This window comes from Pseudomonas sp. T8 (assembly GCF_024610635.1).
GTDB classification, from domain to species: Bacteria; Pseudomonadota; Gammaproteobacteria; order Pseudomonadales; family Pseudomonadaceae; genus Aquipseudomonas; species Aquipseudomonas chlororaphis_I.
Genome location: NZ_CP102374.1, coordinates 1 through 57,671 on the forward strand (window position 1 = coordinate 1; position 57,671 = coordinate 57,671).

38 protein-coding genes and 3 pseudogenes (1 of these 41 running past the window's edge) are annotated in these 57,671 nt (G+C 63.3%); 25 read left to right on the forward strand and 16 right to left on the reverse strand.

Annotated elements, in window-relative coordinates:
* The 6 genes from NRG23_RS00005 to tagQ all read left to right on the forward strand — a co-directional run bounded on the left by NRG23_RS00005 (position 1) and on the right by tagQ (position 8,565).
* On the forward strand, positions 1-726 hold the full coding sequence (locus NRG23_RS00005) for a PP2C family serine/threonine-protein phosphatase (RefSeq protein WP_016703051.1): 726 nt from the start codon (positions 1-3) through the stop codon (positions 724-726).
* Between the two features lie 34 nt (positions 727-760).
* The gene (locus tag NRG23_RS00010; protein WP_306674809.1) at positions 761-3,841 is read left to right on the forward strand and encodes a serine/threonine-protein kinase; all 3,081 of its coding nucleotides are present in this window, start codon (positions 761-763) and stop codon (positions 3,839-3,841) included.
* On the forward strand, positions 3,841-4,557 hold the full coding sequence (locus NRG23_RS00015; protein WP_009049556.1) for an ABC transporter ATP-binding protein: 717 nt from the start codon (positions 3,841-3,843) through the stop codon (positions 4,555-4,557). The genes NRG23_RS00010 and NRG23_RS00015 overlap by 1 nt, the downstream gene beginning before the upstream one ends.
* Complete coding sequence (locus NRG23_RS00020) at positions 4,557-5,744, forward strand: ABC transporter permease (protein WP_257373440.1); 1,188 nt, start codon at positions 4,557-4,559, stop codon at positions 5,742-5,744. The genes NRG23_RS00015 and NRG23_RS00020 overlap by 1 nt, the downstream gene beginning before the upstream one ends.
* On the forward strand, positions 5,737-7,482 hold the full coding sequence (locus tag NRG23_RS00025; protein ID WP_373922240.1) for an SUMF1/EgtB/PvdO family nonheme iron enzyme: 1,746 nt from the start codon (positions 5,737-5,739) through the stop codon (positions 7,480-7,482). The genes NRG23_RS00020 and NRG23_RS00025 overlap by 8 nt, the downstream gene beginning before the upstream one ends.
* 144 nt (positions 7,483-7,626) lie before the next feature.
* Positions 7,627-8,565, forward strand: coding sequence for a type VI secretion system-associated lipoprotein TagQ (gene tagQ, locus NRG23_RS00030; RefSeq protein ID WP_009049553.1), 939 nt, complete (start codon positions 7,627-7,629; stop codon positions 8,563-8,565).
* 384 nt (positions 8,566-8,949) lie between these two features.
* On the opposite strand, the gene NRG23_RS00035 is transcribed toward tagQ, so the two are convergent.
* On the reverse strand, positions 8,950-9,849 hold the full coding sequence (locus tag NRG23_RS00035; RefSeq protein WP_009049552.1) for a GntR family transcriptional regulator: 900 nt from the start codon (positions 9,847-9,849) through the stop codon (positions 8,950-8,952).
* A gap of 151 nt (positions 9,850-10,000) precedes the next feature.
* Here NRG23_RS00035 and NRG23_RS00040 point away from each other — a divergent pair, with 151 nt between their 5' ends.
* The gene (locus NRG23_RS00040; RefSeq protein WP_009049551.1) at positions 10,001-10,735 is read left to right on the forward strand and encodes an arylsulfatase; all 735 of its coding nucleotides are present in this window, start codon (positions 10,001-10,003) and stop codon (positions 10,733-10,735) included.
* The gene (locus NRG23_RS00045; RefSeq protein WP_028682156.1) at positions 10,695-11,444 is read left to right on the forward strand and encodes a hydroxypyruvate isomerase family protein; all 750 of its coding nucleotides are present in this window, start codon (positions 10,695-10,697) and stop codon (positions 11,442-11,444) included. Before NRG23_RS00040 ends, NRG23_RS00045 begins: the two co-directional genes overlap by 41 nt.
* Before the next feature lie 112 nt (positions 11,445-11,556).
* On the opposite strand, the gene NRG23_RS00050 is transcribed toward NRG23_RS00045, so the two are convergent.
* Positions 11,557-12,027 carry a tautomerase gene (locus NRG23_RS00050; RefSeq protein WP_016703041.1) on the reverse strand — a complete coding sequence of 157 codons (471 nt, stop codon included), beginning with the start codon at positions 12,025-12,027 and terminating at the stop codon, positions 11,557-11,559.
* A gap of 94 nt (positions 12,028-12,121) precedes the next feature.
* Between NRG23_RS00050 and NRG23_RS00055 the strand changes: the two genes are divergently transcribed.
* Both NRG23_RS00055 and NRG23_RS00060 read left to right on the forward strand, forming a co-directional pair.
* A complete protein-coding gene (locus NRG23_RS00055) occupies positions 12,122-13,081 on the forward strand; it encodes a GlxA family transcriptional regulator (RefSeq protein ID WP_028682157.1) in 960 nt (319 codons plus the stop codon).
* Positions 13,082-13,232: 151 nt separating this feature from the next.
* Positions 13,233-13,412 (forward strand): annotated as a pseudogene (locus tag NRG23_RS00060) (EamA family transporter); the annotation flags it as partial.
* Positions 13,413-13,513: 101 nt separating this feature from the next.
* On the opposite strand, the gene NRG23_RS00065 reads toward NRG23_RS00060, so the two are convergent.
* From NRG23_RS00065 to NRG23_RS00095, 7 genes are all read right to left on the reverse strand, one after another.
* The gene (locus NRG23_RS00065) at positions 13,514-13,705 is read right to left on the reverse strand and encodes a tautomerase family protein (RefSeq protein WP_053269319.1); all 192 of its coding nucleotides are present in this window, start codon (positions 13,703-13,705) and stop codon (positions 13,514-13,516) included.
* Positions 13,706-13,779: 74 nt separating this feature from the next.
* Positions 13,780-14,589 (reverse strand): transporter substrate-binding domain-containing protein, encoded by an 810-nt coding sequence (locus NRG23_RS00070; RefSeq protein ID WP_257373442.1) that lies wholly within the window; start codon positions 14,587-14,589, stop codon positions 13,780-13,782.
* Between the two features lie 101 nt (positions 14,590-14,690).
* The gene (lhpH, locus tag NRG23_RS00075; RefSeq protein WP_257373443.1) at positions 14,691-15,698 is read right to left on the reverse strand and encodes a trans-3-hydroxy-L-proline dehydratase; all 1,008 of its coding nucleotides are present in this window, start codon (positions 15,696-15,698) and stop codon (positions 14,691-14,693) included.
* Positions 15,699-15,799: 101 nt separating this feature from the next.
* The gene (gene lhpI, locus NRG23_RS00080) at positions 15,800-16,753 is read right to left on the reverse strand and encodes a bifunctional Delta(1)-pyrroline-2-carboxylate/Delta(1)-piperideine-2-carboxylate reductase (protein ID WP_257373444.1); all 954 of its coding nucleotides are present in this window, start codon (positions 16,751-16,753) and stop codon (positions 15,800-15,802) included.
* A 27-nt stretch (positions 16,754-16,780) separates the two neighbouring features.
* A complete protein-coding gene (locus tag NRG23_RS00085) occupies positions 16,781-17,566 on the reverse strand; it encodes an amino acid ABC transporter ATP-binding protein (RefSeq protein ID WP_009049542.1) in 786 nt (261 codons plus the stop codon).
* The gene (locus NRG23_RS00090) at positions 17,563-18,297 is read right to left on the reverse strand and encodes an amino acid ABC transporter permease (protein ID WP_257373445.1); all 735 of its coding nucleotides are present in this window, start codon (positions 18,295-18,297) and stop codon (positions 17,563-17,565) included. The genes NRG23_RS00085 and NRG23_RS00090 overlap by 4 nt, the downstream gene beginning before the upstream one ends.
* 2 nt (positions 18,298-18,299) lie before the next feature.
* Positions 18,300-18,974: an amino acid ABC transporter permease gene (locus NRG23_RS00095; RefSeq protein ID WP_124313842.1), complete on the reverse strand. Its 675-nt coding sequence runs from the start codon at positions 18,972-18,974 to the stop codon at positions 18,300-18,302.
* A gap of 396 nt (positions 18,975-19,370) precedes the next feature.
* Between NRG23_RS00095 and NRG23_RS00100 the strand changes: the two genes are divergently transcribed.
* The 5 genes from NRG23_RS00100 (at position 19,371) to NRG23_RS00120 (ending at position 26,425) form a co-directional block, all read left to right on the forward strand.
* A complete protein-coding gene (locus NRG23_RS00100) occupies positions 19,371-20,108 on the forward strand; it encodes a FadR/GntR family transcriptional regulator (RefSeq protein ID WP_257373446.1) in 738 nt (245 codons plus the stop codon).
* Positions 20,109-20,655: 547 nt separating this feature from the next.
* Complete coding sequence (locus tag NRG23_RS00105; protein WP_009049538.1) at positions 20,656-22,431, forward strand: type I secretion system permease/ATPase; 1,776 nt, start codon at positions 20,656-20,658, stop codon at positions 22,429-22,431.
* The gene (locus tag NRG23_RS00110; RefSeq protein WP_028682164.1) at positions 22,424-23,737 is read left to right on the forward strand and encodes an HlyD family type I secretion periplasmic adaptor subunit; all 1,314 of its coding nucleotides are present in this window, start codon (positions 22,424-22,426) and stop codon (positions 23,735-23,737) included. Before NRG23_RS00105 ends, NRG23_RS00110 begins: the two co-directional genes overlap by 8 nt.
* Before the next feature lie 38 nt (positions 23,738-23,775).
* Positions 23,776-25,137 (forward strand): TolC family outer membrane protein, encoded by a 1,362-nt coding sequence (locus tag NRG23_RS00115; RefSeq protein ID WP_016703028.1) that lies wholly within the window; start codon positions 23,776-23,778, stop codon positions 25,135-25,137.
* Between the two features lie 571 nt (positions 25,138-25,708).
* Positions 25,709-26,425 (forward strand): response regulator transcription factor, encoded by a 717-nt coding sequence (locus NRG23_RS00120; RefSeq protein ID WP_029526533.1) that lies wholly within the window; start codon positions 25,709-25,711, stop codon positions 26,423-26,425.
* A 257-nt stretch (positions 26,426-26,682) separates the two neighbouring features.
* Here NRG23_RS00120 and NRG23_RS00125 read toward each other — a convergent pair whose 3' ends face one another.
* From NRG23_RS00125 to NRG23_RS00140, 4 genes are all read right to left on the reverse strand, one after another.
* A complete protein-coding gene (locus NRG23_RS00125) occupies positions 26,683-33,180 on the reverse strand; it encodes a DUF5801 repeats-in-toxin domain-containing protein (RefSeq protein WP_257373447.1) in 6,498 nt (2,165 codons plus the stop codon).
* 355 nt (positions 33,181-33,535) lie between these two features.
* Entirely contained in the window at positions 33,536-38,128 is a 4,593-nt protein-coding gene (locus NRG23_RS00130; protein WP_257373448.1) for a DUF5801 repeats-in-toxin domain-containing protein, read from the reverse strand.
* 262 nt (positions 38,129-38,390) lie between these two features.
* Complete coding sequence (locus NRG23_RS00135) at positions 38,391-43,055, reverse strand: DUF5801 repeats-in-toxin domain-containing protein (protein ID WP_257373449.1); 4,665 nt, start codon at positions 43,053-43,055, stop codon at positions 38,391-38,393.
* 166 nt (positions 43,056-43,221) lie between these two features.
* Entirely contained in the window at positions 43,222-43,686 is a 465-nt protein-coding gene (locus NRG23_RS00140; RefSeq protein WP_257373450.1) for a VOC family protein, read from the reverse strand.
* 160 nt (positions 43,687-43,846) lie between these two features.
* Here NRG23_RS00140 and NRG23_RS00145 point away from each other — a divergent pair, with 160 nt between their 5' ends.
* A complete protein-coding gene (locus tag NRG23_RS00145; protein WP_257373451.1) occupies positions 43,847-44,875 on the forward strand; it encodes a fimbrial protein in 1,029 nt (342 codons plus the stop codon).
* A gap of 279 nt (positions 44,876-45,154) precedes the next feature.
* Positions 45,155-46,183 carry a fimbrial protein gene (locus tag NRG23_RS00150; RefSeq protein ID WP_257373452.1) on the forward strand — a complete coding sequence of 343 codons (1,029 nt, stop codon included), beginning with the start codon at positions 45,155-45,157 and terminating at the stop codon, positions 46,181-46,183.
* Positions 46,184-46,269: 86 nt separating this feature from the next.
* On the opposite strand, the pseudogene NRG23_RS00155 reads toward NRG23_RS00150, so the two are convergent.
* A pseudogene (locus NRG23_RS00155) lies at positions 46,270-46,860 on the reverse strand (efflux transporter outer membrane subunit); the annotation flags it as partial.
* 1 nt (position 46,861) lies between these two features.
* Here NRG23_RS00155 and NRG23_RS00160 point away from each other — a divergent pair.
* The 8 genes and pseudogenes from NRG23_RS00160 to NRG23_RS00195 form a co-directional block, all read left to right on the forward strand.
* A pseudogene (locus NRG23_RS00160) lies at positions 46,862-47,590 on the forward strand (ABC transporter permease); the annotation flags it as partial.
* A 230-nt stretch (positions 47,591-47,820) separates the two neighbouring features.
* On the forward strand, positions 47,821-49,437 hold the full coding sequence (locus NRG23_RS00165; RefSeq protein ID WP_257373453.1) for a tryptophan halogenase family protein: 1,617 nt from the start codon (positions 47,821-47,823) through the stop codon (positions 49,435-49,437).
* Positions 49,437-50,522: a monodechloroaminopyrrolnitrin synthase PrnB family protein gene (locus tag NRG23_RS00170; RefSeq protein WP_103331505.1), complete on the forward strand. Its 1,086-nt coding sequence runs from the start codon at positions 49,437-49,439 to the stop codon at positions 50,520-50,522. The genes NRG23_RS00165 and NRG23_RS00170 overlap by 1 nt, the downstream gene beginning before the upstream one ends.
* Positions 50,523-50,565: 43 nt before the next feature.
* Positions 50,566-52,269 (forward strand): NAD(P)/FAD-dependent oxidoreductase, encoded by a 1,704-nt coding sequence (locus NRG23_RS00175; RefSeq protein ID WP_257373454.1) that lies wholly within the window; start codon positions 50,566-50,568, stop codon positions 52,267-52,269.
* Positions 52,270-52,293: 24 nt separating this feature from the next.
* Positions 52,294-53,385, forward strand: coding sequence for a Rieske 2Fe-2S domain-containing protein (locus NRG23_RS00180; protein WP_257373455.1), 1,092 nt, complete (start codon positions 52,294-52,296; stop codon positions 53,383-53,385).
* Positions 53,385-53,531 carry a flavin reductase gene (locus tag NRG23_RS00185; RefSeq protein WP_053269313.1) on the forward strand — a complete coding sequence of 49 codons (147 nt, stop codon included), beginning with the start codon at positions 53,385-53,387 and terminating at the stop codon, positions 53,529-53,531. Before NRG23_RS00180 ends, NRG23_RS00185 begins: the two co-directional genes overlap by 1 nt.
* Positions 53,528-54,763, forward strand: a complete 1,236-nt coding sequence (locus tag NRG23_RS00190; RefSeq protein ID WP_257373456.1) for a cation:proton antiporter — start codon at positions 53,528-53,530, stop codon at positions 54,761-54,763. Before NRG23_RS00185 ends, NRG23_RS00190 begins: the two co-directional genes overlap by 4 nt.
* 24 nt (positions 54,764-54,787) lie before the next feature.
* Positions 54,788-55,366: a flavin reductase family protein gene (locus NRG23_RS00195; RefSeq protein ID WP_009049520.1), complete on the forward strand. Its 579-nt coding sequence runs from the start codon at positions 54,788-54,790 to the stop codon at positions 55,364-55,366.
* Positions 55,367-55,526: 160 nt separating this feature from the next.
* Here NRG23_RS00195 and NRG23_RS00200 read toward each other — a convergent pair whose 3' ends face one another.
* Together NRG23_RS00200 and NRG23_RS00205 are read right to left on the reverse strand one after the other, a co-directional pair.
* Positions 55,527-56,261 (reverse strand): helix-turn-helix transcriptional regulator, encoded by a 735-nt coding sequence (locus NRG23_RS00200; RefSeq protein ID WP_101284160.1) that lies wholly within the window; start codon positions 56,259-56,261, stop codon positions 55,527-55,529.
* A gap of 385 nt (positions 56,262-56,646) precedes the next feature.
* Positions 56,647-57,671 carry the 3' portion of a dipeptidase gene (locus NRG23_RS00205; RefSeq protein ID WP_257373457.1) on the reverse strand. Its footprint extends 715 nt past the window's final position, so 1,025 of the gene's 1,740 nt are visible here — the last part of the coding sequence; its start codon lies off the right edge, out of view; it ends in the stop codon at positions 56,647-56,649.

Sequence of the window (57,671 nt, forward strand, 5' to 3'; positions counted from 1 at the left end):
ATGTCGTCAGCCGTAACGCGTTACGAATCCGCCAGCCACAGCCACGTCGGCATGGTGCGTCAGGTCAACGAGGATGCCTGTCTGGATGCCGTGCAAGCCGGCCTCTGGGCGGTGGCCGACGGCATGGGTGGGTATGCGGCGGGCGATTTCGTCAGCAGCCTGATCGTCGACACGCTGCGCGCCATTCCTCCCGAGCCCGCCTTGCCGGCCTATGTCCAGGCGTTGCGGGCGGGGCTGGAGCAGGCCAACGCGGCAGTTCGCCAGGAAACCGCGCAGCGCGGGGTCGGCATCATGGGCAGCACCCTGGTGCTGCTGGCCGCCCGAGGTGACAAGGCCACCTGCCTGTGGGCCGGCGACAGCCGCCTGTATCGCCTGCGCGAGGGCCAGCTGGAGGTCATCAGCCATGACCACAGTTATGTCCAGGAGTTGCTGGACAGCAGGCTGCTCAGCGAGGACGAGGCGCGCGAGCACCCCATGTCCAACATCGTCACCCGCGCCGTGGGCACCCAGGACCGGCTGGAGCTCTCGGCGGTGGACCTGGATGTGCGTCCCGGCGACAGCTTCCTGCTGTGCAGCGACGGGCTGACCAAGACCGTCGAGGACCATGAACTGCGCGACGTGCTGGGCAACGCGAGCCCCTATGAGGTGGTCCGCAGCCTGGTGCACCTGGGGCTGACCCGGGGCGCTCCCGACAACATCACGGCGGTAGTCGTCAATGCCCACTGAAAACGCATCAGCTGAAGAACGCTCGAGTCTGGACATGGACATTCCCGGCTATGCGATCGAGCGCGAGCTGGGCGAGGGCGCCATGGCCACGGTCTACCTGGCGACCCAGCGCTCGCTGGAGCGCAAGGTGGCGCTCAAGGTCATGGCCGCCGCGCTGGCCGCCGACCGCAGCTTCTGTGAACGCTTCCTGCGCGAGGGCAAGACCCTGGCGCGGCTCTCCCACCCGCACACAGTGACCATCTACGACATCGGCAATGTCGGCCACTTCTACTACATGGCCATGGAGTACCTGCCGAACGGGACGCTCAAGGAGCGGATTGCCGAGGGGCTCAGCCCGCAGCAGGGCCTGGTCTACCTGCGCCAGATCGCCCTGGCCCTGGGGTATGCCCATGCCCAGGGCCTGGTGCACCGGGACGTCAAGCCGGCCAATATCCTGTTTCGCGCCAACGGTTCGGCGGTGCTCTCGGACTTCGGCATCGCCAAGTCCCTGGAGGACCACACCCAGTTCACCCAGGCCGGTTTCGCCGTGGGCACACCCAGCTACATGAGCCCTGAACAGGCTCGCGGCCAGCAGATCGACGGGCGCACCGACCTCTACGCCCTGGGGGTGGTGCTCTACGAGATACTCACCGGCAAGCTGCCCTATATCGGCAGCGACTCGCTGTCCACGGCCCTGGCCCACTTGACCGAGCCGCTGCCCGAACTGCCCATCGCCCACGGCCGTTACCAGGGGATCCTGCGCAAGCTGCTGGCCAAGGACCCGGCCGAGCGCTTTGCCGATGCCGATGCCCTGATCGCCGCGCTGGACCATCTGCCGCCCGCCGGGCCGGCCGAGGCCGAGGCGACGCAGTTGCGCCCATTGCCGTTGCCGCCCACCGCGGCGGCCGCCGGCCAATCCGCGACGACCGACCTGGGCGGGCTGGCGCCGGTTTCCCTCGACATGCCGCCGCTCGCTGCGCCAAAGCCCGCGCCTGAACCCGCACCCGAGCCAGCCGCCACGGCCACAGCCACCCGGGCCGCAAGCCTCGGCGCAGAGCCGCCGGCCGGGTCGCGTAGACCGTTATGGGCACTGTTCGGTGTGGTCGTGGCCGGGGTACTGGCCTTGGCTGGCGGGGGCTACTGGTGGCTGCGTCCGGCGCCGCCGGTGGAACCGCAAAACGACCAGGTCGAGGCGCAAAAAACGCCGGCTGGCGATGCGCAGGACTTGCCCGCCAAGACGGCCAGCGCAGCGCAACCGCCGCTGGCGACGAACGCCGATGGCGGCGACCGTCCGCTGCTGATGCCGGGCAAGAAAACCCTGTTCCAGCGGGTGCTGAGCAAGCCCGGCGCACAGGTGTCCGGCCAGCCCGGGGCGGCGCCCGACGGTGCGGCGCTGCCGGCGTTCTCGGTGCTGTATGTCTATCAGCGCAAGGCGGTGGCGGGTGGCAACTGGCTGGAGGTCGGCGCCGCCAGCGATGGCCAGCGCGATGGCTGGTTGCCGGCCGAGCAGGTCAGTGACTGGAAACAGAGCCTGGTGCTGAAATTCACCGAGCGCTCCGGTCGTTCGCCGGTCATGTTCCTGCGCGAGGAGAGCAGCCTCGAACGGTTCCTGGCTGACACGGCGCAGGCCCGCGCGGCCCTGCACAAGGCGCAGAACGAAGGCAGCGTGGACCCGCAGATCGTCGCGCTGGAGCCTGTGGCCAGTGCCATCCCCCAGGACCAGTTCTACCTGCTGCCGATTTTCCAGGCCCGAGAGAGCTTCGATGCCAACGGCCAGCCGGTGCAACTGCTCAACGTGGCCTCCATCGACCCCGGCAATACGCCCCAGGGCAAGGCCGAGGGGGCGGCCAGGGCCGGCAGCGATGCCTTCCGCACGGCGATAGTGCTGGTGGTCGACACCTCGATGTCGATGCAGCCCTACATCGACCGGGTGCGTAAGGTCGTGCAGGCACTGCACCAGCAGATCGCCGACCGTGGCGACCTGGACAGCGTCAGCTTCGGCCTGGTGGGGTTTCGCAGCAATGTCGAGAAGACCCCGGGCCTGGAATATGTGGCGCAAACCCTGGTGAGCCTGGAGGAGGGTCGCGATCCACAGCGCTTCCTCGAGCTGGCTGGCCAGGTCAAGGCCGCCCAGGTGTCCAGCCACGCCTTCAATGAGGATGCCTTCGCCGGTGTGATGGCGGCGGTCGAGGGTACGGACTGGAGCCCCTATGCCGGGCGGCTGATCCTGCTGGTCACCGACGCAGGCGCCCTGCGCAAGAACGATCCGCTGGGGCGCACCCAGATGAACGAAGCCGAGGTGCGCGAAGCCGCCCTCAGCAAACAGGTCAAGATCTATGCGCTGCACTTGCGCACCGAGGCCGGCCGGAAAAACCACGGCTTCGCCGAGCAGCAGTACCGCAGCCTGACGGCCGACGCCAACCCGCAGATCGGCGACCTGTACATTCCGGTGGCGGGCGGCGATGTCGGTCGCTTCGGCGATACGGTCGCCGAGATCGGCTCGGTATTCGCCGAACAGGTGCATCAGGCGCGCAACAACCAGCTGCCGAGCCTGCCGCCGCTACAGGGGGCCGCGAGCGTCGCGAGCAAGGCCACGGCCATCGGCTACGCCATGCAAATGGACTTTCTCGGCCGCCAGTCGGCGGTCCGTGCGCCGCAGCTGATCACCGCCTGGACCTCCGACCACGACCTGACCAACCCCTCGCTGCCGGCCTTCCAGGTCTGCGTGCTGCTGACCAAGCTGCAGCTCAACGACCTGCAGCAGTCGCTGAAACTGATCGTCGATGCGGCCCGCCGTACCCAGACCTCGCCCAAGGATTTCTTCCAGGAAATCGCCAGCGCCAGCGCCCACATGAGCCGCGACCCGACGCGGTTGAAGCAGGGCGGCAACCTGGTCGAAGGCGGCATCCTCGGCGAGTACCTGGACGGCCTGCCGTATCGCAGCAAATCGCTGAGCATGACCCAGGACCTCTGGCTGTCCCTGAGCGTGGCCGAGCAGCAGGACTTCATCGACGAACTGGAGTCGAAGATCCGCCTGTACGAGACCTTCCACAACGACATTGCCAACTGGGTCCGCTTCGGCGAGGCCCAGCCGGGCGATGCGCTGTACCGCGTGCCCCTGGCGACGCTGCCCTGATGTTCAAGCTCAGGGATGTCCGCAAGACCCGCGGCGAGGGGCCACAGCGCTACAGCCTGGTGGTGCCCCAGCTCGACCTGCGCCCGGGCCAGCGCCTGGCCCTGGTAGGCCCCAGCGGCAGCGGCAAGAGCACCTTGCTGGACCTGCTGGCCCTGGTGCTGTCGCCGGACCCGGGCGGCGTCTTCGAATGCCGCGCCGACGACCGTACGCTGGATGTCGCCGGGCTCTGGCGCAGCGGCCGCCAGGATGTGCTGGCCGGGTTGCGCAGCCGGGTCATGGGCTATGTGCTGCAGACGGGCGGGTTGCTGGGGTTTCTCGACGTGCAGCGCAACATCGGGTTGTCGCGGGCGCTGCTCGGCCTGCCGGCCGATGCCACGATCTGGCGCCTGGCCGAGCAGCTGGAAATCGCCGACCAGCTGCACAAGCTGCCGGCGGCACTCTCCGTGGGCCAGCGCCAGCGGGTCAGCATCGCCCGGGCCCTGGCCCATGGACCGAGCATCGTGCTGGCGGACGAGCCCACCGCCTCGCTGGACCCGCTGAACGCCGAACGGGTCATGCAGCTGCTGGTGGCCCAGGCCGAGGAGCGCGGCGTGTGCATCCTGGTCGCCACCCATGACGAGGCGCTGGCCCGGCGCGCCGGGCTGCAGTTGCATCCCTTGCAGGTGCAGCGCGGCGCGGATGGCGGGGTCACCGCGACGCTGGCGGGAGGTGGTTGATGCGGCTTGCCCTGATGGCCCTGCTGGCCTGGCACGACTACCGCGCCGAGGTGCGCCTGTCGGCTTGCGCGGTCCTGGCCCTGGTCGCCGTGCTCGCGCCCTTGCTGGTGCTGTTCGGCCTCAAGTTCGGCCTGGTCACCACCCTGACCGAACGCCTGGAGCGCGACCCCGCCGTGCGCGAAGTGGTGCCCATGGGCGGCGGGCGCTTCAGCGCCCAGGCCATCGCCGAACTGGCCGCGCGTCCCGAAGTCGCCTTCGTCGTGCCGCGTACCCGACAGATCGCCGCGACTGCCGACCTCTACCCGGACTCGGCCGGCCAGGCCTTGACGGTCGAGATGATCCCCACCGCCGCGGGCGACCCGCTGGTGGCGCCCGCGCTGCTGCTCCAGGCGCCGGACCAGGTACTGCTCAGCCAGCGGGCGGCGGAGAAACTCGGGGTCCAGGGCGGCGACGTGCTGAGCGCCGCGTTCGGCCGTCAGGTAGCCGGGCGCCAGGAGTACCAGCGCACCCGCCTGCGAGTGCAGGGGGTCTTGCCACTCGCGGCCTTCCCGCGCGATGCGCTGTTCGCGCCCCTGGCCCTGCTGGAGGCCGCCGAAGACTACCGCGACGGCCTGGCCTGGCCTGGGTATGAGCCACAGCTGAACCCGGCGCGGGTGTATCCGGGGTTCCGTCTCTACGCCGTGGACCTGGACGGCGTGGAGCGCCTGCGCCGGTATTTCGCCGAGCGCGGGCTTGAGGTCGCGACCCAGGCCGGCATCATCGCCCAGGTGCGCTCCCTCAGCCACAACCTGACCCTGGTGTTCTGGATCATCGCCAGCCTGGCCCTGGCCGGGGCCTTCGCGGCGATGACCGCCAGCGCCCTGGCCGCCGTCGAGCGCAAGCGCAGGGCCTTGTCGGTGTTGCGCCTGCTGGGTTTTTCGACCGGCGCCCTGATCGCTTTCGTCGTACTGCAGGCGCTGTACACCGGGGTGTTCGGCCTGCTGCTGGCCTGGGGCTTGTACGGCATGGCCGAAACCGGGCTGAACCGGCTGTTCGCACCGGCGGCGGGGGAGTACGCCTGCCGGCTGCTGCCGGTCCACTACCTGCTGGCCCTGCTGCTGACGCTGCTCTGCTGCCTGCTGGCAGCGGCCTGCGGTGGCTGGCACGCGGCGCGGATCGAAGCATCGGAAGGATTGCGCGATGTGTAACTGGCCGAGGGTTCTGGTCTGGCTGAGGGGCCTGGTTTGGCTGAGGGCTCTGGTCTGGCTGAAGGCTCTGGTCATGCTGGCGCTGGCCGGCACAGTACAGGCGGAGAGCGCCCCGACGGATAATCCGAAACCGCTGCCCGATGACCTCAGCCTGCCGCTGCCCTGCGACGGTGAACTGGTGTTCCGCTACGTCTATGTCCTCGCCAAGGGCAGCCTGGACGACCGTGAGGTCAATCTCGGCTACCCCTTCAGCGATGACGATCCGGGCTACCGGCAATCCTTCATCTCCGGTTACCGGCGCGACTACATCAACGGTCAGTTCGTCCTCGACGACCTGCCGGTCGACTGGCAAGCCAGGATCGCCCCGGCCCTGCCCAAGAGCGGGGCCGACAGTCTGCTCAAGCCGATGTTCTATTTCGTCGGCAAATACGAGGTCACCGAGCGCCAATACGCCCTGGTCATGGCCCAGGAGGCGGCCTTGGCGGGGCAGGGCGAGGCACCGGCCTGCGCCCCCATGAACGACATGTCTGCGCGTTTGCCCAAGGTCAAGCTGTCGCGCCTCGAGGCCGAGCGCTTTGCCGCGGTGTACAGCGCCTGGTTGCTCAAATACCACCGTGACCGCTTGCCGGTCAGCGGCCGTGGCAAAGCAGCCGAGGACGGCGGCATGGGCTTCGTCCGCCTGCCGACCGAAGTGGAGTGGGAATTCGCCGCCCGCGGTGGCCAGGCGGTCAGTCGCCAGGCGTTGGAGGCGCGGTTGTTTCCGCGCAAGGTGCAAGGCAGCGACAGCGATGGCCCGCTAGGGGACTGGGCAGTGTTCAGCCAGGTCGCCGGGGGCACGGGGCAGGGCGCGCGGCTGTTGCCGGTCGGGCTGAAAAACCCCAATCCATTGGGACTGTTCGACGTGATCGGCAATGCCGCGGAGATGGTCCAGGAGTCCTTCCAACTGGTCCACGCCGGCCGCCGCCAGGGCAGTTACGGCGGCTTCGTGGTCAAGGGCGGCAACTACCTGGAAGGCGAGCTGACGCTGTTCACCGGCATGCGCCGGGAATACCCGCTGTTCGCCGCCGACGGCAGCGAACAGCGCAACGCCACCACCGGTTTCCGGGTGGCGCTGGGCGCGTTGTCGGCACCGCGCTCCCGCTACGAGGAACTGTTCGAGCAGTGGCAGCAGGAGGGCCGCCTGGCAGGCCTGACCGATGAAATCGAGGCAGCCGAAGACCCGACCCAATTACTGGACAGTCTCATCGCCAGCAGCACCGACCCGAACCTGCAGGCCCGCCTGGCGCGGGTGAACGAAGAACTCAAGCGCAACGTGTCGCTGATCGCCCGGCAGCGCGAGGAGGCCGCCGGCAACCTGATCCAGTCGGCGGCCCTGGTGGCCGAGACCGTCAACAACTACAACATTCGCCTGACCAACCTGAAGAAGGATCGCGATCAGGCGCGGGCCGCCCAGGACGAAGCCACCGCCAAGCTCTATGAAACGGCTATCGCCAATGGACGCAGTGCGCTCGAGGGTGCCCTGGCGATCTACATCGACAACCTGGCGAACGGAACGCGCTACACCGACGCGGTGATCCAGGCGCAGTTCGAGCGGACCCGGGAAGAGCTCAATCACAAGCCGGTGCTGGGAAAAAGCCTGGTCGCCCGGGCCACGCTTTTCGTCAGGCACGTGGGCCAGTTTCGCCAGCAGCGCCGAGCCGATCCGGAGACGATCCTGAAGGAGCTGCTTGGACCCTGAGCAGGGTGTCGGAACGGTCGCCGGTGGCGGCGAAGACCAGCTAGGCTGGATGTAGCGTCGGCAGGCTTCGCTCACGTCGGACAGCGCTCACGCTGCGCAGAAGCCGAAACGGAATTGATACGCACAAAAAGGAGAGACATGACCATGGATACTTCACTCAAGAACTGCGCTTCGATCCTTGCTCGTACCCTGCCGTTGCCTACCGCGGTCTGCTGCGCCCTGCTGCTGGGCGGATGCGCGGGCTTCGGGGCTCCAAGCTCGAAGGTCGCGGCCCAGACCAAGGTCGAGTACTACCCGCAATGCTATGAGCCGGTCAGCCAGCTGCGCAGTTCCGACAAGTCGATGACCAAGTCGGTGGCCACCGGCGCCATTGCCGGTGGCCTGCTCGGCGGCCTGACCGGGGCCCTGGTCGGCAATAGCGGCGATGCCGGCCGCAATGCCCTGATAGGCGCCGCCGCCGGGGCCCTGGTCGGCGGCGCGACCGGCTACTACAGCGAACGCCAGAAGCAGATCAGCGACGACCGTGCGCGCATTGCTTCCTACGCCAGCGACATCGACCACAGTACCGGCGAAATCGACCGCAGCATCAGCTACACCCGTACCGCGCAGAACTGCTACCAGCGTGAGTTCACCTCACTGCTCAATGCGCGCAAGACGAAGAAGATCAGCGACAGCGAAGGGCGCCTGCGTCTGGCCGAGATCGTCAGCGGCCTGAAGGAAACCAACGAGCTGATGGCCGCCGTGGACGGGCGTGCGGGCGAGAGCATCGATGTCTACACCCAAGCCTATGAGAAAGACCTGCAGACGGTCGGTGTGCAACGCCAGGACGTCGCCCAGGTGGCCGCCGTGAAGCCTCCGGCCGCCACCGATAAGAAGGCGACCAACAAGAAGGCCAGCGTCAAGCCGACGACGAAGAAGAATGTGCCCAAAGAAGCCGTCACCACCGAGCGCACCTTGCAGCAAGCCACGGCCAAGCGTGAGGAAGGCCAGAAAATCGCTGCCCGTGGCCAGACCATGGTCAACGACGTGTGCAGCAACCCCGACATGGGTGACTGGGCACCGCCTGCTTGCTCGAAAGCCTGATGCGAGAAAGGGGCAGCGGGATCCTGTCTATGGCCATCATCGACAGGTATCTGGCTCGTCACGTTGATCGCCTGGTCGAGGACTCTGGCAAGGAGGGGGTGGGCCTCTTTCCAGGGTTTGGGTGAGCCGATTGGAAGCTCAATCTGTTTGACGACGGCGTCCTTGAGGTCCGGCGCGGCCAGCCCACCAATGAATTTTTGGAGGTCGACGGATTTGGGGGTAGAGGTGCCGTTTTCTGGATTGGGCGGCGGGCACATCACGTCGTCGGGATGGCGGTGTTTTTGTATTTTGTGTTTATTAAAAACAATCGTGGTAAGCTGGCCGGCGGATGATTGGAGCGCTCCGACAAAGCCTCGATCAGTCAACGGGTGTCAGGGGCGCGCTCTATATCCCCTCATCTGGCATGACGTCCTGTTGAGTCTTGAGACGACCTACTTCGTCCAGATGCTTCCAGAGAAATTGCGCGGCTTCTTCGCGCCGATCAGATTCGATGAGGTCGAGCAAATGGATGTGCTCCTGGCATTGCGCCATAAGACGGGTGCGGTCGACGTTGGCCTTGTAGCCGATGAAGCGCCTGAGCTGATTCTGCTGGCGTATGGCATCGATGAAAAACACATTGCCGGAGCACTGCACGATCAGTTCGTGAAACTGGGCGCCCACCTGGAACAGCTGGGCACGGGACAAGGTCTGGATATCCCCGTCGAGCAGGGCCTGCTGTTGCTGCCTGGCCTGGGCGAACGCGGCGTGATTGACCTGATAACCCGGCTCGAGCAGGGCCGCCGGTTCGATGGCCATGCGGAAGCGGTAGCTCTGGATGTGTGCCTGGGCGTTATGCACGAAGTCCTTCAGACCCCATCCTTGCCCCGGCTTGCGTTCCACCATGGCTTCGCTGGCCAGCCTGTTCAAGACCTTGAGCAACTGCCCGCGCGGTACTTCGTAACGGCGCAGCAGTTGGGCTTCGAAAAAGTGCTCAGGTATCTCGCCCCCCAGAATGTCGTCGACCACCCGAAGGTAAAAGTCTTCGAAAGGATCGCTGGCGAGCGGGAAGGTCGTTTCTTGAATCTGCCCGGCGTCTTGTTTCAGAAAGTAGCCACGATTGGGTTCCTGGATGGCGAGGTCCCATTCCGCGAGCAAGGCAAACACTCGCCGGACCGGCGAGCGCGAAACACCCAGCGCCTGGGCAAACGTCTGCTCGCGCAACGGCTCGCCGGCTTTCATCGAGCGCGCGCGAATCATCTCGATAACGCGGGGGGCCAACTGCAAGGCGAGGTCTTTCTTGATCACAGGCTCTCTCTCGGATGAATGACGTCAGTCCGTTTCCGCTGGGGCGGGTGCCCCCACCAAACTGGAGTTGGAAAATACCATACGAAGGTGTGGGGATCTGCACAAAGAGCACTGGCGGATGGGGCGAACAATCTGGTCGAGGTACATGAGCATGAAGGCTCCACGTATTTTCCTGATCCACGCGACGGCACTGGCGATCGATCCGATCGCGACGGCCTTTGCCCGGCATTGGCCGCAGGCACAGGTGATCAATTTGCTCGAAGACTCGTTGTCCCGGGACCGCGTGGAGGAGGGCGAACTGACCGCGAGCATGAAGGCGCGCTTTCTGACGCTGTCCCATTACGCCGTGCAAAGCGCAGCGGACGCGATTCTGTTTACCTGCTCGGCTTTTGGCGATGCCATCGACCTGTGCAAGCCCGAGATTGCCATTCCACTACTCAAGCCGAACGAAGCCATGATCAACCTGGCTCTCACGCAAGCATCGCGTATTGCGGTGCTGGCGACGTTCGAGCCGACCATCGTCTCGATCATGGCCGAGTTCAGGCAAGCGGCTGAGCGCAGCGGTCGAGCGCTGGAGCTGGTGCCCTATTTTGTCCCTGGGGCGATGCAGGCGTTGAGTGAAGGGGACAAGGAAGGTCACGATCGCGCCATCGCACAAATGGCCACTCAGGTCGACGCCTGCGACCTGATCTGTTTCGCCCAGTTTTCAATGACCAGCGCCGCAGGGCAGGCGCAGGCTCGCTCCGGTCTGCCGGTGTTGACTACGCCCGACAGTGCGGTGCTGGAGATGCGCAGGATGCTTCAGGCCGATGATTTCATTTCTTCCCAGGACGGATGTTTACCCCATGCTCAAGTTCAATGCTCATCTCGGTTTCCAGTTCAATGAATGGCCTTTTCTGCAGCGCATCGAGGCTGCCGCCGCCGCTGGTTTTCGGGCGGTGGAGTTCCCGTCGCCCTATGAGTTCGACGCCAGTCTCCTGGCCGACCACCTGGCTCTGCACAGCCTGTCGTTGATTCAGTTCGCGGCACCGGCCGGGGTTACCAAAGGCATCGCTGCCTTGCAGGGCAAGGAAGAAGAGTTTCGCGACGGCTTGCGCCAGGCTGTGAGCTACGCCAAGGCGCTGGCGTGTTCGGATGTCCACATCATGTCAGGAGTGACGACACAGGATGAGGCGGCGCTTACCTTCGGGAGCAACCTGGAGTACGCAGTCAAATACTTCGAAGACCAGGGGCTGCGGCCGCTGATCGAAGTGATCAGTGCGCAGGCGATGCCGGACTACTACATGTCTGACTTCGACAAGGCGCATCAGGTGCTGGAGCGCTTTGCGAGTGTCGGGCTGATTCTCGATCTTTACCATGCCCAGCTTCTGACTGGAGATGCAGCCGGGGTTCTGGCCCGGTTTTATGACAGGACCGTCCATGTGCAAATTGCCGACTGCCCGGGCCGTCACGAGCCGGGAACGGGGAGCATGGACTTTGCTGCCTTGTTCGCGGCGCTGGAGCAGCGTGGCTACCCAGGATGGATCGGCTGTGAATACCGCCCCTCCGGCGCTACTGTTGCGAGCCTTGACTGGATCAAGCAGCTAAGTGCCTAGGTCCTGTACGAGACCCTTTGAAAAGCTGAATGGGCAGAGATGGCGGCGATTCTACCCATTCAGCTTTTCAATCGCCGCCATCAAAGGCAGAAGCCCCAGGTAGCTGCAGTGGTTATATCTGCTGGGGTGAAGTGTCTGTCACAACATCCTGACGTGCGTAACCGGCAACCCTGACGAAATCCGACAGATGCCAGATATCGCCGTTAGCGGCCCAGGTCCCATCCACCACGTCGTTTATCACGATGGAGGTCATCAGCACACGAGGATCTTCCGCGCTCAGGCAACCGGCAATTGCCTTATGCAGTACTGCGGCGTAGTGAGCCCGGCGCCCGGCATTCAATTCTCCGGCAGGAGCCAGTACCTGTATGTGGCAGGGTATGAATTGGTCGAAGTCGCTACGCCCACCACACATCCAGCGTGAATCAGCAACCTCATCGAGCATGACCCAACACAGAAGCCGCTGACGAGGATCATTGCCGAGCCCGGTGGCTTCTACTGCTGCGCAGTCAACAGCTGCCAGAAGTTGTTGAATGGTGCCTTCGCTCAGCACATTGGCGGGCAGTTTAATCGTGATGTTTGGCATAAATGGATGTTCCTGATGAGAGGGACACCATTGAAGCGTTATCCGCTTTGAGGCGGAATTGGCTGATCAGACATCTTTCGTGCAGAATCGGCCAATGAACGATTTCATTGTTGTTGTCCCCCCTGGGGCGTTTGCCTCCAGTGTCACGTTGTCCTTGGACATACTTTCAACTGCATCAAAGTTGGCGCCACGGTTAGGTTTGCCAGAGCCGCGCTGGATTGTCTGCTCAACAGTAGAGGGGCCCATTTCATTAGGTGGAGGTCTGAGTCTGCTCACTCAGAGTTTGACACTCCCGTCTGATGGACGAGCCTGCTGGATTCTTCCTGGGTTGGATGTTGATGATTCGACTGAGTTGGAGTCGAGTTTGCTGCAGCCTGAGATTGAGTCAGTGCTGGCCGCTTTACGTCAGCATGTGGCCGCTGGCGGGACTGTTGCGGCGTCATGTTCAGCCGTATTTCTCTTGCACGCAGCTGGACTGACTGAAGGGAAAACGGTTACGACGACTTGGTGGCTGGCCGCCACATTGCGGCAGCTAGCGGCAGGTTGCTGTAACGTCGACCCGGACCGTATGGTGATTGAGGATGCTCCCCTGGTTACTGCGGGCGCAGCCTTGGGGCACACCGATTTATTGATGCACTTGATCGGCCAACGTTTTGGTCCGGAACTGGTCGCCGCAGTGGCCAAAGCTTTGCTTCTAAATCAGCGGCAGTTGCAATCACCCTTTATGGTGCCGGCGTTGATGGCACATGGTGAGCTGATTGCGCAGCTGATTGCTCATGTCGAGGTGTCGCTTCCAATGCCGGTGAGTGTTGATGCTCTGGCGGAAAAGATGCGAATGAGTACACGAACGCTATCCAGGCGGGTATCCAAGGCTACAGGGCATGGGCCTTTGCACTTAATTCGAACTGTCCAGTTGAATAAGGCGCGAGCGCTACTGGAAAGTAGTCGATGCTCGGTGGAGTCTGTCGCCGAGCAAGTGGGTTTCAGCGATCCAACGGCTTTGCGCCGCCTCTTGAAGAAGCACTTGAATGCGACTCCGAGACAACTGAGGTAGTGCAACTCAACGGGCGAACGGGATTAGCGATCTGTTGCCGCACAAATGGGCAACCGTTTGAACATCCAGAGTGGTTGGCCTGATGCTTGTCAGTCGTTCAATTGGTATCGCGATGTCGACGTAGCCACTCATCGACGACTTCTCCGAGAGTCTCAGCCCGGTCATTCTGTCGTTCGTATTCATCATCTTTCCAGTATTCGCCGTCCTTCTCGGCGCCTGGTACGAAGGCACGCCCATCTCTCGACAGTTGATCCTCTATTCGCTGTTGCTGCTGGCAGGCTTTGCCATCACCAAATTGCCGGTAGAACGGCTTCTCGGATGGGGCAGATAACCAATGGGCATTTTGAATGCTGGCAATCTCTCGGTGGTCAGGGGCGGATTGCCAGTTCCTCATGCCCAGAAACTCCCCTGACAACGGCTAGAGAGGCTGGGCTAGTCGGGTGCAGGTGAGTACAGGCGTCCAGCTCGGGCCCAGTCCTGGGGGGCGGTTTCGGTAAAGATCACGTCGACGGATTCAGTCGCACACTTCAGGATTTCGGCGGCCAGCCGAGTCGCTTCGGCGGCGTACAAGGCTTTCTGCTGCTGCGTTCGGCCTGGCAGGAGTTCGACCCGGATAATGGGCATGACGACATCCTCAACGAAACGATGGGGGGAGGAGAGCGCCGGCCCACCAGCGAAGGTCCGGCGCTGTTCTCCGTTCACTTGATGGGTTCGACCTCGAACGAGCGATTCATCTTGTACAGGGTTTGCGCGCCGAGCCACTTGTCGAAAATCGCCTGGCTTTCGCCGGACGCTTCCATGTCCTGCAAGGCGCCATTGACGGCCTGGAGCATGGCCTTCTGGCCTTTTCGCACCCCCAGCCCCCACACCTCGCGGCCGATGGCAGGCTGAACGATGGCGTAGCTGGATGCATTGGCGCCGAGACGGCTGGCAAGTTTATGGAAGGTCTCTTCGGAGGTGCTGAAACCCTCGACCTTGCCTTGCATCAGGGCGGTGAAAGCCGTCGATACATCCTCGAAGCCGATGGCCGTGGCGGTGGGTATCTGCTCCTTGATGTAGTTCTCGCTGATGGAGCCCTTCACGAAGCTGATTCGCTTGCCCGCCAGATCGCCGATAGAGGTGAAGCCTCGGCTGCTCCGTGCCGCGACAATGTTCTGGCTGACGTAGTAGGCATCCGAGTAGTCGATTTGCCCGGCGCGTTGTGCCGAGTACGCCAGGCCGGCTGCCAGCAGGTCCATATGGCCCTGTTGCAGTTGGGGGATTCTCGCCTCGATGGATACCGGCTTGATATCCGCCTTGACGCCGAGTCTCTTGGCGACCGCATTGCAGATATCCACGTCATAACCGACGACGGCTCGACTGCCGGTGTCCGTGTAGCCAAAGGGTTCGAAAATATCCAGGACCCCGCAAAGCAGTGTCCCCTTGGTTTTGACATCAGCCAGCTGGTCCGCACGCACCTGGGCCGTGGCCAGAAAAAAGCAACCTGCAACCACCGGAATCAGGACCACTGTTCGAAGTTTCATTGCGACATCCTCAGATTTCTTGTACTGAAATTTGCATGGCCTGTTGAGCCAACACGAACCCGTTCGCGTTGTTTCCAGGGGGGCGATTAGCGGACCAGGAAGCCGTTTTTCAGGGGATCCCGATCATCGAGAATCCAGTTGCAGAAACCGCAGATATAAGCGGAGCCGGACACTTCTGGAATGACGGCGGAGAACTCGCCGACACGGGTTTCATCGATGACTTTGGCGCTGAAGACGGACCCGATGACGGACTCGTTGACGAGCACATCCTCGCGGGTGATTTCACCTCGCAGATACAGTTGGGCAACTCGACCGCCCGTACCGGAGCCGGTCGGCGAGCGATCGACTTCCCTGTCCGCGAAGATGCAGCAGTTGGCCTGGGTCGATCCCGGATGGCGCGGTGCGCCGTCGATGATGGTTCCATAGATATGGTTGATGCCCGCAATGTCGGGATGAACGACCGGGCAGGCCAGGTTGGCGGCCTTTTTGACCTCCGCGCCGAACTGCTTCAGCGCTTCAATCGACGACTCGCGAATCTCCAGGCCATGGGGCGCTGCGTTGGTATAGAAGTAGAAGGCGCCGCCGTAGGCGATATCGCCGGTGACGGCGCCATAGGTAGGCGTCTCTACCGTCACATCGCGCTTGTAGATAAAGGACGGGACGTTGATGAAGCGCACGCCGTTGGCATGGCAACCATCCCACTGCACAAAGGCCTCGATGAAACCGCAGGGCGCGTCGATACCCACGCGGGTTTCCGGAGACTGCCGCGTTACCCAGCCCAGCTCCACCGCGGCAGTGGCGAGTGCAATGACGCCGTGACCGCAGTGATCGCTGTACCCCTCGTTATGCACGAAGATGATGCCGAAATCGGCATTCGGGGAGACGGGCTCCGTCAGGTAGCCGCCATACATGTCGGCGTGACCGCGCGGCTCGAACATCAGCGCCTGGCGGATCTCATCGGCGTTTTCCAGCAGCCAGGTCCGGCGCTCGATGATGGTTTTCCCCTGCATGCTCGGGAGACCCGAGGTGACGATGCGAAACGGTTCGCCGCCGGTATGGACTTCGACGGTGCTAATGGTGCGAGAAATTTGCATGGATAGAGTCCTTTTGAAGATGTAGCGATCCGCAAGAGCGCTGGCCGGTTCAGCGGCCCGCGCTTGCGAGGGGGAGATCGGCTATCAGCGACCGGGTTCGTTCACTCGCCCGCGGCGAGCGCCTGAAGCGCCACACGAGCGGCGGCCAGGTCCCAGGCTGCGGTGCCCACGCTCTTGAAAACGGCGGGGCGAGACGTGTCGACGTCCTTGCGGAGCGCGTCGGCCAGCGAGTTCACGCGGGACCAGTCAATGCCGGCCTGCAGCAGGTCGCCTGCCTCGTGCCGGGCGCCGGCCGGGTCGTCGGCGTAGAGGTCGCTTGCGTCCAGGGTCACTTTCCCCAGCTCGGCCATTTCCGGTTTGAAGGCGCCTACGCCTATGACAACTCGCCCCGCCCGGGCGGGCTCGTTGTAGACCGGCTCGGTGCTGGTGGTCAGCGTGATGACGACGTCCACTTCAGCCGGAATATCAGGGCCACAGGGCTCCAGGTGCTCATGCAGCTGGCGATTGCCGGTGCAGAACTGCGAGGCTGCCTGTGCATCCACCCCACGTACCCACACCGTGCTTTGCGGATAGATCGCATGGATTGCCTGCACGTGGTAGCGCGCCTGGACGCCGGTACCGAAAAGCAGGATCTGCCGCGGCTCCCGTTTGAGCAGGGTGCGGATCGCCAGGAGCGTCACCGCGGCGGTACGGCGCCCGGTGAGCTCCGGCCCATCCAGCAGGCAAATGACCTGGCCGGTGGCTGCGTCGCAAAGGGTCACGGCGCCATGGATGGTGGGAAGCTGGCGTTGGGTATTGCCGGGATGGACGTTGACCAGTTTGTGAATGCCGATGTCCTGGGCGGTGGCGGGCATGCTCAGCATGACTCCTGCCTCGCCCAAGGGGACGACCATTCGCTCCGGGCTGTGGATTTGGCCGGCTGCCAACTCCAGCGCTGCCTGTGCGATGGCCTCGACCAGCCTGTTGACGTCCAGAAGTGCCGCTGTCCTGGCCCGGTCACAGATGATGATCGGGGCGTCGTTGTGTGCGGTTGCAGCAGGGAACCGAGTACTCATGCAGATGCTCCAGGTGGAAAGTGACATTCAGTGGCGGTGGATATCGGAGAGGAATTTTTTGGCACGGGGGTGTTTCGGCGCGCTGAAGAACGCCTCCGGAGGGGCAACCTCCAGGAGTTCTCCCTGGTCGATGAACCACACGACGTCCGCGACCTCGCGCGCGAACTTCATCTCGTGGGTAACGCACACCATCGTCATGCCTTCACTGGCGAGCGCCTTCATGACGGCAAGCACCTCGCCCACCATCTCGGGGTCGAGGGCACTGGTCGGCTCGTCAAACAGCATCACCGGAGGTTTCATCGCCAGCGCCCGGGCAATCGCCACGCGCTGCTGCTGGCCGCCGGACAGTTGGTTGGGGTAGGCATCCGCCTTGTGCCCGAGCCCGACTTTGGCCAGGAGCTCCAGGGCCATCTCCAGGCTCGCCTGGCGATCGGCCTTGTTGACCCAGAGCGGCCCGCAAGTGACGTTCTCCAGCACCGAGAGGTGGGGGAAGAGGTTGAACTGCTGGAAGACGAAGCCGATGTGGCTGCGCAGGCTGTTGATGTCGACGCGCTTGCCCTGCACGTCTTGTCCGTTGACACGGATGGTACCGGCGTTGATTTCCTCCAGGCGATTCAAGGTGCGAATCAGCGTGGACTTGCCGGACCCGGAGGGGCCACACAGGACCACGACTTCGCCTCGTTTGACCGCGGCGGTGAAGTTCGTCAGTACGCGATGCTCGCCGTACCACTTTTCGACGCCGCTCAATTGAATGATGAGGTTTTCCTGGGGCTCGGCGCCGGTGCGCCGGGCGATGGATTTCATGGTCGTCATTGCGCTACAGGCTCATTGGAAGTACTGACGCGGGGAAGGGGGAATGTGCGGGAGTTGCGGCGCTCGATACGCGCCTCCAGCACGCGAACGGACTGTGTCAGGGTGAAGCAGATGGCGAAGTAAACGAGCGACAGCACCAGGAAGACGCCGAAGGGTTGCGTCAGGACGCTGCTGTTCACTTGGTTGGCGGCGTAGGTCAGCTCATTCACCCCGATGACGTACCCCAGCGAGGTGTCCTTGATGGTGGTGACGAACTGGCCAACCAGGCTGGGCAGCATGTTCTTCAGCGCCTGGGGCAGGACGATCCTGCAGGTCCGTGTCCAGTAGCCCATGCCCAGGGCCGCAGCCGCTTCCACCTGGCCGCGCGGCAACGCCTCGATGCCGGCTCGAACGATTTCGGCCAGGTAGGTGGCCTGGAAGATCACCAGGGTCACCGCCATGGTCGTGAACCCGGCAACGGGGCGTCCCAGGATCATCGGTACGATGAAGTAGGTGGCAAAAATCAGCATGACCAGCGGGATGCTGCGAAGTACGTATCGCACCGCGCAAGCCGGGTAGCGAAGCACCCTGTACCCGCTGAGCTGGGCCAGCGCGAGCAGCACGCTCAGGGGGAGGGCCAGGCCGATACCTGTGATCGACAGGAGCAGCGTGGCAACCACGCCACCCAGCGGACCATTCGGGTAAGCCCCGATCAGGAACAGAAGCCAGTACTCGTGGATGATATCGAGCATGATCAGCGTCCCTTTATCCGCAGGCACTGGCCCAACCAGTTGCCGAGGAACAGCAGGCCGAGCGCGACCACTACGTACATCACGGTGCTGATCGCGTAGGTTTCGAAGATGCGGAAGGTGGCGCTGGAGATCTCCTTGGTCACGTACGTGAGTTCCATGACGCCGATCACCATGGCCAGGCTGGTGGTTTTCACCAGCATCACGGTGCCGCTGACAAGCGGGGCGATGGCGACGCGCAGGGCTTGCGGCAGGACTACCCGGCGCATGGCTGCGGCGTAGCTCAGGCCCAAGGCTCGTGCGGCCTCTTGCTGGCCTTTCGCAATGCTGCGCAGGCCGCTGCGGATGTCCTCGGCGAAGTAGGCGCCGTAGTAGAGGGCAATGGCCACCGCGGCGAAAATGAACTCGCCATGGTTGGCGTTGACCCAGTCCTGGAGGGCCTCAGGCAGTACGCTGCCGACCCCGAAGTACCAAAGGAAGATATGGACCAGTGGAGGGACATTGCGCTGGTACTCGATGAAGGCCTGCACCAGAAATTCCAGGGCCCGCACTTTTGTCATGCGCAACAGCGTGAGTGCCAGGGCGATCAGGAAGGCGGCCAGCCAACTGGTCACGGAGAGCAGCAGCGTGAGCGCCAGGCCGAGAAGGAGCGTCGCCCCGTATTCGTTCAATAACGACATGTCCTGCCCTCATTGATGAGTGAATGGGCAATGAGCCCCTGGCTGGGAATGTGAAATCCCGAACGTAGAACCGACCACTCTCAGCTTCATGTTTTTGTTATTCATTGGAGCCTTCTGCACAACAAGGTTGTGGGGAATTGGTTTTATGGAAACCGCATTAAGCGTTGGCTGGTTATTTCACTGGGCAGGACTGGCGGATATCGCGAATACCGGTCTGTTTTTTGCTCCAGTTGTCGGCTAACCTACGTCCAGTTTTGGCAGGTTGCAACGATGGAAGGGCCCGGAAAGTTCTGATTCGGTTTGGAAAACGACCTGTTTGATAAGGGAAACCAGAAAATTGGTCGTGATACGCCCGATTTAGAGCGGTTTGTAAGGTAAGTCTGAAAAATTGGTAAGGTGGTCTTGAAAAGCAACCCAAGCGATATGCAAAGCGATTTCCGCCCCAAGCAAATTTACGAACAAGTGGCCGATGAAATTCGCGCGGGAATCATCAATGGCACCTACCTGCCCGGATCGCGCCTGCCTTCGGAGCGGGACCTGGCACAGCGTTTCATGGTGAGCCGGCCCGCTGTTCGTGAAGCGATAGGCGCCTTGCAGAATGAAGGGATGGTGGTGACCCGCCTTGGCTCCGGCACCTACGTTGCCGAGCGGGTGATGGAGCAACCCTCGATGCAGGGTGCCTCCAGGTCAGAAGCGGACTTCAGTCCCAACAGCGTTCTTGAGGTACGCCTTCTGATCGAACCGGCTATTGCGCGACTGGCGGCCAGGCGCGGCAAGCGCAATGCGCAGGCTGAGCACTATCTGGCCCAGATGGCCGGTGTGAAGGACGTCAATGACATAAGCCAGCAAGCCTTGTGGAGCGAATCCGACCGCCTTTTTCACCGTCAGCTCGCGGTCATGACCGAGGATGCGCTGATGGTGAAAATCGCAGATGAGGTTTCAGCGAGCATGGCGCAGCCGTTGTGGAATCGCTTGCGCGACGACGGCATATACGATGCCAATCGCATCCAGCTCTATGTGGCGGAGCATCGTTTGATTTATGAGGCGATCGTCTCCGGCGACGAAGAGGCAGCGGCCTTCTACGTTGAAAACCACCTCAAGCGGGTGCAGCGCGATATCAACACCCGCGAGTGACAGGCGGGCGCCAGGCCCGGCAAGCCGGTCCAGGAAGCGGTCGTTCCCGGACCGCTTGCTGACCTGAGTGACTCTCTGGCCCGCAACCCTGCGATCGAAGTCAGTCGCTTGCGCACAAAAACTACCCCTCCCGCATACCTGTTATCCGCTGCGAGCGCACCGCTGGTCATCGCAAGATCGGCCAGTCAATCCAGTAACTAGACTAATCGGGATACCCCGGCGCTGCGTGTACTGCACCTGTCGCTACCGACAATCGGATTCTTCTGGGCGAAGCAGGTGTGCGGCGCCCCTGTCGCGCGCCTGGAAGGCCTGTTCCGGCATCCCGCGGCGCCCTTGCAGCGGCCACTTCCCAGCGACCCACGATGCCTCCAAACGCCCGTGCCAGAGCCCTCTGCTCTCAAGGCCGCAGGGCGCTTGCGCATGCTTGCGCGCCGGGCCGTTGGCGGGACCATTCCGGGTGCCCGAGGCGAACCGGCCAATGGCTGCACGCAGCTGTCCGGCATGATCTAAGCTCCACAAAGGCTGGCCTTTCGAGCAGAGGTTTTCAATGCAAAGCACACCTGAAAACAGTCTGAAAAATGCGTTGAAGGTCTGTCGAGACAGCTTTGTTTTCGTCGGTTTTTTCAGTTTCTTCATCAATGCGCTGATGCTGGTCCCGACCTTCTACATGCTCCAAGTGTATGGGCGGGTGATGACCAGCGGCAGCCTGACCACCCTGGCCATGCTGACGCTGATCATGACCGGGCTGGTGATCACCCTCGGCTCCCTGGAATGGGTGCGTTCGCGCATCATGGTGCGGGTCAGTACCCGGCTGGATGTGCTGCTCGGTCGTCAGGTCTACAAGGCCAGTTTCAAGCGGGCCCTGGACAGTGGCGGCATGGATGCCTCGGCCCAGTCGCTCAACGACCTGACGGGCTTGCGGCAGTTTCTTTCCAGCAGCGGCCTGTTCGCCTTTTTCGACGCCCCCTGGTTGCCGATCTATATCGCGGTGATGTTCCTGTTCCACCCCTGGTTCGGCTGGGTCGCGACGGGCAGCGCGCTGTTGTTGATAGTGCTCGCCTTCGTCAACGAGAAGCTCACGGGGCCGGTGTTGGCCCAGGCCAACAAGGAGTACATCGGCGCGACCCTCCATACCACCAAGAACCTGCGCAACGCCGAAGTCATCGAGTCCATGGGCATGCTGGAAACCCTGATGGATCGCTGGGGGCGCCGGCAAAGAAGCGTTCTGCTGCTGCAATCGCTGGCGAGCGACCGGGGCGGCATGGTCACGACGCTTTCGCGGACTTTCCGCCTGCTGGTGCAATCGCTGGTGCTCGGCCTGGGGGCTTACCTGGCGGTGGACCATCAGGTGGGGGCCGGCCTGGTGTTCGCCGGGGCCGTGCTGCTGGGGCGGGCACTGGCGCCCATCGACCTGATGATCGGCAGCTGGAAGGGCTTTATCGCGGCCCGTTCGCAGTACAACCGCCTGAACGACATCCTCGGCAAACAGCAGGCGCAACCCGAGCGCCTGTCCTTGCCCGCGCCCGAGGGCAACGTGCAGGTCGAGAACCTGATTGTCGCGGCACCTGGTTCGAAAACCCCGATCCTCAAGAACATCAGCTTCAGCGTACCGGCCGGTTGCGTGGTGGGCATCATCGGCCCGAGCGCCTCGGGCAAGTCGACCCTGGCCCGGGCGCTGATCGGCGTCTGGCCGCCGCAGCATGGGGTGGTCCGGCTGGATGGCGCGGACATCAGCACCTGGGACAAGCATGAGCTTGGCCCGTATATCGGTTACCTGCCCCAGGACATCGAGCTGTTCGAGGGCAGCATCGGCGAGAACATTGCCCGCTTCGCCGAGATCGATTCGGCGAAGGTTATCCAGGCCGCCAGGACCGCTGGCGTCCACGAAATGATCCTGCTGTTGCCCGATGGCTACGACACCGTCATCGGCAGCGAGGGCGTCATGCTCTCGGCAGGGCAGCGCCAGCGCATCGGGCTGGCCCGCGCGCTGTACGGCAACCCGCGGCTGATCATTCTCGACGAACCCAATTCCAATCTCGACGAGGTCGGCGATCGCGCGCTGGCGGCCGCCATCCAGCAGATCAAGCACACCGGCGCGACCCTGTTCGTGATTACCCACCGCACCAACATCGTGTCGCAACTCGACCGGCTGCTGGTGATGAAAGCCGGGATGGTCGGCCTCTACGGGCCGCGCGAGGAAGTGCTGGCCGAACTCAGCGGGCAGCAACCGCCGGTCCCGAAACATGCCGGGCCAGTGCCGGTGGTGACCAACGTGGCGTCGATCGATGCCCGTAAGGACGATGGCGGTGAATCCTATGCCTGATCGTCAAATCGAAAGCTCCTCCGACCTGCCGGTATCCGATCGCAAGGCCCACCGCCTGGGCATGGGGATTGTCGGCGTGACCTTCGGCCTGTTCGGCACCTGGGCGGCGCTCGCGCCCCTGGATGGCGCCGCTTACGCGCCGGGGGTGGTCACCGTGCAGACTTACCGCAAGACGGTCCAGCACCTGGAAGGCGGCATCGTCAAATCGGTGTTGGCCCACGATGGCGACATCGTCAAGCAAGATGATCCGCTGATCATCCTCGACGATGCCCAGCTGCGCTCCGAATACGAGGCGACCCAAGGCCTGCTGGTCGCGGCCAGGGCCATGGAGTCGAGGCTGATTGCCGAGCGCGACGGGTTGCCGGCGATCGACTTTGGGGCGATGCCCGAATCCGCCAGTGTGCGAGGAGAGGAAGCGCGCCAGGGCGAGACCCAGGTATTCAACGCGCGGCGCGGCTCGCGGCTGGGCCAGATCTCGGTGCTGCGCGAGCGCATCGGCCAATTGCACCAGCAGATCAAGGGCCTGGAGTCGATGATCGCGGTCAAGGTGCGCCTGGAGAAATCCTACAGCGGTGAAATCGGTGAGTTGACCGAGTTGCTCAAGGAAGGGTTCGTCGACAAGCAACGCCTGCTCGAGCAGGACCGCAAGCTGGGGATGCTCAGGTCGGAGGTGGCCGATCACCGTTCCACCATCGACAAGACCCGCCTGCAGATCAACGAAACGCAGTTGCAGATTCTTCAGGTCGACAAGGATTTCAATTCCGACGTGGCCAAGCAACTGGCCGAGGTGCAGACCAAGATCTACGACCTGCAAGAGAAGAACTCGGCCCTGGAAGACCGCCTCAGCCGCATCGTCATCCGTGCCCCCGACGCGGGCATGGTGATCGGCATGACGGTGCACACCATCGGCGGTGTCGTGCGTTCGGCGACGCCCTTGCTGGACATCGTGCCATCCGTCTCCGAGCTGATCATAGAGGCCCAGGTGGCGCCGGTGGACATCGACCGCATCGGCATCGGCAAGCGCGCCGATATCCGTTTCGGCGCGTTCAACAGCTCGACCACGCCAGTGATCGAAGGCGAGGTCAGCAGCGTCTCGGCCGACCGCCTGACCAACGAAAAGACCGGGACCGCCTATTACCTGGCGCGGGTCCGGGTCACCGAGCACGGGGTGCGCACCTTGGGTGAGCGCAAGTTGTTGCCGGGGATGCCGGCGGACGTGTTGATCATCACCGGGCAACGCACGCTGTTGCAGTACCTGATGCAGCCGGCCCGGGATGTGATGTCTCAATCAATGATCGAGGAGTGACCGTGGGAGCGCCGTCAGTTCTGCTAGGGAGTGCATTCATGCTGGCAGCGGGGGCCGCCTTGGCGCAAACCGCTGCGGTAACGTCGACCGGGGTCAGCGCCTCGACCTATTCCACCGACCTCATGCAGTTGTATCGCGAGGCGCGGCTGGAGGATCCACAGGTCCTGGCGTCTTTTGCGCAAGCGCAGGCCGGCAAGGAGCATCAACGCGAGGCGCTGGGGGCGCTGTTGCCGCAACTGTCGCTGAATGCCGGGACGAACCGGATCCACCAGGAAAACGACCTGATACAGGAGCGCAGTTTCGATAGCGAAAGCTACAGCCTGGTGCTGCGCCAGTACCTCTACAACAAGGCCGCGTGGGAGAACTACCAGAAGTTCAAGAGCCTGGCCAAGCAGTCTGAATCCGAAGCGTTGGATACCCAGGCCGAGGCCGCGGTGGAACTGGCGCGGCGCTACTTCACCGCGCTGGCGGCCGAGGATGAGCTGGAGCTGGTGCGGGCGGAGCGGCGAACCACGCAAAAGAGCCTGGACCGGGTCAATGCGCTGTACGAAAAGCAGATGGCAATGGTTACCGACCAGCTCGACCTCAAGGCCCGGGTGGACCTGCTCGCGGCCCAGGAGCTGGATGCCCGCAACCAGGCCCGCATCAGTCGCGAGGCGCTGGCGGAAATCGTCGGCCGGCCGGTCAAGGAGAAGCTCAACCGGATTCGCAACGACGCGCAACTGCGGGTTTCGGCGCAGAGCCTGGAGTCCTGGGTACGCGATGGCATGGAGCTGAACCCGACGCTCAAGGCCAGCGAGAGCGGCGCCGAAGCCGCCAACGCAGCGTTGCGCAGTGGCAAGGGCGGGCACTATCCGACGGTGAGCCTGAACCTCAGCGCGCAACAGACCAACGAGGGTTACAACAATACCCTGGCGCCACGCACCGACAGCTATGTCGCCGGCATCGGCGTCCAGGTGCCGCTGTACAGCGGCGGCTCGACCTCGGCGCGGGTCCGTGGGCTCTACCAGGACCAACTGGTCGCCGAGCAGCAGCTGGAAGCGATCCGGCGCCGGGTGGTCAAGGAGATCACCAGCGCCTACCTGACCGCCAATTCGAACGGCGAGAAGATCGACGCCAGCCGTTCGGCCCTGGCCTCGGCCCAGCTGTCCCGGGTGGCGGCGGAGAAGGGGCTGAGCTACGGCATGGTCAACGCCGTCGATGTACTGGCCAGCGTGCGCAACGAGTTCCGCGCCCGGCGCGACCTGCTCAAGACGCAATACGAGTTCCTCAGCAACGTCTTCAGCCTCAATCGCTGGGCGGGCAAACCGCCGGTGGAAAGTGTCGAGAATGTGAATGCCTGGCTCAGTCCCGGTAGCGCCGGCCAGGCCATGGGCGTTGGCATCGAGGACCAGGAGTAGACACCGGGACAGTGGTGTCCCGGCTGGCCAATCACTTCTGTGGGGGATCGGCGTCGAGCCGCTGGTTTCATGGCACTGCCGGCTTCGTCGATAAATTGACGCCCTTAATAAACACTGACTTATCCGCGCGCCACTCGTCTGTTAATTGACGAGCCTGGTTGGATCCGAGTCTGCCCGCAGGTCCCCCGCAGCGAGCCTAAGACCTTGATTTGCAGGGGGCAGGGCGCCTCGGGGGAGCATCGACCACGTGACCCGCACCCGGCCTGAGTCGAAGACCGACGGATGGGTTGGCAGGCAGCACAGTGGGCTGGCCTAGACTCAATTGAGGGCTCGCGGATGCCCTGCAGCACATGCAAACTATTGATAGTTATTCTTATTTATGTGGTTTCAATAGCTTTGCCCGGCTTCGGGAAACCTCCGCAACATCTGCCTGTACCCCGGGTCGCCAAGACCCGGGTGGGCACTTCCAGAGCCTGTCGGCGCTCGCATCCGTCCTTCAAGAGCGAGTGGCCGATCAAGGAAGGCCAACGCGTATGAAGGTCATCGTTTTTCAAGGGGAGGCAGAAAGATCATGCCAGACCAAAAAAAAACGATACGCGTGATGCTGATCGATTGCCGCCCCCTCGTGCTCATGGGTCTTCATGATTTGATCAATGCGAGGAAGCCCCGGATGGAGGTGAGTGGCCAGGCCACCACCTACACCAATGCGCTGGACCTTGCCGATCAGCTGCGTCCCAATGTGATTTTTTTCAGTTTCTTTCCGGATGCGTTGAACCCCCTGGAGGTGGTCGCAGGGCTGACCCGCCGCCCGGATATCAAGCTGCTGGTGCTCAAGGGCCTGTACGAATCCGTCCCGGTTGCCCAGGCGATCGAGGCGGGCGCGCGTGGCATCGTGCTGGCGGAAGACCCGACGGAATCGATCGTCCGGGCCATCATCAAGGTCCACCATTACGACGTCGGACTGGACAGAGCCTGGTCCGGTGGGCTTTCCGGCTATGCCGCGACCCGGCATATACCCATGCGATGCAACCTGGAGCAGGCGAAACAGGCGCGGCTGACGCTGCGCGAGAGGGAGCTGATTCGCGCCATCGTCGGCGACCCGTCCGCCAAGTACATGAGCATCGCCGAGCACCTGGGCATCAGTGAACACACCGTGCATAACCACCTCAGCAACATCTATCAGAAGCTCAACCTGATCAACCGCATCGACTTGCTGATGTATGCGCTCAAGCACGGGCTCACCGATGACGAAGAGCCGCCTGACTCGACGTGGGTGGAACTGGAATGAGTTGATCAAGACAAGGCAGCCCGGTGGCTGTCCTTGTCGCTGTCCTTGTCGTCGTCGACCTGGGGGCCCAGGCCGAGGGCGATGCCGTGCTCATTGTTTCCTGCCCCGTGAATGCGCTGGCATGCCGCCGCGTTCTTTGCGCTGCCTGGGCGTTTGTCGCGGATGAGGATGAGAGTAGGGGAATTCCGGGCGGTAGCGGCAAAAAAAGCGAGGGTGGTTTCCAGGCCACCCTCGCTTTTATTCGCATGCGCGAGGTTTCAGACGCTGCCCATTACGATATCGGTATTGAGCAGATCGACCCCGACCAGGGTAATGGTCGTTATCTGCCCACCGGTCTCGGCCACCGTGACGATGCTGTCGGCGCCGGCGTTGTTGATCGACTGCACGACCGCGCCCGCATCACCAATGAGCACCACCGCATCGCGCTGGCCTGCGCCGGCATCGAAGCCGCTGACCTGGTACTGGTTCTCGGCCACCGACAGGTCGATGTTGAACGCATCACGCTCACCCGTGGTGCCCACCAGCCTGAAGTCGAAGAGGGCGTCGGCCGGGTCGTTGGCGAACAGGTTGGCGTCGAACGCGCTGGTCGCGGTGTCGCCATCCTTGTCCGTCACCGTCGCGTTGAACGCCAGCTTGACGTCGCTGGCCAGGCTCTCGGTCTCATGGGTGAACAGGATCGTCGGGATCTTGATCTCGCCCCGGGCCATCGTCAGCTGGACCGCATCGATCAGCGATGTGGCCGATTGCTCGACGGTGAAGGACACCTGCCCACCGGCCTCTGGCGTCAGGGTGTTGACCTCGATCAGGTTGGAGAAGGTGCCATCTTCGTAGAAGACCCTGTAGTACAGGTCCTCGGTGGCCGTGTTGTAGCCGCCCACGGAGTTGTCGATAAACACCTTCATGCTCGTCAGCAGGCTTTCCGGGTTGACCACGAAGCTTTCATCGGCCGCGCCGATCGCCGCCAGGTTGTCGCCCTGGAGCAGGTTGTTGGCGATGCCGATACCCGCCGTACTGACGTTCAAGGCTGCCGAGCCGATGAACGATGGCAGCGGGTTGGTCTGCAGTTGCGCTTCGGTAGGGTCGGGGGCCCCGACCCCGATGCCGGTCTGGATGCTGTTCGCGCCGCTAGCGGGAGCCAGCGGGTTGGCGCCGAAGAACACGATGTCCTCGGTGCCGATCGTCAGCGTGCGCACGGGGTCCGGGCCACCGGCATCCAGCGCGCCATCGGCACTGCTGAGGACAATGACCGAACGGAAGCCTTCCTCCAGGTCCAGGGCATAGGTGCCGTTGGCATAGGCGCTCAGCGTGTAGTGCACGGTGGTATCCGCCGTGGCCGCGTTGTTGTCGAAGTCACCGGTCAAGGTGCCCGCGAACTGATACGCGCCATTGGCGTCCGGTGACGGCGACTGCTCGACCAGCGTACCGGTGCCGGTGGTGGTCGTATCGTCCGGCCGGACCAGGGTGAACTGGCCGTTCACCAGCGAGATATCCAGGCCGGCTGCATTCAGCCCGTCGGCGCCAGTCCCCAGGTTCCAGTAGCCTTGTTGCGCCTGGTCGGTCCCCGTGCCGATCAGGTTGCCGAAGGCCAGGGTTGGCGTGTCGTCATCGACGGTGATCACCAGTTTGTCGGCCGCGGCGGTCACGGTGTCGCCATCCTTGTCGGTAGCCTGCAGCAGGGTGCCCAGGTTGAGGACGAGGTCGTTCTCATCGTTGCCCGTCGCGTGATCCAGTGGCTGGAGCAGGGTGAAGGTGTAGGCACCCGCTACCGTCAGGCTCAGGGTGAACACGTCAGTCGCGCCGGCCTTGGCGGTCAGAGTGTTGCCCAGGACGCTGTAGGTCAGTGCCACGCCACCGGAGCTCAGGGCTGGCAAGCCGCTGGTGTTACTCGACAAGGAGTAGCTCAGCGGTACGTCGGCCCCGGACTGGAAGATACCGGTCACACTGCCGCTGGCGACGGTGGCTTCACCGGCCACGTCGCCGATACCACCGGCGATGCCATTGGCCAGGCCGTCTTCATCGACGGTGCCGGTCACGGCGGCTCCATTGGCGGTTGGGGTGTCGTCATCGACGGTAATCACCAGTTTCTCGGCGGCGGCCGTCACTGTGTCACCGTCCTTATCGGTGGCTTGCAGCAAGGTACCCAGGTTGAGGGTGATGTCGTTCTCGTCATTGCCGGCTGGATGATCCAGTGGCTGCAGCAAGGTGAAGCTGTAGGCACCGGCGGCACTGAGGCTGAAGGTGAATACATCGACGGCACCGGCTTTGGCGGTCAGGGTATCGCCAGCGACGCTATAGACCAGCGCGACTCCACCCGAACTCAGGGCTGGCAGGCCGCTGGTATCGCTCGACAAGGAGTAAGTCAGCGGTACATCGGCACCGGACTGGAAGATGCCGGTGACGCTACCGCTGGCCGTCGTTGCTTCGCCAGGCACGTCGCCAACACCACCGGCGATGCCATTGGCCAGGCCATCTTCATCGACGGTTCCGGCCTCGGCGGCCCCGGCCGCCGTTGGCGTATCGTCATCGACGGTAATCACCAGTTTCTCGGCGGCGGCCGTCACCGTGTCACCGTCCTTGTCGGTAGCTTGCAGCAGCGTGCCGAGGTTAAGGGTGATGTCGTTTTCATCATTGCCGGCTGGATGATCCAGCGGCTGCAGCAGGCTGAAGCTGTAGGCACCCGCGGCGCTAAGGCTGAAGGTGAAGACATCGACGGCGCCCGCCTTGGCGGTCAGGGTGTCGCCTACCACGCTATACACCAGCGCCACGCCGCCCGAACTCAATGCCGGCAAGCCACTGGTGTCACTCGACAAGCTATAGGTCAGTGGCACGTCGGCCCCGGACTGGAAGATACCGGTAACGCTACCGCTGGCAGTCGTTGCTTCGCCCGCTACGTCGCCCACACCACCGGCAATACCATTGGCCAAGCCGTCTTCGTCGACGGTACCAGCCTCGGCGGCTCCGGCTGCGGTTGGTGTGTCGTCATCGATGGTAATCACCAGTTTCTCGGCGGCGGCCGTCACCGTGTCACCGTCCTTGTCGGTAGCTTGCAGCAGCGTGCCGAGGTTAAGGGTGATGTCGTTTTCATCATTGCCCGCTGGATGATCCAGCGGCTGCAGCAGGCTGAAGCTGTAGGCACCCGCGGCGCTAAGGCTGAAGGTGAATACATCGACTGCACCAGCCTTGGCGGTCAGGGTGTCGCCGGCAACGCTGTAGACCAGCGCCACGCCGCCCGAGCTCAGCGCTGGCAAGCCGCTGGTGTCGCTCGACAGGGAGTAAGTCAGCGGTACATCGGCGCCGGACTGGAAGATCGCCGTGACGCTGCCGCTGGCCGTCGTGGCTTCGCCCGCTACGTCGCCGACACCGCCGGCAATACCATTGGCCAGGCCATCTTCATCGACAGTACCGGCCTCGGCATTTCCATTGGCGGTTGGCGTATCGTCATCGACGGTAATCACCAGCTTCTCGGCGGCAGCCGTTACCGTGTCACCGTCCTTGTCGGTAGCTTGCAGCAGCGTGCCGAGGTTAAGGGTGATGTCGTTTTCATCATTGCCCGCTGGATGATCCAGCGGCTGCAGCAGGCTGAAGCTGTAGGCACCCGCGGCGCTAAGGCTGAAGGTGAATACATCGACTGCACCAGCCTTGGCGGTCAGGGTGTCGCCGGCAACGCTGTAGACCAGCGCCACGCCGCCCGAGCTCAGCGCTGGCAAGCCGCTGGTGTCGCTCGACAGGGAGTAAGTCAGCGGTACATCGGCGCCGGACTGGAAGATCGCCGTGACGCTGCCGCTGGCCGTCGTGGCTTCGCCCGCTACGTCGCCGACACCGCCGGCAATACCATTGGCCAGGCCATCTTCATCGACAGTACCGGCCTCGGCATTTCCATTGGCGGTTGGCGTATCGTCATCGACGGTAATCACCAGCTTCTCGGCGGCAGCCGTTACCGTGTCGCCATCGTTATCCGTGGCCTGGAGTATCGTGCCCAGATTGATGGTGATGTCGTTTTCATCGTTACCGGCCGGGTGATCCAGCGGCTGCAGCAGGGTGAAGCTGTAGGCACCGGCGGCACTGAGGCTGAAGGTGAACACATCGACGGCGCCCGCCTTGGCAGTCAGGGTGTCACCCGCGACGCTATAGATCAGCGCCACTCCACCCGAACTCAGGGCTGGCAGGCCGCTGGTATCACTCGACAAGCTATAGCTCAGTGGTACATCGGCACCGGACTGGAAGATACCGGTAACGCTACCGCTGGCCGTGATGGCTTCGCCCGCTACGTCGCCGACACCGCCGGCAATGCCATTGGCCAATCCGTCTTCATCGACAGTACCGGCCTCGGCGGCTCCGGCCGCCGTTGGCGTGTCGTCATCGACGGTAATCACCAGCTTCTCGGCCGCGGCGGTTACTGTGTCGCCATCCTTGTCGGTGGCTTGCAGCATCGCGCCCAGGTTAAGGGTGATGTCGTTTTCATCGTCGCCCGCTGGATGGTCCAGCGGTTGCAGCAGGGTAAAGCTATAGGCGCCCGCGGCGCTGAGGCTGAAGGTAAACACATCGACCGCGCCGGCCTTGGCGGTCAGGGTGTCGCCGGCAACGCTGTAGACCAGCGCCACGCCGCCCGAGCTCAGCGCTGGCAAGCCGCTGGTGTCGCTCGACAGGGAGTAAGTCAGCGGTACATCGGCGCCGGACTGGAAGATCGCCGTGACGCTGCCGCTGGCCGTCGTGGCTTCGCCCGCTACGTCGCCGACACCGCCGGCAATGCCATTGGCCAGGCCATCTTCATCGACAGTACCGGCCTCGGCGGCTCCGGCCGCCGTTGGCGTATCGTCATCGATGGTGATCACCAGTTTCTCGGCGGCGGCCGTCACCGTGTCACCGTCCTTATCCGTGGCTTGCAGCAGGCTACCCAGGTTGAGGGTGATGTCGTTTTCATCGTTACCGGCTGGATGATCCAGAGGCTGCAGCAGGGTAAAGCTATAGGCGCCCGCCGCGCTGAGGCTGAAGGTGAATACATCGATTGCACCGGCTTTGGCAGTCAGGGTGTCGCCAGCGACGCTATAGACCAGTGCCACTCCACCCGAACTCAGGGCTGGCAGGCCGCTGGTATCGCTCGACAAGCTAAAGCTCAGCGGCACATCGACGCCGGACTGGAAGATCCCGGTCACGCTGCCGCTGGCCGTGGTGGCTTCGCCAGGCACGTCGCCGACCCCGCCGGCAATGCCATTGGCCAGGCCGTCCTCATCGACGGTGCCAGCCGCAGGGGTACCGGCCGCTGCCGGCCCATCGTCCTCGAAGATCATCTGCGAGCCGATTTCGGCGGTGCTGGTAGAGGCTTGGCGCAGGGTGAAACCACCGATATCGAAATCGGCGTGGTCATCGCCCCTGGCATCGGTGGCTGCCCCGTTCTCGACCAGCACGCGGTTGTGATCCGCGGTGGTGGTGTATTCAATCTGGTAGCCGGCCTTGACGCCGGTGATGGTTGCCACGCCGCCGGAAAAGCTGATGGCAATGCTCGGATCATTCACCGAACCGTCGGAGTTCTCGATCACCAGCCCGGTGCTTTTGTTGATCACGCGAATATGGGTGATGGCCACTGACGCATCGTTCGCATAGCCATTGATGAAATTCACGCCAGGTTCGGCCGCAGTGCTGTATGCGCTGACTTTCACCATCGCCGTCTTGCCGCCTTGCAGCTGTACGACATCGAAACTGGCTGTCTTGGTATTAAAGACCGCGGTGAAGTCGATATTGGATTCCACATCCGCTTCGTTCTGGTCCAGGTTGGGCACGGTCACGTTCTGCCGGGCGCCGGTGACGAACGAAATACGAATACCTTCCTGTTCCACAATCATCTGGTTGTTGGTGCCCAGGGTGGTCGGGCCACCGCCCTGGCTGGTATTGATCGTATCGCCAGTGTTGATGTTCGCGCCGCTCGACTGGTCCGCCGGGTCCTTACCGGTGGCGATCAGCGTCGGATTGGTGATCCGCAAGACGCCACCGTCGTTGATCACCGTCGGGTTCGCCGCCGTGAACATCAGGAACAGGTTCTGCCCGGAGGGTGCATTGGCCAGGCTGAATCCCGCGTCCTGGACGGTGCTGACAAACACCTTGTTCAGCAGGTTGAGGGCATCGTCCGGGTTGCTGGCATCCGGGTGCTTGAGCGGTTGGTATTCCACGGTCCAGAGCTTGCCGCCGGATACCGGCGATCCGGTCTCTTCGATATAGGCCGCGAACACAATCGCACCGGCAGGGCCACCGGCCCGGCCCAGCAGGATGTTGTTGTCCGTATCCGTATAGAGAAGGATGCTGGTGCCATCGAGGGTATCCAGCCCGCTGTCCAGGCCATTGAGCGGTGCGCCGAGGCTGTCGGTGAACTTGATATCGCTGACGTTCGTGCCGGGCGTCAGGGTGAAGGCATTGCTGCCCGTGTCGCCCACGGTACCGGTGTAGCCACTCAAGGCGGCGTCCGTTGCGGTTCCGGCCCCAAGGGCCGTCAACCGCGTAGCGAAGGCCGAGGGCAGGGCCGCCAGCAGGATGTCATTGTCGTCAGCGTCTCCGGCGGGGCTTGGCGTCGCAGTGGCGTTCTGCAACCCGGTGGTTTCGTCCAGGGTCACGCTCGCACCGTTCACCAGGATGGACGAAGCGCTGTTCACCTGGGCAGTGCTGACGGCCAGCGTGTTGTCGCTGGAGAAAACGGGGTAGAGAGCGGTGCTGGTGTCAGCGGTCAGGTCGTTCGTGGGGGATGGGTTTTTTTTAGAAATAGTCATGACGTTCTCCCGGGCAATTCCAGTCGTCGAAGCCGCACCTGGGCCCTCTGTTGGCAGATACGACAACTATGAAGATGCGTCGCAGATTGCGCATTGGCCGATACTCCCAGGCCGGATGGGAGTTTCAGCCCATGCGGCAGGGGACGCGGGAGGCGGTAAGGCAGCGATCGCGCAAAGGCCCCCGGGGGGGCTTTGGGTTAGCCTGCGATGGGCGGCGACAGGCCTGTCGTAGAGCCGTTCGACGGGCGGCTTGAGTGTTCGGCGCGGCTCTCATGTCGGAGCTGTAGATAGGGGAGCCCAAAAAAAGCGAGGGTGGTTTCCAGGCCACCCTCGCTTGGGTTTGACGCGCCAGGTTTCAGACGCTGCCCAGCACAATATCGGTATTGAGCAGGTCGACCCCGACCAGGGTGATGGTCGTCAATTGTCCGCCGGTCTCGGCCACCGTCACGATACTGTCGGCGCCGGCGTTGTTGATCGACTGCACAGTGGCGCCCGGGTCACCAATAAGCACCACCGCATCGCGCTGGCCTGCGCCGGCATCGAAGCCTGTGACCTGGTACTGGTTCTCGGCCACCGACAGGTCGATGTTGAAGGCATCCCGCTCACCCGTGGTGCCCACCAGCCTGAAGTCGAAGAGGGCATCGGCCGGGTCGTTGGCGAACAGGTTGGCGTCGAACGCGCTGGTCGCGGTGTCGCCATCCTTGTCCGTCACCGTCGCGTTGAACGCCAGCTTGATATCGCTGGCCAGGCTCTCGGTCTCCTGAATGAACTCGATCACCGGGATCTTGATCGTACCCTTGCCCATGGTGAGCTGGACCGCATCGATCTTGTGGATGTCGTCCCACTCCAGGGTAAAGGATGTCTGGCCTCCCGCTTCCGCATGCAGGTCGGCGGCCTGCACCTTGATGGGCGCGCCCGAGGTCGTGCCGTTGTCGAAGTAGATCGTGTAGTACAGCTCTTCCGTGGCCGGGTTGTAGCCCTGCACCGAGTTGTCGATATAGACCTTCATGGCCGTCAACAGCGTCTCGGGGTTGACCACGAAGCTCTCGTCACCGGCATTGATGCCGGCGGTGGTGTTGCCCTCCAGGTTATTGTTGGCGATGCCGATACCGGACGTGCTGACGTTCAACGCCGCCGTGCCGATGAACGACGGCAGGGGGTTGGTCTGCAACTGGGCTTCGGTAGGGTCGGGCGCCCCGAGCCCGATGCCGGTCAGGATGCTGTTATCGCCGGTTTGCGGTGCCAGCGGATTGGCACCAAAGAACACCACCTCTTCGGTGCCTATCGTCAGCGTGCGCACAGGGTCCGGGCCACCGGCATCCAGCGAGCCATCGGCACTGCTGAGGACGATGACCGAACGGAAGCCTTCCTCCAGGTCCAGGGCATAGGTGCCGTTGGCGTAGGCACTCAGGGTGTAGTGGACGGTGGTATCGGCGGTGGCCGCGTTGTTGTCGAAATCACCGGTCAAGGTGCCCGCGAACTGGTAGGCGCCATTGCCATCGGGTGATGGCGACTGCTCGACCAGCGTGCCGGTGCCGATGGTGGTGGTGTCATCCGGCCGGACCAGGGTGAACTGGTTGTTCACCAGCGAAATGTCCAGGCCGGCTGCATTCAGCCCGTCGGCGCCGGCCCCCAGGTTCCAGTAGCCTTGTTGCGCCAGCTGGGTGCCGGTGCCGATCAGGTTGCCGAAGGCCAGGGTCGGGGTGTCGTCATCGACGGTGATCACCAGCTTGTCGGCCGCGGCGGTCACCGTGTCGCCGTCCTTGTCGGTGGCTTGCAGCAGCGTGCCGAGGTTGATCGTGATGTCGTTCTCGTCGTTACCGGCTGCGTGATCCAGCGGCTTGAGCAGGGTGAAGGTGTAGGCACCCGCTACCGTGAGGCTCAGGGTGAACACGTCGGTTGCGCCCGCCTTGGCGGTCAGGGTGTTGCCCAGGACGCTGTAGGCCAGTGCCACCCCGCCGGAACTCAGGGCTGGCAGGCCGCTGGTGTTACTCGACAAGCTAAAGCTCAGCGGCACGTCGGCCCCGGACTGGAAGATACCGGCCACGCTGCCGCTGGCGACAGTCGCCTCACCGGCCACATCGCCGACACCGCCGGCAATGCCATTGGCCAGGCCGTCCTCATCGACGGTGCCAGTCACCGCAGTGCCATTGGCGGTTGGCGTGTCGTCATCGACGGTGATCACCAGCTTCTCGGCGGCGGCCGTTACCGTGTCGCCATCCTTGTCCGTGACTTGCAGCAAGGTGCCGAGGTTGAGGGTGATGTCGTTTTCATCGTTGCCGGCTGGATGATCCAGAGGCTGGAGCAGGGTGAAGTTGTAGGCCCCGGCGGCACTGAGGCTGAAGGTGAACACATCGACTGCGCCCGCCTTGGCGGTGAGGGTATCCCCCAGCACGCTATAGACCAGCGCCACGCCACCGGAACTCAAGGCCGGCAGGCCGCTGGTATCGCTCGACAAGGAAAAACTCAGCAGTCCATCGGCACCGGACTGGAAGATCCCCGTCACGCTGCCGCTGGCCGTCGTTGCTTCGCCAGTCACATCGCCGATACCACCGGCAATGCCATTGGCCAGGCCGTCTTCATCGACGGTGCCGGCCTCGGCGGCTCCGGTTGCCGTTGGCGTATCGTCATCGACGGTGATCACCAGCTTCTCGGGCGCGGCCGTTACCGTGTCGCCGTCCTTGTCCGTGGCTTGCAGCAGGCTACCCAGGTTGATGGTGATGTCGTTCTCGTCATTGCCGGCTGGATGGTCCAGCGGCTGCAGCAGGGTGAAGCTATAGGCACCCGCGGCGCTGAGGCTGAAGGTGAACACATCGACTGCACCGGCCTTGGCGGTGAGGGTGTCGCCCAGGACGCTGTAGACCAGCGCCACTCCACCCGAACTCAATGCCGGCAAGCCACTGGTGTCACTGGACAAGGCATAGGTCAATGGCACGTCGGCACCGGACTGGAAGATCCCGGTGACGCTGCCGCTGGCCACGGTGGCTTCACCCGCTACATCACCGACACCGCCGGCAATACCATTGGCCAATCCGTCTTCATCGACGGTGCCGGTCACGGCGGTGCCGGTCGCGGTTGGCGTATCGTCATCGACGGTGATCACCAGTTTCTCGGCGGCGGCGGTGACCGTGTCCCCGTCCTTATCCGTGGCTTGCAGCAGGCTGCCCAGGTTGATGGTGATGTCGTTCTCGTCATTACCGGCCGCGTGATCCAGCGGCTTGAGCAGGGTGAAGCTATAGGCCCCCGCGGCGCTGAGGCTGAAGGTGAACACATCGACTGCACCGGCCTTGGCGGTCAGGGTGTCGCCTACCACGCTGTACACCAGCGCCACCCCGCCCGAACTCAGGGCTGGCAGGCCGCTGGTGTCGCTCGACAAGCTAAAGCTCAGCGGTACATCGACGCCGGACTGGAAGATCCCGGTGACGCTGCCGCTGGCCACGGTGGCCTCGCCGGCCACATCGCCGACACCGCCGGCAACGCCATTGGCCAGGCCGTCTTCATCGACGGTTCCAGCCACGGCGGTTCCGGCTGCGGCCGGCCCATCGTCCTCGAAGATCATCTGCGAGCCGATTTCGGCGGTCGTGGTGGCGGCCTGGCGCAGGACGAAGCCACCGATGTCGAAGTCGGCGTGGTCATTGCCCTTGGCGTCCAGGGCGGCGCCGTTCTCGATCAGTACGCGGTTGTGGTCCGCGGTGGTGGTGTATTCGATCTTGTAGCCGGCCTTGACGCCAGTGACGGTGGCCACCCCGCTGGCAAAGCTGATGGCAATGCTCGGATCATTCACCGAGCCGTTCGAGTTCTCGATCACTTGCCCGGTGCTGTTGTCGATGACCAGAACACTGGTGATGGCCACCGACGTATCGTTCGCATAGCCGTTGACGAAGTCCGTGCCGCTTTCAACCGCGGTGCTGAAGGCACTGATTTTTACCACCGCACTCTTGCCGCTTTGCAACTGCACCACATCGAAATTGGCGGTCTTCGCATTAAAGACCGCGGTGTAGTCGATGTTGGCTTCGACATCCGCTTCGTTCTGATCCAGATTGGGAATGGTCACGTCCTGCCGGGCGCCGGTGACGAAGGTAAAACGAATGCCTTCCTGTTCCACGATCATCTGGTTGTTGGTGCCGAAGGTGGTCGGGCCGCCTGCCTGGCTGGTGTTGATGGTGTCACCGGTGTTGATGTTGACGCCCGTCGACTCGTCGGCGGGGTCCTTGCCGGTGGCGATGATCGTCGGATCGCTGATCCGCAGGACACCCCCGTCATCGACCACCGTCGGGTTGGCTGTGGTGAACATCAGGAACAGGTTCTGCCCGGAAGGCGCATTGGCCAGGCTGAACTTCAGGTCCTGGCTGGCACCGACGAACACCTTGTTCAGCAGGTTGAGGGCATCGTCCGGGTTGCTCGCGTCCGGGTGCTTGAGCGGTTGGTATTCCACGGTCCAGAGCTTGCCGCCCGAGACCGGCGACCCGGTTTCCTCGATGTAGCCGGCGAACACGATGGCGCCGTCAGGGCCACCGGCCCGGCCCAGGACGATGTTGTTATTGTCCGTATCGGTATAGAGCAGGATGCTGGTGCCATCGAGGGTATCCAGGCCGCTGTCCAGGCCATTGAGCGGCGCGCCCAGGCTGTCGGTGAACTTGATATCGGTAATGTCCGCGCCGGGCGTCGGGTTGAGGGTGAAGGCATTGCTGCCGGTGTCACCCACGGCACCGGTGTAGCCACTCAAGGCGGCATCCGTTGCGGTACCCGCGCCAAGGGCGGTCAAGCGGGTGGCGAAGGCCGAGGGCAGGGCGGCCAGCAGAATGTCATTGTCGTCGGCGTCCCCCGCAGGGGCTGGCGTGGCCGTGGCGTTCTGCAACCCGCTGGTTTCGTCCAGGGCAACATTGACGCCGGTCGCTACCACGAGCGGGTCGCTCGTGAGGGATAGGTTTTCTTGCAGGGTGGTCATGACATTCTCCTAGGCAGTTCCAGTCGTTGGGGCCGCACTGGGCCCTCTGCTGGCAGATGCCACAACTATGGGGATGCACCGCAGAATGCGCATTGGCCGATACTCCCAGGCGGGCTGGGAGTTTCAGCCTACCTGGGCGGGGAAGCGGGATGAGGCGCAGGCGCCGTGCCCTTCAAGCCTTGCGCTGCTTGAGCGTTCGGCGCGGCAAAAAAAACGAGGGCGGTTTCCAGGCCACCCTCGTTTTGGTTTGACGCGCCAGGTTTCAGACGCTGCTCAGGACAATGTCGGTATTGAGCAGGTCGACCCCGAGCAGGGTGATGGTCGTCAGCTGTCCGCCGGTCTCGGCAATCGTCACGATGCTGTCGTTGCCGGCATTGTTGATCGACTGCACAGTGGCGCCCGGGTCACCAACCAGTACCACCGCATCGCGCTGGCCTGCTCCGGCATCGAAGCCTGTGACCTGGTACAGGTTCTCGGCCACCGACAGATCGATGTTGAAGGCATCCCGTTCACCCGTGGTGCCCACCAGCCTGAAGTCGAACAAGGCGTCGCTCGGGTCGTTGGCGAACAGGTTGGCGTCGAATGCGCTGGTTGCCGTATCGCCATCCTTGTCCGTGATCGTGGCGTTGAACGCCAGCTGGATATCGCTGGCCAGGCTCTGGGTTTCCTTGATGAACTGGATCACCGGGACCTTGATCGTGCCCTTGCCCATGGTGAGCTGGACCGCGTCGATCAGGTGGCTGCCATCCCACTGGACGGTGAAGGATTTCTGGTTTCCGGCCTCCGCGTGCAGGTCGGCGGCCTGCACCTTGATGGGCGCGCCCGAAGTCGTGCCGTTGTCGTAGTAGATCGTGTAGTACAGCTCTTCCGTGGCCGGGTCGTAGCCCTGTACCGAGTTGTCGATAAAGATCTTCATGGCCGTCAACAAGGTCTCGGGGTTGACCACGAAACTTTCGTCACCGGCATTGATGCCCGCCGTGGTGTTGCCCTCCAGGTTGTTGTTGGCGATACCGATGCCCGAGGTGCTGACGTTCATGGCCGCCGAACCGATGAACGATGGCAGCGGGTTGGTCTGCAACTGGGCTTCGGTCGGGTCGGGCGCCCCGAGCCCGATACCGGTCAGGATGCTGTTGTCGCCGGTCTGCGGTGCCAGCGGATTGGCGCCGAAGAACACCACCTCTTCGGTGCCTATCGTCAGCGTGCGTACCGGGTCCGGCCCACCGGCATCCAGCGAGCCATCGGCACTGCTGAGGACGACGATCGAACGGAAACCTTCCAGCAGGTCCAGGGCATAGGTGCCATCGGCCTTGGCGGTCAGGGTGTAATGGACAGTGGTATTCGCCGTGGCCGCATTGTTGTCGAAGTCGCCGGTCAAGGTCCCGGCGAACTGGTAGGCGCCATTGCCATCGGGTGACGGCGACTGCTCGACCAGTGTGCCGGTGCCGATGGTGGTGGTGTTATCCGGCCGGACCAGGGTGAACTGGTTGTTCACCAGCGAAATGTCCAGGCCGGCCGCGCCCAGCCCGTCGGCTCCGGCCGCCTTGTTCCAGTAGCCTTGTTGCGCCAGGTCGGTCCCGGTGCCGATCAGGTTGCCGAAGGCCAGGGTCGGCGTATCGTCATCGACGGTGATCACCAGCTTGTCGGCTGCGGCGGTCACCGTGTCGCCGTCCTTGTCCGTGGCTTGCAGCAAGGTGCCCAGGTTGAGGGTGATGTCGTTCTCGTCGTTGCCGGCTGCGTGATCCAGAGGCTTGAGCAGGGTGAAGGTGTAGGCACCCGCTACCGTCAGGCTCAGGGTGAACACGTCAGTCGCACCGGCCTTGGCGGTCAGGGTGTTGCCCAGGACGCTGTAGGCCAGCGCCACTCCGCCGGAACTCAGGGCCGGCAAGCCACTGGTGTTACTCGACAGGGAATAGCTCAGCGGCACGTCGGCACCGGACTGGAAGATCCCGGTCACGCTGCCGCTGGCGACAGTTGCCTCGCCAGCTACGTCACCGACACCCCCGGCGATGCCATTGGCCAGGCCGTCCTCGTCGACGGTGCCGGTCACGGCAGTTCCGTTGGCTGTTGGCGTGTCGTCATCGACGGTAATCACCAGTTTCTCGGCCGCGGCGGTCACCGTGTCGCCGTCCTTGTCGGTGGCTTGCAGCAGGGTGCCGAGGTTGAGGGTGATGTCGTTTTCGTTATTGCCGGCGGGGTGATCCAGGGGCTTGAGCAGGGCGAAGTTGTAGGCCCCCGCTGCGCTGAGGCTGAAGGTGAAGACATCGACGGCGCCCGCTTTGGCGGTCAGGGTGTCACCCAGCACGCTGTACACCAGTGCCACCCCGCCCGAGCTCAGGGCTGGCAGACCGCTGGTATTACTCGACAGGGAATAGCTCAGCGGCACGTCGGCCCCGGACTGGAAGATCCCGGTGACGCTGCCGCTGGCCGTGGTGGCTTCGCCAGCCACGTCGCCGACACCCCCAGCGATGCCATTGGCCAGGCCGTCTTCATCGACGGTGCCGGCTTCGGCGGTCCCGGTTGCGGTTGGCGTATCGTCATCGACGATGATCACCAGCTTCTCGGCCGCGGCGGTCACCGTGTCGCCGTCGCTGTCGGTGGCTCGCAGCAACGAGCCCAGGTTGATCGTGATGTCGTTCTCGTTATTGCCGGCCGGGTGATCCAGGGGCTTGAGCAGGGTGAAGCTGTAGGCACCGGCGGCGCTGAGGCTGAAGGTGAATACATCGACCGCGCCCGCCTTGGCGGTGAGAGTGTCGCCCAGGACGCTGTAGGTCAGCGCCACGCCACCGGAGCTCAACGCCGGCAAGCCGCTGGTGTCACTCAACAGGGTATAGCTCAGCGGCACGTCGGCCCCGGACTGGAAGATGCCACTCACGCTGCCGCTGGCGTTGGTGGCCTGACCCGCCACGTCGCCGACACCACCGGCAATACCATTGGCCAGGCCGTCTTCGTCGACGGTGCCGGTCACGGCAGTTCCGGTCGCGGTTGGCGTATCGTCATCGACGGTGATCACCAGTTTCTCGGCGGCGGCCGTCACCGTATCGCCATCCTTATCCGAGGCCCGCAGCAACGAGCCCAGATTAATCGTGATGTCGTTCTCGTCGTTGCCCGTGGCGTGATCCAGGTGCTGGAGCAGGGTAAAGCTGTAGGCACCCGCGGTGCTGAGGCTGAAGGTGAAGACATCGACGGCGCCCGCCTTGGCGGTCAGGGTGTTGCCGGCCACGCTGTAGACCAGGGCCACTCCGCCCGAACTCAATGCCGGCAGGCCGCTGGTATCGCTCGACAAGCTAAAGCTCAGCGGCACATCGACGCCGGACTGGAAGATCCCGGTCACGCTGCCACTGGCCGTGATGGCTTCGCCAGGCACGTCGCCGACACCGCCGGCCACACCGCTGGCCAGGCCGTCTTCATCGACGGTACCGGCCACGGCGGTTCCGGCTGCGGCCGGTCCATCGTCCTCGAAGATCATCTTCGAGCCGATTTCGGCAGTCGTGGTGGAGGCCTGGCGCAGGGTGAAGCCACCTATGTCGAAGTCAGCGTGGGTATTGCCCTTGGCATCGAGGGCCGCGCCGTTTTCGATCAGTACCCGGTTGTGGTCCGCGGCCGTGGTGTATTCGATCTGGTAGCCGGCCTTGACGCCGGTGATGGTAGCCACGCCACCCGTAAAGCTGATGAGGATGCTCGCATCGTTCACCGAACCGTCCGAGTTTTCGATCACCAGCCCGGTGGCGTTGTTGATCACGCGAACATTGGTGATCGCCACCACCGTATCGCCGGCATAGCCGTCGATGAAAGCCTCCCCGGATTCAGCCGCGGTGTTGAAGGCACTGATCTTGACCACGGCACTCTTGCCGCCTTGCAGCTGCACGATATCGAAATTGGCCGCCTTGGCATTGAACATCGCGGTGAAGTCGATGTTGTCTTCCTCATCGGCTTCGTTCTGGTCCAGGTTGGGAATGGTCATGTCCTGCCGGGCGCCGGTGACGAAGGTAAAACGAATGCCTTCCTGTTCCGTGATCATCTGGCTGTTGGTGCCGAAGGTGGTCGGGCCACCCGCCTGGCTGGTGTTGATGGTGTCGCCGGTGCTGATGTTGACGCCCGTCGATTGGTTGGCGGGGTCCTTGCCGGTGGCGATGATCGTCGGATCGCTGATCCGCAGGACACCGTTATCGTCGACCACTGTCGGGGTGGCCTTGCTGAACATCAGGAACAGATTCTGCCCGGAAGGCGCGTTGGCCAGGTTGAATGTCAGGTCCTGGCTGGCGCCGATAAACACCTTGTTCAGCAGGTTGAGGGCATCGTCCGGATTACTGGCGTCCGGGTGCTTGAGCGGTTGGTATTCCACGGTCCAGAGCTTGCCGCCCGAGACCGGCGACCCGGTTTCTTCGATATAGGCCGCGAACACGATTGCGCCGCCAGGACCACCGGCCCGGCCCAGCAGGATGTTGTTGTCCGTATCGGTATAGAGAAGGATGTCGATGCCATCCAGGGTATCCAGACCGCTGTCCAGGCCATTGAGCGGCGCGCCCAGGCTGTCGGTGAAGCTGATATCGATATTGGTCGCGCCGGGCGCCAGGTTGACGGTGAAGGCATTGCTGCCGGTGTTGTCCGCGGCACCGGTGTAGCCACTCAAGGCCGCGCCTGTCGCGCTACCGGCGCCGAGGGCACTCAAGCGGGCAGCGAAGGCCGAGGGCAGGGCGGCCAGCAGGATGTCATTGTCGTTGGCGTCTTCCGCGGGGCTGGTCGTGGCGGTGGCGTTCTGCAACCCGGCGGTTTCGTCGAGGGTCACGCTTGCACCGGTCGCCACGACCATCTGCGCGCTGTCCGTCAGGGCAGTGCTGGTCAGTGTGTCGTTGCTGGGGAAGACGGGGTACAGATCGGTAGGGGTATCAGCGGTCAGGTCGGTGGTGGGGGATTGGGGGGTGGTCATGACAGGCTCCTCGGCGCTTCTAGTTGTGGGGGCCGCACTTGGGCCCCTCTGCTGGCAGATGTCACAACTATGGGGAGGCCTGGGAGGTTGCGCATTGGCCGATACTCCCAGGCCGTCTGGGAGTTTCAGCCTATGCGGCGAGGGGGAAGCGCTGGCGCCTGTTGCCTTATCGGTCCTCGGCGAATGCTTCCTCGATAAAGGCCTCCAGCTCTGCCTCTTCAAGCAGCTCGATGGAAAAATGCCCGAAGCGTTTCGGTAGCCAGAGGATGCGTGTCCCGCTGGGCGACTGCAGATTGTCGCGCGACAGGGGGTTGCCGTTCTCGTCTTCCGGCTGCACACCCGCGGCCAGCAACTCGTCGTAGGCGGCCTCGATGTCCGGCGTGCAATAGCAGTGACGGTAGATCGTGCCTTTGCCGTTGCTGTCCATCAGCGCCTTGAGATTGCCGGCAAAGGGTTGCACCAGCATCAGGCGCTCCGTGCCGAACCTGACGATCGCATAACGCACATGCAAACCGTCGCGCTGCCAATCCAGGGTCCTGGAAATCCTTGCGCTGAAAATCCGGGCGTAATACCCACAGGCTTGCTCGAGGTCTTTGACCAGAACATCGACGTGGCTGAACTTTAACTTCATGAGCTCTCCTGATGAGAAAGGCAGCGGGGTGCGGCAGTGACTTTAAGATTTATCTGATTCATCTCTTGCAGTGGCCCCGCATAGAGTACTGCCCCTACGCCGATTCCCACCCCAGGGGAGGCTGCACCGCCAGTCTGAACTCAGACTGAGGAGAAACGTTTTGAAAACGCTACGACAGGTAGGGCTGCTTGCACTGACCTTGGGAAGCATCGTGGGAACTTCCGCCTATGCAGCGGATTATTGCGATAGGTCTTACTTAGTCGGCGATCCATTGAATCCGTCGATCATTGCCAGTCTTCCAGCCACTACAACCTTGAAGTACGCCGCCATTGGCAAGGTAATGGCGTCCTACCAAGTAGCGGTCGGACGCCGTTCTGGAGGATGGGCATGGTGCTCTAAGTCTGAATGGGGAATGACCGCAGTTGCTACCAGCCTTACATCGAGAAACAGTCCAGGGTTGTATGATTCTGGTGTTCCTGGGATCGGCATTCGCATTGGGCACATTAACAGTGAGGGGTGGAATACCCCTTCTTTTCCGCCTTTTACCGTTGGCAGCGTTACTTCGACCTTACTCTATTTTCCCCGTACAGTGACAATAGAGTTTGTGCGTACGGACATCGGTGTCGGAAAGGGCGAAATGCCGTCCTTCAACTACAAGACAAGTTTCTTTATCGACACTAACTACACCACTCCGGCACGAGCGGTTTATGCCATCGAAGGAACGGACCTTAAAACCAAGTTCGAACATAATGCCTTCTTCACGACTTGCTACACCACCAAGAGCAGTACCGAGGTCAAGATGGGGCGTCCCGCGGCAGAGCAAGTAAAACGCGGCTCGGTCCAGGACGTTCCATTCGCCCTGGATGTTGTGTGCGAGGGCCTCAACCCCACGGTCAAGCCACCGGTGAAGGTCTATTTCGAGGGCAACTCCGTTCGGGATGGCTTGCTGAATCTGGAGGGTGTCGGCCAGCCTGGCGTGGCCAAGGGCGTTGCCATCTCGCTGACCAACGATAAAAACGTGGCACTGCCCTTCAGCCAGGACAAGGCGGTGGCCCTGGATTGGCAATCCAGCGGCCCCGGCACCGAGATGTACCGCTTTGCCGCAAAGGCGCGCTACGTCACCACGGGCACGGAAGTCGCCGCCGGTAAAGCCGATGCAACGCTGACCTATGTACTGGAATACAACTGAGCGCATTTCTCGCCCCGGAACGCACAAAAAAAGCCACTCGCCGGAGTGGCTTTTTTATGCCCGGGATTGCTGCCCGCAGCGGAACGGTTTTGCTGCCGGACGCTTGAAGCCTCAATTTCAATAGCCTCTGCTGACGAAAAAGGCAGCAGGGTGCTGCAGCGACTTTGAGAATCCTCTGATTCATCCTTTGTAGTTGCCCCACATAAACTGCCGCCCTGCGCCGATTCCCACCAAGGGAAGCTGCAACGCCAATCTGAACTCGGACCGAGGAGAAAAGCTTTGAAAACGCTACGACAGGCGAGGCTGCTTGCACTGACCCTGGGATGCATCATGGGAACTTCCGCCTATGCAGCAGATTATTGCGATAAGCCTGACTCAGGTACACCGAACAATCCGTCGGTCATTGCCAGTCTTCCAGCCACTACAACCTTGAAGTACGCGGCCATTGGCGGGGTAATGGCGTCCTACGAGGTAGAGGTCGGACGCCGTTCTGGAGGATGGTCATGGTGCTATAAGTCTCAATATGGGTTCACCGAAGTGACTACCAGCCTTACATCGAGAGGCAGTCCAGGACTTTACGATTCTGGTGTGCCTGGGGTCGGCATTCGTATTGGGCACGTTGCCACCACTAACTGGTACACCCCCAGTTATCCACCTTTTACCAATACCGGAATATCAAATGGGTACATCCTCTATTTTTTCAATAGATTGAGCATCGAGTTTGTGCGTACAGACTTCGGTGTCGGAAAGGGGGCTATGCCTTCCTTCAACTACAAGACCAATTTTTTTATCGACACCAGTTACACCACTCCGATGCGAGCGGTTTATGCCATCGAAGGAGAAAGCCTTACCACCAAGTTCGAACATAATGCCTTCTTCACGACTTGCTACACCCCCAAGAGCAGTACCGAGGTCAAGATGGGGCGTCCCGCGGCAGAGCAAGTAAAACGCGGGTCGGTCCAGGACGTTCCCTTCGCCCTGGATGTTGTGTGCGAGGGCCTCAACCCCACGGTCAAGCCACCGGTGAAGGTCTATTTCGAGGGCAACTCCGTTCGGGATGGCTTGCTGAATCTGGAGGGTGTCGGCCAGCCTGGCGTGGCCAAGGGCGTTGCCATCTCGCTGACCAACGACAAGAACGTGGCCCTGCCATTCAGCCAGGACAAGGCGGTGGCCCTGGATTGGCAAGCCAGTGGCCCCGGCACCGAGATGTACCGCTTTGCCGCAAAGGCGCGCTATGTCCCCACAGGTACAGAAGTCGCCGCCGGCAAAGCCGATGCAACGCTGACCTATGTACTGGAATACAACTGATCGTATTTCTCGCCCCGGAACGCACAAAAAAGCCACTCGCCGGAGTGGCTTTTTTGTGCCCGGGCTGGCAGGCCTGCATGCCGTTGTCAGGGCGTGCGCAGTGCCAGCGCCGGGTTCGACTCCGTCTTCCAGGACCCGCCCAGTGCCGTGTACAGGTTGACCTCGGCGATCAGCTGCGCCAGCCGGTCGTTGATCAGCCCCTGTTGTGCGCTGAACAGCGAGCGTTGCGCGTCGAGGAACACCAGGTTGCTGTCGGCGTCGGTGCGGTAGCGGTGTTCCGCCATCCGGTAATAGTCCTGGGTGGCTGCCACCAGGCTGCGCTGGGCGTCGAGCTGATCGCTGTAGGTCTGGCGCGCGGCGAGGCCGTCGGCGACTTCCTGGAAGGCGGTCTGGATCGACTTTTCGTACTGGGCGATGGTGATGCCCTTTTGCAGCTTCGCGTAGTCGAGGCTGGCCCGCAGGCTGCCGGCATTGAAGATCGGCAGGTTGATCTGCGGCTGGAAGGCCCAACTGCCGGAGCCGCCCTTGAACAGCCCGGCCAGCTCCAGGCTGGAGGTGCCGGCGTTGGCCGTCAGGCTGACGCTGGGGAAGAACGCGGCGCGGGCCGCGCTGATATTGGCGTTGGCGGCCTTGAGCTGGTACTCGGCCTGGAGGATGTCGGGACGGCGTTGCAGCAGGGTCTATTCCGGCACCAGCTTCGGCGACAGCCGGGCGACGGCCATCGAGACGTTGGTGCCGGCCGATGTCGCGACGCTCAACCAGCTGTACTACGTCGACAGTGCCACCCCGGTGGTGGGGCGCAACATGTTGCTGCGCTACCGCAATATTGACCTCGACGCCCAGGTCAACGGTGTCAGCGACCAGTACTTCCAGGTGCGCGGCCTGAAGCTGGCGGCCGGCATCGCCTTCAGCGAAAGCGACGCCCGGCGCCAGGCCCAGGTGGTGGTCATCGACCACAACGCCCGCCACCGACTGTTCGGCCCCGGGGAGGACCCCCTGGGCCAGGTGATCCTGGTGGGCAACCTGCCGTGCACGGTGATTGGCGTGACTGCGGAGAACAAGAACATGTTCGCCGCGAGCAAGGCACTGAATGTCTGGGTGCCTTATGAAACCGCGGCCGGGCGTTTGCTTGGCCAGCGCTACCTGGACAGCATCTCGGACATCCGTCAGCAGTTCCTGGTGGAGGCGGTGATGGTCTGCCTGATCGGCGGGATGATCGGCATTTCCCTGTCCTACGCCATCGGCTACCTGTTCTCGCTGTTCGTCAAGGAATGGGAAATGGTGTTCTCCCTGGGCTCGATCGTCACCGCGTTCGCCTGCTCGACCCTGATCGGCATCGTCTTCGGCTTCGTGCCGGCGCGCAATGCGGCGCGGCTGGACCCGATCGAAGCCCTGGCGCGCGATTGAAACCTGCCCAGGGCTGAGCCTGGAGCGCTCGGGCCTGTACGCAAAACCTTCTTTTATAGCCAATGCCCTTGCATTTGAGAATGCTAATTCGGAAACGGAATTTGCGTCGCTTTCCCGGCAGGCTAGAGTCTCTACTCTAACCAGCACATTGATGTGCCTCTTGCACGGATTGCACGAGATTGGCGGCCTTCCTCTCGTCACAGGCAGTCCGCCTTGAAACAAGGAGTGTTATGAACAAGCCGATCAAGAATATCGTCATCGTGGGCGGCGGCACTGCGGGCTGGATGGCCGCCTCGTACCTCGTCCGGGCGCTCCAGCAGCAAGCGAACATTACGCTCATCGAGTCTGCGGCGATCCCCCGGATCGGCGTGGGCGAGGCGACCATCCCGAGTTTGCAGAAGGTGTTCTTCGACTTCCTCGGGATACCGGAGCGGGAGTGGATGCCCCAGGTGAACGGCGCGTTCAAGGCCGCGATCAAGTTCGTGAATTGGAGAAAGTCTCCCGACCACTCGCGTGACGATCACTTCTACCATTTGTTCGGCAACGTGCCGAACTGCGACGGCGTACCGCTGACCCACTACTGGCTGCGCAAGCGCGAACAGGGCTTCCGGCAGCCGATGGAGTACGCCTGCTACCCGCAGCCCGGGGCGCTCGACGGCAAGCTGGCACCGTGCCTGGCCGACGGCACCCGCCAGATGTCCCACGCGTGGCACTTCGACGCGCACCTGGTGGCCGACTTCTTGAAGCGCTGGGCCGTCGAGCGCGGGGTGAACCGCGTGGTCGACGAGGTCGTGGAGGTTCGCCTGAACGACCGCGGCTACATCTCCAGCCTGCTCACCAAGGAGGGGCGGACGCTGGAGGCGGACCTGTTCATCGACTGCTCCGGCATGCGGGGGCTCCTGATCAATCAGGCCCTGAAGGAACCCTTCATCGACATGTCCGACTATCTGCTGTGCGACAGCGCAGTCGCCAGCGCCGTGCCCAACGACGACGCACGCGAGGGGGTCGAGCCGTACACCTCCGCGATCGCCATGAACTCGGGGTGGACCTGGAAGATTCCGATGCTGGGCCGGTTCGGCAGCGGCTATGTCTTCTCGAGCAAGTTCACCTCGCGCGACCAGGCCACCGCCGACTTCCTCAACCTCTGGGGTCTCTCGGACAACCAGCCGCTCAACCAGATCAAGTTCCGGGTCGGGCGCAACAAGCGGGCGTGGGTCAACAACTGCGTCTCGATCGGGCTGTCGTCGTGCTTTCTGGAGCCCCTGGAATCGACGGGCATCTACTTCATCTACGCGGCGCTGTACCAGCTCGTGAAGCACTTCCCCGACACCTCGTTCGACCCGCGGTTGAGCGACGCATTCAACGCCGAGATCGTCCACATGTTCGACGACTGCCGGGATTTCGTTCAGGCGCACTATTTCACCGCGTCGCGCGAAGACACCCCGTTCTGGCTGGCGAACCGGCACGAGCTGCGGCTCTCGGACGCCATCAAAGAGAAGGTTCAGCGCTACAAGGCGGGGCTGCCGCTGACCACCACGTCGTTCGACGATTCCACGTACTACGAGACCTTCGACTACGAATTCAAGAACTTCTGGTTGAACGGCAACTACTACTGCATCTTTGCCGGCCTGGGCATGCTGCCCGACCGATCGCTGCCGCTCTTGCAGCACCGACCGGAGTCGATCGAGAAGGCCGAGGCGATGTTCGCCAGCATCCAGCGCGAGGCCGAGCGTCTGCGCACGAGCCTGCCGACGAACTACGACTACCTGCGGTCGCTGCGTGACGGCGACGTGGGGCTGTCTCGCAGCCAGCCCGGACCGACGCTCGCGGCGCGGGAAATCCTCTAGTGGAACGCACCTTGGACCGGGTATCCGCATTCGCGGCCACGCACGCTGCCGTGGCGGCCTGCGATCCGCTACAGGCGCGCTCGCTCGTCCTGCAACTGCCGGGCCTGAACCGTAACAAGGACGTGCCCGGCATCGTTGGCCTGCTGCGCGAGTTCCTCCCGGCGCGCGGCGTGCCCTCCGGCTGGGGCTTCGTCGAAGCCGCCGCGGCGATGCGCGACATCGGGTTCTTCCTGGGGTCGCTCAAGCGGCACGGACATGAGCCCGCGGACGTGGTGCCCGGGCTTGAGCCGGTGCTGCTCGACCTGGCACGCGCGACCGACCTGCCGCCGCGCGAGACGCTCCTGCATGTGACGGTCTGGAACCCCGCGGCGGCCGACGCGCAGCGGAGCTACACCGGGCTGCCCGACGAAGCGCACCTGCTCGAGAGCGTGCGCATCTCGATGGCGGCCCTCGAGGCGGCGATCGCGGTGACCGTCGAACTGTCCGAGGTGCCCCTGCGCTCGCCCGCGTTCGCGCCAGGGTGCGACGAGCTGGCAGCCTATCTGCAGAAAATGGTCGAATCGATCGTCTACGCGTACCGCTTCATCTCGCCGCAGGTCTTCTACGATGAGCTCCGCCCCTTCTACGAACCGATTCGAGTCGGGGGCCAGAGCTACCTCGGCCCCGGTGCCGTAGAAATGCCCCTCTTCGTGCTGGAGCACGTCCTGTGGGGTTCGCAATCGGACGACCAGGTTTATCGAGAATTCAAAGAGACGTACCTGCCCTACGTGCTTCCCGCGTACAGGGCGGTCTACGCTCGGTTCGCCGGGCGGCCGGCGCTCATCGACCGCGTGCTCGGCGAGGCACGAGCGGTCGGTGCGCGGGGCGAGCCCGTCCGGGCCGGGCTGACAGCCCTCGAGCGGGTCTTCAAGGTCCTGCTGCGCTTCCGCGCGCCTCACCTCAAATTGGCGGAGCGGGCGTACGAAGTCGGGCGAAGCGGCCCCACAACCGGCAGCGGGGGCTACGCGCCCAGCATGCTCGGCGATCTACTCACGCTCACGTGTGCCGCGCGGTCCCGCATCCGCGCCGTGCTCGACGAATCCTGACGCGCACGGCCCAGGTGTTATCTCACAAGGAGAGTTTGCCCCCATGACTCAGAAGAGCCCCGCGAACGGGCGTGATAGCAACCATTTCGACGTGATCATCCTCGGTTCGGGCATGTCCGGCACCCAGATGGGGGCCATCCTGGCCAAGCAACAGTTTCGCGTGCTGATCATCGAGGAGTCGTCGCATCCGCGGTTCACGATCGGCGAATCGTCGATCCCCGAGACGTCTCTCATGAACCGCATCATCGCCGATCGCTACGGCATTCCGGAGCTCGGCCACATCACGTCGTTCTACTCGACGCAGCGTTACGTCGCGTCGAGCACGGGCATCAAGCGCAACTTCGGCTTCGTGTTCCACAAGCCCGGTCAGGAGCACGACCCGAAGGAGTTCACGCAGTGTGTCATTCCCGAGCTGCCGTGGGGGCCGGAGAGCCATTATTACCGGCAAGACGTCGACGCCTACCTGTTGCAAGCCGCCATCAAATACGGCTGCACGGTCCACCAGAAGACGAGCGTGAGCGAATACCACGCCGATAAAGACGGCGTCGCGGTGACCACCGCCCAGGGCGAACGGTTCACCGGCCGCTACATGATCGACTGCGGAGGACCCCGTGCGCCGCTCGCGACCCAGTTCAAGCTCCGCGAAGAACCGTGTCGCTTCAAGACGCACTCGCGCAGCCTCTACACGCACATGCTCGGGGTCAAGCCGTTCGACGATATCTTCAAGGTCAAGGGGCAGCGCTGGCGCTGGCACGAAGGGACCTTGCACCACATGTTCACGGGCGGCTGGCTCTGGGTGATTCCGTTCAACAACCACCCGCGGTCGACCAACAACCTGGTGAGCGTCGGCCTGCAGCTCGACCCGCGTGTCTACCCGAAAACGGACATCCCCGCACAGCAGGAATTCGACGAGTTCCTCGCGCGATTCCCTAGCATCGCGGCGCAGTTCCGGGACGCCGTGCCGGTGCGCGACTGGGTCAAGACCGACCGCCTGCAGTTCTCGTCGAACGCCTGCGTCGGCGACCGCTACTGCCTGATGCTGCACGCGAACGGGTTCATCGACCCGCTCTTCTCCCGGGGGCTCGAGAACACCGCGGTGACCATCCACGCGCTCGCGGCGCGCCTCATCAAGGCGCTACGCGACGACGACTTCTCCCCCGAGCGCTTCGAGTACATCGAGCGCCTGCAGCAAAAGCTTCTGGACCACAACGACGACTTCGTCAGCTGCTGCTACACGGCATTCTCGGACTTCCGCCTGTGGGACGCGTTCCACAGGCTGTGGGCGGTCGGCACAATCCTCGGGCAGTTCCGGCTCGTGCAAGCCCACGCGAGGTTCCGCGCGTCGCGCGACGAGGGCGACCTCGATCACCTCGACAACGACCCCCCGTACCTCGGGTACCTGTGCGCGGACATGGAGGAGTACTACCAGTTGTTCAACGACGCCAAGGCCGAGGTCGAGGCCGTGAGCGCCGGGCACAAGCCGGCCGAGGAGGCTGCGGCGCGGATTCACGCCCTCATCGACGAACGAGACTTCGCCAAGCCGATGTTCGGCTTCGGGTACTGCATCACTGGGGCCAAGCCGCAGCTCAACAACTCGAAGTACAGCCTGCTGCCGGCGATGAAGCTGATGTACTGGACGCAAACCCGCGCGCCGGCAGAGGTGAAAAAGTACTTCGACTACAACCCGATGTTCGCGCTGCTCAAGGCGTACATCACGACCCGCATCGGCTTGGCGATGAAGAAGTAGTCGGCCGACGACGACAGAAAAACGATGAACGACATTCAATTGGATCAAGCGAGCATCAAGAAGCGTCCCCCGGGGGCGTACGACGCGACTACGCGCCTGGCCGCGAGCTGGTACGTCGCGATGCGCTCGGACGCCCTCAAGGACAAGCCGACGGAGTTGACGCTCTTCGGCCGTCCCTGCGTGGCGTGGCGCGGAGCGACGGGGCGGGCTGTGGTGATGGACCGCCACTGCTCGCACCTGGGCGCGAACCTGGCTGACGGGCGGGTCAAGGACGGGTGCATCCAGTGCCCGTTTCACCACTGGCGGTACGACGAGCAGGGCCAGTGCGTTCACATCCCCGGCCACAACCAGGCGGTGCTCCGGCTGGAGCCCGTGCCGCGCGGGGCGCGCCAGCCGACGTTGGTCACCGTCGAGCGATACGGCTACGTGTGGGTCTGGTACGGCTCCCCGCAGCCGCTGCACCCGCTGCCCGAAATCGCCGCGGCCGACGTCGACAACGGCGACTTCATGCACCTGCACTTCGCGTTCGAGACGACGACGGCGGTCTTGCGGATCGTCGAGAACTTCTACGACGCGCAGCACGCGACCCCCGTGCACGCGCTCCCGGTCTCGGCCTTCGAGCTCAAGCTCTTCGACGATTGGCGCCGGTGGCCGGAGGTTGAGTCGCTGGCCCGGGCGGGCGCGTGGTTCGGTGCCGGGATCGACTTCACCGTGAACCGGTACTTCGGCCCCCTCGGCATGCTGTCGCGCGCGCTTGGCCTGAACATGTCGCAGATGAACCTGCACTTCGATGGCTACCCCGGCGGGTGCGTCATGACCGTTGCGCTGGACGGAAACGTCAAATACAAGCTGCTCCAGTGTGTGACGCCGGTGAGCGACGGCAAGAACGTCATGCACATGCTCATCTCGATCAAGAAGGTGGGCGGCGCCCTGCGCCGCGCGACCGACTTCGTGCTGTTCGGGCTGCAGACCAGGCAGGCAGCGGGGTACGACGTCAAAATCTGGAACGGGATGAAGCCGGACGGCGGCGGCGCGTACAGCAAGTACGACAAGCTCGTGCTCAAGTACCGTGCGTTCTACCGGGGCTGGGTCGACCGCGTCGCGAGTGAGCAGTGATGCGTGAAGCCGAGCCGGCCTCGGCCACGTCGCTCCGCCAGGCGCTCGCGAACCTGGCGAGCGGCGTCACGGTCATCACCGCGTACGGCGCGGCGGGCCCGCTTGGGCTCGCAGCCACCCGCTTCGTGTCGGCGAGGTATTCATGACTATCTGGCTGTTGCAACTCGTGCTGGTGATTGCGCTCTGCAACGTCTGCGGCCGCATTGCCGAACGGCTCGGCCAGTGCGCGGTCGTCGGCGAGATCGCGGCCGGCCTGCTGTTGGGGCCTTCGCTGTTCGGCGTGATAGCACCGGGTTTCTACGACCTGTTGTTCGGCCCAAGTGTGCTGTCAGCGATGGCGCAAGTCAGCGAAGTCGGCCTGATACTGCTGATGTTTCAGGTCGGCCTGCATATGGAGTTGGGCGAGACGCTGCGCGGCAAGCGCTGGCGCATGCCCGTCGCGATCGCAGCGGGCGGGCTCGTCGCACCGGCCGCGATCGGCATGATCCTCGCCATCGTCTCGAAAGACACGCTCGCCAGCGACGCGCCGGCGCTGCCCTATGTACTCTTCTGCGGTGTCGCACTTGCGGTATCGGCGGTGCCGGTGATGGCGCGCATCATCGACGACCTGGCGCTCAGCGCCATGGTGGGCGCACGGCACGCAATGTCTGCCGCGATGCTGACGGATGCGCTCGGATGGATGCTGCTTGCAACGATTGCCTCGCTATCGAGCGGGCCTGGCTGGGCATTTGCGCGCATGCTCCTCAGCCTGCTCGCGTACCTGGTGCTGTGCGCGCTCCTGGTGCGCTTCGTGGTTCGACCGGCGCTTGCGCGGCTCGCATCGACTGCGCATGCGGCGCGCGACCGCTTGGCCGTGTTGTTCTGCTTCGTAATAGTGTCGGCACTCGCGACGTCGCTGATCGGATTCCATAGCGCATTTGGCGCACTGGCGGCGGCGCTGTTCGTGCGGCGTGTGCCCGGCGTCGCGAAGGAGTGGCGCGACAACGTCGAAGGTTTCGTCAAGCTTGTGCTGATGCCGGTGTTTTTCGCGTATGCGGGGCTGCATGCGTCAATCGGCACGATCGACGACGCGGCATCATGGATGTGGTTCGGTGTATTCCTCGCAGGCGGATTCATCGGCAAGTTCGGCGGCAGCTATCTGGGCGCGCGTACCACCGGGCTTGCGCCACACGATGCGATGCTGGTGAGCTCGTTGATGAATACGCGCGGCTTGATGGAGCTGATCGTCCTGTCAATCGGCCTGCAGATGCAGATCCTTCCACCAAAGGTTTACACGATCCTCGTGGTGTTCGCGCTGGTGACGACGGCGCTGACCGCACCGCTGGTTCGATTCACGCTGCGCGTGCAATCGCGCGCAATGAGCCAACAGGCCGCCTGAGCCAGCTTGAGGGGAGAGATCACCATGAGTGCCGCCACCGAAACCAAGGCTCACGATTTGCTCGATGCCGAGGGCCGCGATGTCCGCGAACTGCGCAACGTGCTGGGGCAGTTCGCTACCGGTGTGACCGTGATCACCACGCGCATCGCCGACGGCCGCAACGTCGGTGTGACCGTCAACTCGTTCTCCTCACTGTCGCTGTCGCCGGCGCTGGTGCTCTGGAGCCTGGCACGCACGGCACCGAGCCTGAAGGATTTTTGCTCGGCGAGCCACTTCGCCATCAACGTGCTGGGCGCGCACCAGCACCACTTGTCGGAGCAGTTCGCACGGGCAGCCGCTGACAAGTTCGCCGGTGTAGCTCACTCCTATGGCAAGGCGGGAGCCCCGGTGCTGGACGATGTGGTGGCAGTGCTGGTGTGCCGCAACGTCACCCAGTACGAGGGCGGTGACCACCTGATCTTCATTGGCGAGATCGAACAATACCGATACAGCGGCGCAGAACCGCTGGTCTTCCATGCAGGCCAGTACCGGGTTGCCGCCGCGCATCCGGCACTGGCGAGCCGAGAAGCTTCGCCATGGGCTTCGGGCCGGCGCGAGGCATGAGGCGGGGACGTTGCGGGGGCGGGAAGGGGCGGCTTGATGCCGCTGGCCAGCAGGAGACGCCCCGCTCATGGACGACCGAGCGAGGCGTCTCCTGGTTGTTGCACCGGCTGTTCCCCTGGCATCTGCCCCAGCCCTGAACAGCCGGCTCGGGCCTGGAGGATCAGAGGGTGGGGCTCGGGCCTGGGGTGGCCGTGGCCTCGTCCGGGGAATACATCCAGCGCAGCAGCGAGTGGCGCCCGCTGATCCCCATCTTGATCGCCGCCCGCTTGAGGTAGCTCTCGACGGTGTGCACCTTGAGCTTCAATTGCCCGGCCAGCTCGGGGGCGGTGCGCCCGGCGAGCAGGCCGACGCAGACCTGCATTTCCCGGTTCGACAGCTTCAGCCCCGACTGCCGCAGGCGCGCGGCGAAGCGCAGGCGCAGGGTTTCCAGGCCCTGGTGTTCCAGGCTGGCGGCGGCCTCGGGGTCGTCCCCGGTGGCGTTGTGCGGCTGCAGCGCCGCCAGGTGTTTTTCCACCATGGGCAGCAGCAGTGGGGAGAAGTCCTGCAGGAGGATGCGTTCCTGGTGCGAGAAGCTCTGGGACTGGCAGGAACGGTAGACCGAGATCACGTAGCGGTAATCGTCCTTGTGGCTGGTCAGGTGCAATTGCGCGGCGGTCTCGGCAGGGCGTGCCGTCGGATTCTTGCCGGATGGGGCGAGCGTGGAGTCGCTGTAGACCTCGTCGCGGGCGTTCCTGGGCTGCGATTGACCCTCTGAATACACACGCATCTGGGTGATATGCGTGGCGTCCACCGCCAGTTGGGTGCGTATCAGATCATGCAGCATGCGCGGAAAACTGCGACTGCCGGTGCTGGCGATGACCTTGCCAATGTGTGGGAACAGTATTTGTGAGTTCATCATTTCATCCATGAGTTTCATGTTGCGCGACACTTGCCTTAGTAAGCGACGAGTGCGGCGAGACTATGTTTAGAGCCTTTCGCCGGATTCGTCGCCGCCTCGTATCTTGGTACAGGGTTCTGGTGGCGGTTTAATGAAATACGGCAAAAAGACACAGGCAGAGCGTTTTCCTTACGCAATGCCGGCGCTGCTTGGCCAACCTGGCCGCCTGCAACTGATTCTATCCTTTTGGATAGCGTCAATGTGCCATCATTTGGCCTGTCGACATGCCCAGAAACGGACATGGCGTCTGGCCGGTCGAGCATCAGGGGGATAGGGCTCGAGCCCGACCTGGATCGGGATGAGCACGGCAGTGGACCCGCCAGGGCGGCGGGTCCGAAAGGGCTCAGAGTGTTGGCAGCTGGCCGATGCGACCGAACATTTCAGTGACGATCTGCAGGTCCAGCTGGAACTGCTCGACGGTCTTGAACTCGTTGTCGTTGTGGCCTGTGTACTTGACCTCGGGACGGGCCAGGCCGAATTGCACGCCGTTGGGCAGTTCATGCACCGAGGTGGCGCCGGCGGAGGTACCGAACTTGTGCTGCATGCCGAGGTTCTCGCTGGCCACCGCCAACAGCGCCTTGACCCATTCACCCTCGGGGTTGCGGTACATCGGCTCGGCGATCTTGTAGTCGAAGTTCACCGCGACCTGGTTCTTCTTGCTCCAGGCGGCCAGCTTGTCGGCAATTTCCTTTTTCAGCACCTCCGGGGTCTTGCCCTTGGGCACGCGCAGGTTGACCGCCAGCTTGAAGGCCTGTTCATCCTGGCCGACATAGGTCAGGGAGGTGGTCAGCGGGCCCATGAAGTCATCGGCGAAACCGACCCCCAATTTGTTGCCCAGGTAGTCCAGGCCCCAGTTGTCGGCGGCGTAGCGGGCGGCATCGGTGATTGGGTTGTGCTTGAGCGCGACCTTGCCATCGAGGCCGTTGATGAAGTCGAGCATGCGCGCCACCGGGTTGACCCCGGACTCGGGCTCGGAGGAGTGGGCGGACACGCCGGTGACTGTCAGCTTGACGTCCTTGCCTTCGACCTTGGCGGCCACGCTGAAGTCGCCGCCGTGGGCCTTGGCGTATTCGTTGCCGGCCTTCTGCAGGCTGGCGGCCAGTTCGGCGGGCTGGTCGGTCACCAGGGTGGCGACCGAGGCTCCCGGGATCTGGTTGGTGGCCAGGCCGCCGGTCATCGAGACGATTTCCGCACCTTTGCCTTCGGCGGTACGCCGCGGGAAGCTGGCCATGACGGTGCCGTAGCCTTTCTCGGCGATCACCACCGGGTAGCCGCCATCCAGCGCCAGGTTGTAATTCGGCGTCGGGTTGCGTTCGAAGTAGTAGGGGATGGCGTCGCCGCTGGTTTCCTCGGTGGTGTCCACCAGCA

Coding starts and splice junctions, on each gene's coding strand:
- NRG23_RS00005 (WP_016703051.1), top strand. CDS start 1: ATGTCGTCAGCCGTAACGCGTTACGAATCCGCCAGCCACAGCCACGTC.
- NRG23_RS00010 (WP_306674809.1), top strand. CDS start 761: ATGGACATTCCCGGCTATGCGATCGAGCGCGAGCTGGGCGAGGGCGCC.
- NRG23_RS00015 (WP_009049556.1), top strand. CDS start 3,841: ATGTTCAAGCTCAGGGATGTCCGCAAGACCCGCGGCGAGGGGCCACAG.
- NRG23_RS00020 (WP_257373440.1), top strand. CDS start 4,557: ATGCGGCTTGCCCTGATGGCCCTGCTGGCCTGGCACGACTACCGCGCC.
- NRG23_RS00025 (WP_373922240.1), top strand. CDS start 5,737: ATGTGTAACTGGCCGAGGGTTCTGGTCTGGCTGAGGGGCCTGGTTTGG.
- tagQ (WP_009049553.1), top strand. CDS start 7,627: ATGGATACTTCACTCAAGAACTGCGCTTCGATCCTTGCTCGTACCCTG.
- NRG23_RS00040 (WP_009049551.1), top strand. CDS start 10,001: ATGAAGGCTCCACGTATTTTCCTGATCCACGCGACGGCACTGGCGATC.
- NRG23_RS00045 (WP_028682156.1), top strand. CDS start 10,695: ATGCTCAAGTTCAATGCTCATCTCGGTTTCCAGTTCAATGAATGGCCT.
- NRG23_RS00050 (WP_016703041.1), bottom strand. CDS start 12,027: ATGCCAAACATCACGATTAAACTGCCCGCCAATGTGCTGAGCGAAGGC.
- NRG23_RS00055 (WP_028682157.1), top strand. CDS start 12,122: ATGAACGATTTCATTGTTGTTGTCCCCCCTGGGGCGTTTGCCTCCAGT.
- NRG23_RS00065 (WP_053269319.1), bottom strand. CDS start 13,705: ATGCCCATTATCCGGGTCGAACTCCTGCCAGGCCGAACGCAGCAGCAG.
- lhpH (WP_257373443.1), bottom strand. CDS start 15,698: ATGCAAATTTCTCGCACCATTAGCACCGTCGAAGTCCATACCGGCGGC.
- lhpI (WP_257373444.1), bottom strand. CDS start 16,753: ATGAGTACTCGGTTCCCTGCTGCAACCGCACACAACGACGCCCCGATC.
- NRG23_RS00085 (WP_009049542.1), bottom strand. CDS start 17,566: ATGACGACCATGAAATCCATCGCCCGGCGCACCGGCGCCGAGCCCCAG.
- NRG23_RS00090 (WP_257373445.1), bottom strand. CDS start 18,297: ATGCTCGATATCATCCACGAGTACTGGCTTCTGTTCCTGATCGGGGCT.
- NRG23_RS00095 (WP_124313842.1), bottom strand. CDS start 18,974: ATGTCGTTATTGAACGAATACGGGGCGACGCTCCTTCTCGGCCTGGCG.
- NRG23_RS00105 (WP_009049538.1), top strand. CDS start 20,656: ATGCAAAGCACACCTGAAAACAGTCTGAAAAATGCGTTGAAGGTCTGT.
- NRG23_RS00110 (WP_028682164.1), top strand. CDS start 22,424: ATGCCTGATCGTCAAATCGAAAGCTCCTCCGACCTGCCGGTATCCGAT.
- NRG23_RS00115 (WP_016703028.1), top strand. CDS start 23,776: ATGCTGGCAGCGGGGGCCGCCTTGGCGCAAACCGCTGCGGTAACGTCG.
- NRG23_RS00120 (WP_029526533.1), top strand. CDS start 25,709: ATGCCAGACCAAAAAAAAACGATACGCGTGATGCTGATCGATTGCCGC.
- NRG23_RS00125 (WP_257373447.1), bottom strand. CDS start 33,180: ATGACTATTTCTAAAAAAAACCCATCCCCCACGAACGACCTGACCGCT.
- NRG23_RS00130 (WP_257373448.1), bottom strand. CDS start 38,128: ATGACCACCCTGCAAGAAAACCTATCCCTCACGAGCGACCCGCTCGTG.
- NRG23_RS00135 (WP_257373449.1), bottom strand. CDS start 43,055: ATGACCACCCCCCAATCCCCCACCACCGACCTGACCGCTGATACCCCT.
- NRG23_RS00140 (WP_257373450.1), bottom strand. CDS start 43,686: ATGAAGTTAAAGTTCAGCCACGTCGATGTTCTGGTCAAAGACCTCGAG.
- NRG23_RS00165 (WP_257373453.1), top strand. CDS start 47,821: ATGAACAAGCCGATCAAGAATATCGTCATCGTGGGCGGCGGCACTGCG.
- NRG23_RS00175 (WP_257373454.1), top strand. CDS start 50,566: ATGACTCAGAAGAGCCCCGCGAACGGGCGTGATAGCAACCATTTCGAC.
- NRG23_RS00180 (WP_257373455.1), top strand. CDS start 52,294: ATGAACGACATTCAATTGGATCAAGCGAGCATCAAGAAGCGTCCCCCG.
- NRG23_RS00185 (WP_053269313.1), top strand. CDS start 53,385: ATGCGTGAAGCCGAGCCGGCCTCGGCCACGTCGCTCCGCCAGGCGCTC.
- NRG23_RS00190 (WP_257373456.1), top strand. CDS start 53,528: ATGACTATCTGGCTGTTGCAACTCGTGCTGGTGATTGCGCTCTGCAAC.
- NRG23_RS00195 (WP_009049520.1), top strand. CDS start 54,788: ATGAGTGCCGCCACCGAAACCAAGGCTCACGATTTGCTCGATGCCGAG.
- NRG23_RS00200 (WP_101284160.1), bottom strand. CDS start 56,261: ATGAACTCACAAATACTGTTCCCACACATTGGCAAGGTCATCGCCAGC.